Annotated in this window: 40 protein-coding genes, 3 tRNA genes, 1 other RNA gene and 2 pseudogenes (1 of these 46 running past the window's edge); 27 read left to right on the forward strand and 19 right to left on the reverse strand. The window is 70.7% G+C overall.

Features of this window, described 5'->3' with window-relative positions:
• The 3 genes from J7I98_RS15965 to J7I98_RS15975 form a co-directional block, all read left to right on the forward strand.
• Positions 1–137, forward strand: partial view of a sensor histidine kinase gene (locus J7I98_RS15965; RefSeq protein WP_251020703.1) — the final stretch only. 1,042 nt of this gene lie to the left of the window's left edge; only the last 137 of its 1,179 coding nucleotides appear in the window; its start codon lies off the left edge, out of view; it ends in the stop codon at positions 135–137.
• Positions 134–751, forward strand: a complete 618-nt coding sequence (locus J7I98_RS15970; protein WP_214921367.1) for a response regulator transcription factor — start codon at positions 134–136, stop codon at positions 749–751. Before J7I98_RS15965 ends, J7I98_RS15970 begins: the two co-directional genes overlap by 4 nt.
• Before the next feature lie 22 nt (positions 752–773).
• A tRNA-Gly gene (locus J7I98_RS15975) sits at positions 774–846 on the forward strand.
• A gap of 91 nt (positions 847–937) precedes the next feature.
• Here the strand turns inward: J7I98_RS15975 and J7I98_RS15980 are convergent.
• From J7I98_RS15980 to ffs, 6 genes are all read right to left on the reverse strand, one after another.
• Entirely contained in the window at positions 938–1,837 is a 900-nt protein-coding gene (locus J7I98_RS15980; RefSeq protein ID WP_214921368.1) for a phosphoribosylaminoimidazolesuccinocarboxamide synthase, read from the reverse strand.
• Between the two features lie 108 nt (positions 1,838–1,945).
• A complete protein-coding gene (locus tag J7I98_RS15985) occupies positions 1,946–3,463 on the reverse strand; it encodes a N,N-dimethylformamidase beta subunit family domain-containing protein (protein ID WP_214921369.1) in 1,518 nt (505 codons plus the stop codon).
• A 226-nt stretch (positions 3,464–3,689) separates the two neighbouring features.
• Positions 3,690–5,921: a hypothetical protein gene (locus J7I98_RS15990; protein WP_214921405.1), complete on the reverse strand. Its 2,232-nt coding sequence runs from the start codon at positions 5,919–5,921 to the stop codon at positions 3,690–3,692.
• Between the two features lie 310 nt (positions 5,922–6,231).
• Positions 6,232–7,485, reverse strand: a complete 1,254-nt coding sequence (gene purD / locus J7I98_RS15995; protein WP_214921370.1) for a phosphoribosylamine--glycine ligase — start codon at positions 7,483–7,485, stop codon at positions 6,232–6,234.
• Positions 7,486–7,568: 83 nt separating this feature from the next.
• Positions 7,569–9,752 (reverse strand): DNA polymerase III subunit gamma and tau, encoded by a 2,184-nt coding sequence (locus tag J7I98_RS16000; protein WP_214921371.1) that lies wholly within the window; start codon positions 9,750–9,752, stop codon positions 7,569–7,571.
• A 42-nt stretch (positions 9,753–9,794) separates the two neighbouring features.
• Positions 9,795–9,893: signal recognition particle sRNA small type (ffs, locus tag J7I98_RS16005), an RNA gene on the reverse strand.
• 108 nt (positions 9,894–10,001) lie between these two features.
• Between ffs and J7I98_RS16010 the strand changes: the two genes are divergently transcribed.
• Positions 10,002–10,086, forward strand: a tRNA-Ser gene (locus J7I98_RS16010).
• 62 nt (positions 10,087–10,148) lie between these two features.
• Here J7I98_RS16010 and J7I98_RS16015 read toward each other — a convergent pair.
• Both J7I98_RS16015 and J7I98_RS16020 read right to left on the reverse strand, forming a co-directional pair.
• Positions 10,149–11,321, reverse strand: a complete 1,173-nt coding sequence (locus tag J7I98_RS16015; RefSeq protein ID WP_214921372.1) for a PP2C family protein-serine/threonine phosphatase — start codon at positions 11,319–11,321, stop codon at positions 10,149–10,151.
• Between the two features lie 99 nt (positions 11,322–11,420).
• On the reverse strand, positions 11,421–12,179 hold the full coding sequence (locus J7I98_RS16020; protein WP_214921373.1) for an IclR family transcriptional regulator: 759 nt from the start codon (positions 12,177–12,179) through the stop codon (positions 11,421–11,423).
• Positions 12,180–12,295: 116 nt separating this feature from the next.
• On the opposite strand from J7I98_RS16020, the gene J7I98_RS16025 reads away from it, so the two are divergent.
• From J7I98_RS16025 to J7I98_RS16045, 5 genes are all read left to right on the forward strand, one after another.
• Complete coding sequence (locus J7I98_RS16025) at positions 12,296–12,487, forward strand: LuxR C-terminal-related transcriptional regulator (RefSeq protein ID WP_285438036.1); 192 nt, start codon at positions 12,296–12,298, stop codon at positions 12,485–12,487.
• A gap of 164 nt (positions 12,488–12,651) precedes the next feature.
• On the forward strand, positions 12,652–15,288 hold the full coding sequence (gene lanKC / locus J7I98_RS16030; RefSeq protein ID WP_214921374.1) for a class III lanthionine synthetase LanKC: 2,637 nt from the start codon (positions 12,652–12,654) through the stop codon (positions 15,286–15,288).
• 6 nt (positions 15,289–15,294) lie between these two features.
• Positions 15,295–15,423, forward strand: coding sequence for a SapB/AmfS family lanthipeptide (locus J7I98_RS16035; protein WP_214921375.1), 129 nt, complete (start codon positions 15,295–15,297; stop codon positions 15,421–15,423).
• A 105-nt stretch (positions 15,424–15,528) separates the two neighbouring features.
• A complete protein-coding gene (locus J7I98_RS16040; protein WP_214921376.1) occupies positions 15,529–17,337 on the forward strand; it encodes an ABC transporter ATP-binding protein in 1,809 nt (602 codons plus the stop codon).
• Positions 17,334–19,166, forward strand: coding sequence for an ABC transporter ATP-binding protein (locus J7I98_RS16045; protein ID WP_214921377.1), 1,833 nt, complete (start codon positions 17,334–17,336; stop codon positions 19,164–19,166). The genes J7I98_RS16040 and J7I98_RS16045 overlap by 4 nt, the downstream gene beginning before the upstream one ends.
• Before the next feature lie 29 nt (positions 19,167–19,195).
• On the opposite strand, the gene J7I98_RS16050 is transcribed toward J7I98_RS16045, so the two are convergent.
• Together J7I98_RS16050 and J7I98_RS16055 are read right to left on the reverse strand one after the other, a co-directional pair.
• Positions 19,196–19,810: a response regulator transcription factor gene (locus J7I98_RS16050; protein ID WP_308377819.1), complete on the reverse strand. Its 615-nt coding sequence runs from the start codon at positions 19,808–19,810 to the stop codon at positions 19,196–19,198.
• A 5-nt stretch (positions 19,811–19,815) separates the two neighbouring features.
• Entirely contained in the window at positions 19,816–21,210 is a 1,395-nt protein-coding gene (locus tag J7I98_RS16055; RefSeq protein ID WP_214921378.1) for an FAD-binding oxidoreductase, read from the reverse strand.
• 233 nt (positions 21,211–21,443) lie between these two features.
• On the opposite strand from J7I98_RS16055, the gene J7I98_RS16060 reads away from it, so the two are divergent.
• Positions 21,444–22,580 (forward strand): sulfite oxidase, encoded by a 1,137-nt coding sequence (locus tag J7I98_RS16060; RefSeq protein WP_214921379.1) that lies wholly within the window; start codon positions 21,444–21,446, stop codon positions 22,578–22,580.
• 23 nt (positions 22,581–22,603) lie between these two features.
• Here J7I98_RS16060 and J7I98_RS16065 read toward each other — a convergent pair whose 3' ends face one another.
• Complete coding sequence (locus J7I98_RS16065; protein WP_214921380.1) at positions 22,604–24,064, reverse strand: PLP-dependent aminotransferase family protein; 1,461 nt, start codon at positions 24,062–24,064, stop codon at positions 22,604–22,606.
• Between the two features lie 47 nt (positions 24,065–24,111).
• Between J7I98_RS16065 and J7I98_RS16070 the strand changes: the two genes are divergently transcribed.
• Both J7I98_RS16070 and J7I98_RS16075 read left to right on the forward strand, forming a co-directional pair.
• Positions 24,112–24,594 carry a carboxymuconolactone decarboxylase family protein gene (locus J7I98_RS16070; protein WP_214921381.1) on the forward strand — a complete coding sequence of 161 codons (483 nt, stop codon included), beginning with the start codon at positions 24,112–24,114 and terminating at the stop codon, positions 24,592–24,594.
• Positions 24,594–25,382 carry an isocitrate lyase/phosphoenolpyruvate mutase family protein gene (locus tag J7I98_RS16075; RefSeq protein WP_214921382.1) on the forward strand — a complete coding sequence of 263 codons (789 nt, stop codon included), beginning with the start codon at positions 24,594–24,596 and terminating at the stop codon, positions 25,380–25,382. The genes J7I98_RS16070 and J7I98_RS16075 overlap by 1 nt, the downstream gene beginning before the upstream one ends.
• 72 nt (positions 25,383–25,454) lie before the next feature.
• Here J7I98_RS16075 and J7I98_RS16080 read toward each other — a convergent pair whose 3' ends face one another.
• Positions 25,455–25,928, reverse strand: a complete 474-nt coding sequence (locus tag J7I98_RS16080; protein ID WP_214921383.1) for a hypothetical protein — start codon at positions 25,926–25,928, stop codon at positions 25,455–25,457.
• Between the two features lie 156 nt (positions 25,929–26,084).
• Here J7I98_RS16080 and J7I98_RS16085 point away from each other — a divergent pair, with 156 nt between their 5' ends.
• From J7I98_RS16085 to J7I98_RS16095, 3 genes are all read left to right on the forward strand, one after another.
• Entirely contained in the window at positions 26,085–26,684 is a 600-nt protein-coding gene (locus J7I98_RS16085) for an HhH-GPD-type base excision DNA repair protein (protein ID WP_214921384.1), read from the forward strand.
• 158 nt (positions 26,685–26,842) lie between these two features.
• A complete protein-coding gene (locus J7I98_RS16090) occupies positions 26,843–27,145 on the forward strand; it encodes a type II toxin-antitoxin system VapB family antitoxin (protein WP_214921385.1) in 303 nt (100 codons plus the stop codon).
• Between the two features lie 136 nt (positions 27,146–27,281).
• Positions 27,282–27,920, forward strand: a complete 639-nt coding sequence (locus J7I98_RS16095) for a LytR C-terminal domain-containing protein (RefSeq protein ID WP_214921386.1) — start codon at positions 27,282–27,284, stop codon at positions 27,918–27,920.
• A 47-nt stretch (positions 27,921–27,967) separates the two neighbouring features.
• On the opposite strand, the gene upp is transcribed toward J7I98_RS16095, so the two are convergent.
• Positions 27,968–28,603, reverse strand: a complete 636-nt coding sequence (gene upp / locus J7I98_RS16100) for a uracil phosphoribosyltransferase (protein WP_214921387.1) — start codon at positions 28,601–28,603, stop codon at positions 27,968–27,970.
• Between the two features lie 124 nt (positions 28,604–28,727).
• On the opposite strand from upp, the gene J7I98_RS16105 reads away from it, so the two are divergent.
• The 9 genes from J7I98_RS16105 (at position 28,728) to J7I98_RS16145 (ending at position 34,031) form a co-directional block, all read left to right on the forward strand.
• The gene (locus J7I98_RS16105; RefSeq protein ID WP_214921408.1) at positions 28,728–28,928 is read left to right on the forward strand and encodes a hypothetical protein; all 201 of its coding nucleotides are present in this window, start codon (positions 28,728–28,730) and stop codon (positions 28,926–28,928) included.
• Between the two features lie 207 nt (positions 28,929–29,135).
• On the forward strand, positions 29,136–29,669 hold the full coding sequence (locus J7I98_RS16110) for a hypothetical protein (protein WP_214921388.1): 534 nt from the start codon (positions 29,136–29,138) through the stop codon (positions 29,667–29,669).
• Between the two features lie 65 nt (positions 29,670–29,734).
• Complete coding sequence (gene tadA, locus J7I98_RS16115) at positions 29,735–30,163, forward strand: tRNA adenosine(34) deaminase TadA (protein WP_214921389.1); 429 nt, start codon at positions 29,735–29,737, stop codon at positions 30,161–30,163.
• A 70-nt stretch (positions 30,164–30,233) separates the two neighbouring features.
• A tRNA-Ser gene (locus J7I98_RS16120) sits at positions 30,234–30,320 on the forward strand.
• A gap of 164 nt (positions 30,321–30,484) precedes the next feature.
• Entirely contained in the window at positions 30,485–30,649 is a 165-nt protein-coding gene (locus J7I98_RS16125) for a hypothetical protein (RefSeq protein WP_214921390.1), read from the forward strand.
• Between the two features lie 43 nt (positions 30,650–30,692).
• The gene (locus tag J7I98_RS16130) at positions 30,693–30,986 is read left to right on the forward strand and encodes a Dabb family protein (RefSeq protein ID WP_214921391.1); all 294 of its coding nucleotides are present in this window, start codon (positions 30,693–30,695) and stop codon (positions 30,984–30,986) included.
• Positions 30,987–31,166: 180 nt separating this feature from the next.
• On the forward strand, positions 31,167–32,027 hold the full coding sequence (locus tag J7I98_RS16135) for an RNA polymerase sigma factor SigF (RefSeq protein ID WP_214921392.1): 861 nt from the start codon (positions 31,167–31,169) through the stop codon (positions 32,025–32,027).
• A 210-nt stretch (positions 32,028–32,237) separates the two neighbouring features.
• Positions 32,238–33,101 carry an RNA polymerase sigma factor SigF gene (locus tag J7I98_RS16140; RefSeq protein ID WP_214921393.1) on the forward strand — a complete coding sequence of 288 codons (864 nt, stop codon included), beginning with the start codon at positions 32,238–32,240 and terminating at the stop codon, positions 33,099–33,101.
• A gap of 156 nt (positions 33,102–33,257) precedes the next feature.
• The gene (locus J7I98_RS16145; protein WP_308377820.1) at positions 33,258–34,031 is read left to right on the forward strand and encodes a hypothetical protein; all 774 of its coding nucleotides are present in this window, start codon (positions 33,258–33,260) and stop codon (positions 34,029–34,031) included.
• A 68-nt stretch (positions 34,032–34,099) separates the two neighbouring features.
• Here the strand turns inward: J7I98_RS16145 and J7I98_RS16150 are convergent, their stop codons facing one another.
• Positions 34,100–34,315, reverse strand: coding sequence for a hypothetical protein (locus J7I98_RS16150; protein ID WP_214921395.1), 216 nt, complete (start codon positions 34,313–34,315; stop codon positions 34,100–34,102).
• A gap of 235 nt (positions 34,316–34,550) precedes the next feature.
• On the opposite strand from J7I98_RS16150, the gene J7I98_RS16155 reads away from it, so the two are divergent.
• The 3 genes and pseudogenes from J7I98_RS16155 (at position 34,551) to J7I98_RS42895 (ending at position 38,524) form a co-directional block, all read left to right on the forward strand.
• Positions 34,551–35,060, forward strand: a complete 510-nt coding sequence (locus J7I98_RS16155) for a MarR family winged helix-turn-helix transcriptional regulator (RefSeq protein ID WP_214921396.1) — start codon at positions 34,551–34,553, stop codon at positions 35,058–35,060.
• A gap of 14 nt (positions 35,061–35,074) precedes the next feature.
• Positions 35,075–37,507, forward strand: coding sequence for an MFS transporter (locus tag J7I98_RS16160; RefSeq protein WP_214921397.1), 2,433 nt, complete (start codon positions 35,075–35,077; stop codon positions 37,505–37,507).
• A gap of 164 nt (positions 37,508–37,671) precedes the next feature.
• A pseudogene (locus tag J7I98_RS42895) lies at positions 37,672–38,524 on the forward strand (hypothetical protein).
• Between the two features lie 264 nt (positions 38,525–38,788).
• Here J7I98_RS42895 and J7I98_RS16170 read toward each other — a convergent pair.
• From J7I98_RS16170 to J7I98_RS16190, 5 genes and pseudogenes are all read right to left on the reverse strand, one after another.
• Complete coding sequence (locus J7I98_RS16170; RefSeq protein ID WP_214921398.1) at positions 38,789–39,547, reverse strand: TetR/AcrR family transcriptional regulator; 759 nt, start codon at positions 39,545–39,547, stop codon at positions 38,789–38,791.
• Between the two features lie 80 nt (positions 39,548–39,627).
• The gene (locus tag J7I98_RS16175; protein ID WP_214921399.1) at positions 39,628–41,148 is read right to left on the reverse strand and encodes an MFS transporter; all 1,521 of its coding nucleotides are present in this window, start codon (positions 41,146–41,148) and stop codon (positions 39,628–39,630) included.
• An 86-nt stretch (positions 41,149–41,234) separates the two neighbouring features.
• Positions 41,235–43,358, reverse strand: coding sequence for a glycosyltransferase family 39 protein (locus J7I98_RS16180; protein ID WP_214921400.1), 2,124 nt, complete (start codon positions 43,356–43,358; stop codon positions 41,235–41,237).
• The gene (locus J7I98_RS16185; protein ID WP_214921401.1) at positions 43,355–44,635 is read right to left on the reverse strand and encodes a bifunctional glycosyltransferase family 2/GtrA family protein; all 1,281 of its coding nucleotides are present in this window, start codon (positions 44,633–44,635) and stop codon (positions 43,355–43,357) included. Before J7I98_RS16185 ends, J7I98_RS16180 begins: the two co-directional genes overlap by 4 nt.
• Positions 44,636–44,703: 68 nt before the next feature.
• A pseudogene (locus tag J7I98_RS16190) lies at positions 44,704–44,895 on the reverse strand (hypothetical protein); the annotation flags it as partial.

Here is a 44,895-nt window from a genome sequence, read left to right on the forward strand (position 1 = left end):
CCGGCTCCGGCCTGGCCGGTCTCCGGGAACGCCTCACGGCAGTCGGCGGAACGCTGCGGGCGGGCCCGGCGGGACCTGACGTCTTCCGGCTGACGGCAGAGGTGCCGGTGGCCAAGGCGCTGGGGGTGGCGCTGTGAGTGAGGGGCCTCTGCGGGTGTTGCTGGCCGACGACGAGCACTTGATCCGGGGTGCGCTCGCCGCGCTGCTCGCCCTTGAGGACGATCTTGTCGTCGTCGCACAGGCCGCTTCCGGACCCGAGGCGCTGGCCATGGCCCGGGCGCACCGCCCGGACGTCGCCGTGCTCGATCTGCAGATGCCTGGCGCCGACGGTGTGAGTGTCGCCACAGCTTTGCGGACCGAGCTGCCCGGCTGCCGGTGCATGATCGTGACCAGCCACGGGCGCCCCGGGCACCTGAAGCGGGCGCTGGCGGCGGGGGTGCGGGCGTTCGTGCCGAAGACCGTGAGCGCGCAGCGGCTGGCCGAGATCATCCGGAGCGTACGGGACGGAAACCGTTATGTGGACCCGGAGTTGGCGGCGGATGCCATCGCCGCCGGGGACTCGCCGCTCACCGCGCGCGAGGCCGAGGTACTGGAGCTGGCGGCGGACGGGGCGCCCATCGCGGAGATCGCCGGGCGGGCCGCGTTGTCGGCCGGGACGGTGCGCAATTACCTGTCGTCGGCCGCCTCGAAGCTCGGTGCGGAAAACCGGCATACCGCAGTGCGTCTCGCACGCGAGCGAGGTTGGGTATAGTTGGCCTCGCGCCACGGCGCATGCGGACGTAGCTCAGTTGGTAGAGCGCAACCTTGCCAAGGTTGAGGTCGCCAGTTCGAACCTGGTCGTCCGCTCGGTGAAGTAAGTACGAAGGCCCCGGTCATTGCGACCGGGGCCTTCTGCGTTGCTGCGCCCGGTGCTGCATGACCGGTGCCGCTACGACTGCTACGACCAGTGCGCGCCGGTGAGCAGCTCGTACGCCTCCAGGTACTTCGCCCGGGTCGCGTCGACGATCTCCTGCGGAAGCGCCGGAGGCGGCTGCTCGCTCTTCCTGTCCCAGCCGGAGGCCGGGGAGGTCAGCCAGTCGCGGACGTACTGCTTGTCGTACGACGGCTGCGCGTGGCCCGGCTCCCAGGTGGCGGCGGGCCAGAAGCGGGAGGAGTCCGGAGTCAGCACCTCGTCGGCGATGATCAGGTTCTCGCCCTCGAAGCCGAACTCGAACTTCGTGTCGGCGAGGATGATGCCGCGGTCGCGGGCGATCTCGCGGGCCCGGCTGTACACGGCGAGGGTCGTCTGACGCAGCTGGGCAGCGGTCTCCGCGCCGATCTGGCGGGCCACTTCCTCGTACGAGACATTCTCGTCGTGGTCGCCCACGGCCGCCTTGGTCGCGGGCGTGAAGATCGGCGCCGGGAGCTCCGAGCCGTCCGTGAGGCCCTCGGGGAGAGCCAGCCCGCAGACGGTGCGGGACTCCTGGTACTCGGCGAGGCCGGAGCCGGTCAGGTAGCCGCGGGCGACGCACTCGACCGGGACCATGCGCAGGGACTTGCAGATGAGGGTGCGGCCGGCCCAGTCGGCGGGGGCGCCGGGCGGGAGCTCGGCGGAGATGACGTGGTTCGGGACGAGGTCCGCGAGCTGGTCGAACCACCAGAGCGAGAGCTGGGTGAGCACCCTGCCCTTGTCGGGGATCTCGGTGGGCAGCACCCAGTCGTACGCGGAAATGCGGTCGCTGGCGACCATCACGAGGTCGCCGGCCTCGTTCTGGTAGAGATCACGCACCTTGCCCGTGTGGAGGTGGGTGAGGCCCGGAACCTGAAGCGGCTCGGGCTTTTCTACGAATCCGGACACGGTTCCTCCGCGTAGGTTGATCCAGGAGCGCTACCGATTCTCCCGTATGCGGGCCGGAACCGTCGTGGCGGGTCGGTTTCGGACAGTTCTGCCGGTGCCGTCGGCGTGTCAGTCCCTTTTGCAGATGCGGTCGAGAAGGTTCGCCGTGGCGCGCTGAATACGGGGATCCACATGGCCCGGCCGGTCCAGGGCCGGAGACCAGGCGAACGTCCCCGAGGCGAAAACCAGGGCGCCGCTGGGCGCCCGATAGAGGGACGTCTCCTGGTGGCGGCGGGCGCCGTCGCCGTCCCGGTATGGGGAGTGGGCGAGCAGGATGCGGTCCTGGTGCTCCGGGAGGGTGGTGCGCGGGAAGTACCGGTCGGCCTCGCCCGCGACCAGGCCTTCGATCTCGTCGTTCTCGTGGGCACCGGTGGCCTCCCAGAGCCAGTGATCGGCGTTACGCACGACCATGGGGCTCGGCTCCGGGACCCGGCCGGCGTACTGGATGCCCATCAGCTCCTGCTCGGGGCGGTCCATCTCCCGCCAGAGGGAGGGCTTGCCCGGCCCTCGGCGCTTGCGGCATGTGAGGAGGCGGTCGGCGGTGCCGGAGGGGGACGGGGCGAGCTCGACCTGCCAGTACATGGTGTTGGCGGAGAGGAAGACGAGGGACGTTCCGGTCTCGCGGGCCAGCTCCACGGTGCGGCGCATGGGGACCGACCAGTACTCGTCGTGGCCGGGGAAGACCAGGCCCCGGTAGCGGGTGGGGTCGATGCGGCCGGCGTGCAGGTCGCGGGCGTCGGCGTAGGCGAGGTCGTAGCCGTAGCGCTCGGCCCAGCGGATGAAGTCGTAGGCGTGGCCGACGTGGAGGGGCAGGCCCGCGCCGGCGTACGGGCGGTCGAAGGAGACCGTGGTCGCGGCGTCCTCCTCGCCGAGGAGGCGGCCCATGCTGTCCCACGCGTGGTAGAGGCTGGCGCCGGTGCGGCCGTCCTCCGGATAGAGGTTGTACGCCTGCCAGGTGATGTCGGGCAGGAGCAGCAGCAGGTCGGCGGGGTGGCTGTCGCGGACCGTGAAGGGGATGTGGGAGCGGTAGCCGTCGGCGGTGGTGAGCACGGCGACGTACGCCCCGATGTTCCAGAACTCCGGGATCTGGAGGCGCCACGACATCCACCAGTGGTGGCAGGAGACGGTGCGGTCGGCGGTGAGCGGGGCGGGCTGGACGATGCCGGACAGGCGTGGGCTGGTGGTGATTTTGGCCGCGCCGTCGCCGCCGTAGTGGCCGATCCGGTAGATGTCGACGGAGAACTGCTGGGGCGGGTCCACCGTGATGTGGAAGTCGATCGCCTCGCCGGGGGCGGCCGCGCCGGGCGACGCGAAGCCCTTGATCTGCTGGCGTACGTCGTCGGCGGTGCGGGGGCCGCCGGTGGGGGCGGTGCGGGGCTGCGGGAGCCGGGCTCCGGTGACGGGGTCGCGGTGCTCCGCGCCCTCCGCGTGCTCGACGTATTCGGCGTACCAGGGGATGACCTGCCCGCTGTCGCCGAAGTAGTGCTCGCCGCCGCGCAGCCAGGGCAGTGGGCCCTGGCCGAAGGGATCCGACACGGCGTGCGCGAGGGCGCCCGATTCCCAGCGCCGGATGTACTCAGCCCCCATGCCGCTTCCCTCCCTTTGGCCCCCGAGACAACAGTGGTGCGTCACTTGTCAGCTACCGACCCCCAGCACATCACATAACGCACTCACTCCGTCACCGTTCGTCGCTAATTGACGTGAACGGAAGGTCATCCTCCGCTCCGAGGGGTCGACGGGCGGGGCTGCGGTGGCCCTACGCCACCTCCTGGACCACGGAGGCTGGTGAGATTCGGCCCGGGACTCGGGCGGCTCAGACGAGGCGGACCGGCTTCTCCGGACGTACGCCGACGGAAGCGAGCCAGGAGCGGAGCGGCTCCGCGTCGCCGTCCTCGACGAGGCTCAGGACGCGGCCGCCGAGGTCGGCACGGCGTTCGCCGTCGATCAGGAGGGCGGGGCCGTCGAGCCAGTCCAGGCCGGGCGCCGCTCCGGCGGTGTCGACGGCGGCGCAGCAGACCATGGCGGTGACGTGATCGGCGAGCAGCTCGCGCCCCGTGCGGGGCGGCTGGAGCGGGAAGAGCGGGAGGGGCCCGGTGTCCCAAAGATCGTCGTCCCCGAGCCCGTGCGGTACGGGCGCCGGGGCAGCGGCCTCTTCCCGCGCCACCTCGGCACTGATCCCAGCAGCAAGCGCGTCGCCCGCGTGGCGGGGGTCTGCGGGGTGGCCGGGGTGGGGCTTGTTGGGGTGGGCTGGGGCGCCGGTGTGGCGGGGGTCGCCGGTGTGGTCATCGCCGGTGACGTCTGTGGCTCCGGTACGGGCCGGGTCGCCGGTCCCGGCCGTCGCGCTCTCCTGACCCGAGGCGCTGGTGCGGGCGAGGTCGTCGGTCCCGGCGCCCGCTCGGCCCGGGTCACCGGTGGGTCCTGCGTCGCTGGTGCGCCCGGGGTCGCCGGTGTGGTCATCGCCGGTGGCGTCTGTGGCTCCGGTACGGGCCGGGCCGCCGGTCCCGGCCGTCGCGCTCTCTTGACCCGAGGCGCTGGTGTCGGCGGGGTCGTCGGTCCCGGCGCTCGCTCGGCCCGGGTCACCACCCGGGGCGGCGGTCCGTTCTGCTTTGCCGGTGCGCCCAGGGTCGCCGGTGTGGTCATCGCCCGTGGCGTCTTGCCCCAGTTCGGCGGTCCCGGCCGTGGCGTCCGTCGAGCCGGTGTCGCCAGTACGGTCTGTGCCGTCCGGGGAGCGCGTGCCGTCGGCCGCGTGACCCGTCTCGCCCGTGGCGCCGTCGTGCGCGGACAGGTGGTCCATTACGCGGGCCAGCGTCGGGCCCACGCGGTCGGTGGAGCCGGGTGAGCGGCGTACGCCCATCTTGTCCAGGACTCGGTGCAGCCGGGCTGCGTCCGCGCGCCACTTCCGGTCGACGACCTCTTCCGGGTACTGCTGCCAGTCCACCGGCGACCAGTCCGGCCCCGGCTCCGCGGGCCCCCCGTGGAACAGGCGAGCGGCGAGCAGGGACACGGCCTCGTCCACCGCACCCGGCTCTTCGAGCAGATCGCACGCGGGGCGCTCACCCAGACGGGAGGTGAAGCCCTCGGCGAGGCGGTCGCGCCGCGAGAGTTCCGTGAGCGCGGAGACCACGCCCACATCCAGGCGGGACGGCCAGCGGCCCATGCGCCACGCGGGCAGCGCGACCCGGGTCATCAGCCGGTCCCAGCCCGCGTACGCGAGGCCGACCTGCTCCTGGGCGACGATCCGCAGCCCGTAGTCCACAGCTTGTGCGCGCTCGGACGCGGTGGTCGCGACACCCCGCTCCATCTCCGCGGCGTGCACCCGGCAGCTGCGCAGCAGCAACCGCGCGACCCAGCCGAGGAAACGCAGCGGGATCCGGCGAACCGGACCGAGCCCGGGCCTGGAGGCAACCGCCACCGCCGCGTCCAGGCCACGCACGAAGCGGCGGGCGGCGGCTATGTCGGGGTGCGCGGAGGGGCCCGTACCGGCGACGACCGGGGCGAGCACCGCGCGCAGCTCGGCCACCCGCATCCACCACAGGAAGGGCGAGCCGATGACCAGCACCGGAGCGGCGACCCGGCGCCGCCCGGCGTCCGGTATCGGCGTGGACGCAGAGGCGGAGGCAGAAGCGGACGTGGAAGCTGACGCGGCCGCCGCCGGATGCGTGCGGTCCTCCAGCCAGCTGTCGCAGTCGGGGGTGAGCGCTATCGCGGACGGCGCCGGCACCTCCAGGCGGTCCGCCAGGTCCCGTACGAGCCGGTAGAGATCGGGGGCGGATTCCTCGGCGACCTCCACCGTGGGACTGACGGCGGGCCTCGCCCGTACGATCACGGCCGCGACGGCTGCGGCCACCAGCAGCACCACCACGGCGCACACAGTCACCGCCCAGCGCGCCGCTTCCCAGCCCCCTCCGCCGAAGTGCCCCGTGGCGCCGCCCGCGAGCAGCACGACGGCGACAGCCGCAGGCAGCAGGGCGACAGCCAGCGCTCTGCTGCGAATGCGCAGCACAGCGAGAGCCCTGGAACGCGCGGACTGCGCGCCCATCTCCATTCCCGTACCGGTACCGGACACGGCCGGACGTCACCCCCTTCGCCCTGCGACGGCTTTGCTCACTCCCCCACTGTGGCACCCACCACTGACATCGCAATGTCGGTGGGCCAAGTGCCGGAACGCTTGCGCCGCACCCTAGTTGGGGCTGCGGCGGCCGTCAGCCGGATGGCCCAGCGGTCACTCGATGGAATGGCTTTGGCTAAAGGTGCTGACGCCGTCGGGCATCGGACTCAGGTCGGGCTCAGGGTCGGACTCAGGTAGACACCGGTCGGACACCGGACACTCATCGGCCGGTGTCCGGTCCAGAGGCTCAGGCCTCGGACGCCGCCTTCTGGGCGATGTCCGTACGGTGCTGCGACCCGTCGAGCCGGATCCTGGCCACCGCGGCGTACGCCCGCTCGCGCGCCTGCGCCAGATCGGATCCCGTCGCGGTCACCGACAGCACACGCCCGCCCGCGCTCACAACGGCGTCGCCCTCCCGCTTGGTACCCGCGTGCAGGACGTACGCATGGGGCGCATCCTGGACCGCCACGTCGCCGAGGCCCTCGATCGGGTCGCCCGTGCGCGGCGTCTCGGGGTAGTTGTGCGAGGCGATGACGACGGTCACGGCCGCGTCGTCGCGCCAGTTCAGCGGCGGCTCGGCATCGAGCGTGCCGTTGGCGGCGTTGAGCAGGACGCTCAGCAGCGGGGTCTTGAGGCGGGCCAGGACCACCTGGGTCTCCGGGTCGCCGAACCGGGCGTTGAACTCGATGACCCGTACGCCGCGCGAGGTGATGGCCAGGCCCGCGTACAGCAGCCCGGAGAAGGGCGTGCCGCGGCGGCGCAGCTCGTCGACGGTCGGCTGGAGGACGGTCGCCATGACCTCGTCGACCAGCTTGGGGTCGGCCCACGGCAGCGGGGAGTACGCGCCCATGCCGCCGGTGTTCGGGCCTTCGTCGCCGTCGAGGGCGCGCTTGAAGTCCTGCGCGGGCTGCAGCGGCAGCACGGTGACGCCGTCGGTGATGGCGAACAGCGACACCTCGGGGCCGTCGAGGAACTCCTCGATGACCACGCGCTGGCAGGCCAGCGCGTGTGCGCGGGCCACCTGGACGTCGTCGGTCACGACGACGCCCTTGCCCGCGGCGAGGCCGTCGTCCTTGACGACGTACGGAGCGCCGAAGGCGTCCAGCGCCCTGTCGATCTCTTCGGGGGTGGTGCAGACATAGCTACGGGCGGTCGGGACGTTCGCCCCGGCCATCACGTCCTTGGCGAAGGCCTTGGAGCCCTCGAGCTCGGCGGCCTCCCGGGACGGGCCGAAGCAGGGGATACTGGCCGCGCGCACGGCGTCGGCGACCCCGGCGACGAGCGGCGCCTCCGGGCCGACAACGACGAGGCCGGCGCCGAGCTCGGTGGCGAGCCGGGCAACGGCGGCACCGTCGAGGGCGTCCACCGGGTGCAGCTCGGCCACCTCTGCGATGCCGGCGTTGCCGGGGGCGCAGTACAGGGCGGTGACGTCGGGATCGAGGGACAGAGAGCGGCACAGGGCGTGTTCGCGGGCGCCGCCGCCGATGACGAGGACCTTCACGGGGTGCAGCCTAGCCCGCGCGCCGCCGTCACCCCGCCGCGCTGCCCGCTCGTACTCGTCGTATTCGCCTCTACTGCTCGTTTCTACTGCTCGTTGACGAACTCTTCGACGACCGTCGCCCCCAGCTCCCGCACGATCAGGTCGTGGCCGGACAGCGCGGAGTCGACGAGGTCCGGGTCGTCCTCCGCCGGTACGTCGTCCTCGATCGCCACCGGTGGAGGCGGGGGCTGCGATTCCGCGGCGTAGGAGGGTCCGGGAGAAGGCTCGGGCGCCGTACGCGGCGGCGTCTGGGCGGCGGGGGCCTGCGCCTGGGGCGCAGGGGCGGCCGGGCCGGGCTGGTAGGGCTGCTGGGCGGGACGCGGAGCCGGGGCAGCGGGCGGCCGCCCACCAAAACCACCGCCGCCACCCGAGCCGCCGCCGCTACCGGGCGGGTGGCCACCACCCGACGGGTCGACGACCGCCTCGACCTTCCACTGCACGTTGAAGGACTCGGCCAGCGCCTGCTTCAGCACGTCCTCGCTGCCGCTGCTCGTGAAGTTGTCACGGGCTCCGGCGTTGATGAACGAGAGATGGAGCGTGGTTCCGTCGAAGCCGGTGACCTGCGCGTTCTGACTGAGCAGGATCCAGGTGAACCGCCGGCGGTTCTTGACGGCCTCCAGGATCCCGGGCCACATGTTCTGCACCTGTACGGCCCCCTGGGCGGCCGGTGCCGAGGTCGCAGGCGCGGGCGCCGCCGCAGCGGGCGGGGCCTGCGCGGGCGCGGGCTGCGGTTCGGGCCGGCCCTGCCCCGGCGCGGAGGCTGTGGGCCAGCCACCGGGCCGGCGCCCGGCCTCCTGCCCGCCACCGCCGCCGGCACCCCCCGAACCACCCGCACCGGGCCAGGCACCGGGCCGCTGTGGCTGCCCGCCACCCACGCTCTCGGCGGGAGGAGCCTCCGCCACAGGAACGGCGACAGGCGCAGAAGGCACGGGAGCCACCGGAGCAGCCGGAGGCACTGGAGCCACCGGAGCAGCCGGACCAGATACCCCAGGCACAGCATGAGCCTCAGGCCCCGGCACGTACCCCATAGCGGGGCCGGGAGCCGCACCCGCGGCCATGAAGCCGCCACCGGCGCCGCGCTCCAGGCGGTCGAGACGGGCCTGCAGCGAGCGCTCGTCGTCGAAGGCGGCGGGCAGCAGCACCCGGGCGCAGATCAGCTCCAGCTGCAGCCGCGGCGAGGTGGCGCCACGCATCTCGGTGAGCCCGGTGTTGACCAGGTCGGCGGCGCGGCTCAGCTCGGCCGCGCCGAACACCGAAGCCTGCGCCTGCATCCGCTCCACGACATCCGCCGGTGCATCGATGAGCCCCTTGTCCCGCGCGTCCGGCACGGCGGCCAGGATCACCAGGTCCCGCAGCCGTTCCAGCAGGTCGGCCACGAACCGGCGAGGATCGTTGCCACCCTCGATGACCTGGTCCACGATCTCGAACGCGGCAGCCCCGTCACCCGCCGCGAAAGCGTCCACGACGGAGTCGAGCAGCGAGCTCTCCGTGTATCCGAGGAGCGCGGTGGCCATGGCATATGTCACACCGTCCTCGGCCGCTCCGGCGAGGAGCTGGTCCATGACGGACATCGAGTCACGCACAGACCCGGCCCCGGACCGTACGACCAGCGGCAGGACACCCTCCTCGATGGGGATGCCCTCCTTGCCGCACACCTCGCCCAGGTAGTCGCGCAGCGTCCCCGGCGGCACCAGGCGGAAGGGGTAGTGGTGCGTACGCGACCGGATCGTGCCGATGACCTTCTCGGGCTCCGTCGTCGCGAAGATGAACTTGAGGTGCTCCGGCGGCTCCTCGACCACCTTCAGCAGGGCATTGAAGCCCGCCGGGGTGACCATGTGCGCCTCGTCGATGATGTAGATCTTGTAGCGACTGCTCGCAGGCCCGAAGAAGGCCTTTTCCCGCAGGTCACGGGCATCGTCAACGCCACCGTGCGAAGCGGCGTCGATCTCGATGACGTCAATGGATCCCCGGCCGTTCCTGGCCAGGTCGAGGCAGGACTGGCACTGGCCGCACGGGGTGGGCGTAGGCCCCTGCTCACAGTTCAGGCAGCGGGCGAGGATGCGCGCGCTGGTCGTCTTTCCACAGCCGCGCGGCCCACTGAACAGGTACGCGTGATTGACCCGGTTGTTGCGCAGGGCCTGCTGCAAGGGGGCAGTGACATGCTCCTGCCCGATGACCTCGGCGAACGACTCGGGACGGTAACGGCGGTACAGCGCAAGGGACGACACGTATACGAGGTTATCGGGACCCACTGACAACCGTCCCCGCCCAACGCAAGCGCCCCCCACGCACCCGCCAGAGCTCACTTACCCTTGCTGCCTTCCGGCCCTGGGGGAGTTCGGTGAGATAGCGCCACGTGAGGGGCTGGCCCCCACAGTAGCGGATGGCCCCCCAGGAAAACGAGCCGGGCCCCGACCACGGGCAACGCGGAGGAACGTGTTCGCGAGCACTCCTCAACGTCTTGTATTGTTTGCGGCGGAGGATTCGCCTAGTGGCCTAGGGCGCACGCTTGGAAAGCGTGTTGGGGGCAACCCCTCACGAGTTCGAATCTCGTATCCTCCGCCGGCAGAAGGCCCGGACCGTTTCGACGGTCCGGGCCTTCGTCGTCTGCGTCTCGGCTTCCGTTACAACCGGATCTCTCCCCCGGCCGCGTCAGCGTGCTGGGACTGGGCGAGAAGCCGGTCCGCCAGGCCGACAGCGGCCGGTTTCCGGAGCAGGAGCAGGGCCGCGTCGTCGTGGAGCCGGCCGCCGACGTGCGCCAGCAGTTCGTCGTGGAGCGCGGCGAGGGTACGGGACGGCTCGTCCGACACGTGCCGCGCCACCCGCTCGACGAGCGGGTAGAACTCACGATCGTGGTTGCGGGCCTCGGTGACGCCGTCGGTGTAGAGGAGCAGCTGGTCACCGTCGGCGAAGGGCAGTGTCTGCAGGCTCGGAGTCTCGCCGGTAAAGGCATGCAGCCCGAGCGGTGGAGCCGGATGGGTCGGATCGACGGCCAGTACCTGTGCATCGCGGACCACCAGCGGCGGAGCGTGTCCGCAGTTGACCACCTCCATGCTTCCGGCTCCGGGGTACCCGACGACGACGGCGGTGACGAAGTCGTCGGAACCCAGATTGCGCGCCAGGCTTCGCTCGATCCTGCCGACGACGTCGAGGAGGTCCGGCTCGTCGTAGGTGGCCTCGCGGAAGACGCCGAGCACCAGGGCGGCGGTGCCCACCGCGGGCAGCCCCTTTCCCCGCACGTCGCCCACGATCAGCCTGACCCCGTACGGAGTCGGCACCAGCGCGTAGAGGTCCCCGCCGATGCGGGCCTCCGCATCGGCGGCGCTGTAGCGGACGGCCACCTGAAACGGGCCGACCGTTGCGGGCACGGGCTTGAGGAGGGCGTGCTGGGCGGCCTCGGCGACCGAGCGCACGGCCGCGAGTACCCGCTCGCGGCGCACGCGCAGCCCGCTGGTCAGGCCGCACGCCAGGGTTACGGCTACCAATGCCGAGAGCACGATGGCCAGCTCGCGACCAGGTACGCCGTCCCGAACCCCGAGCACAGCGCCCAGAACGGCGGCGAGGAAGCCGACACACAGAACCCCCCACGGCCGACTGGTGGTGGCGGCCAGCGCGGGTCCGGCGGCGAGCAGGGGCAGCCAGGTCATCGCGGCTCCGCTGACGAGGCCGAGGAGTACAACGACAGAGACGATCAGCACGGGCGCAACGGAGGCGAAGTGCGCGGCGGCTCCTGTCCGGGTCTTCGTGAACGACCTCGTCGGCCACCAGCCGCCTTCATGGTCTCGCGCCTGACTCATGTTGTGGTCCGCAGTCCTCTCCCGGTGGCGGCACATACGCCCGAATGTCCCTTTCGTCCAGAGAACAGGTTCCGTGCGGGCGCCACAAGGACAGGAATTTCAGATAGTGAGCGAAAGACCCCTGGTCACGCGGCCGGCTGTGGGCACCAGACGCTCTCGCACCTCATCGATGCGGGAGAGCCGGTCCGCCCGCATGGAGATGCCGAGCGAGCCGAGCTTGTCGCCGCTGTAGACGGGCACCGCGACGCAGACCGTACCGAGGGCGTACTCCTCCAGGTCCAGGACGGCCGGGGCGGTGGTCGGCGACTCGAGTCGCCGGATCAGTTCGGAACGCCGGGTGATGGTCCGGGGCGTGAGGTCGGCGAGGGAGTGCCGGGAGAGGTAGTCGTTGCGGGACTCGTCGTCGAGCTCGCGCAGTACGCACTTCCCGAGCGCGGTGGCGTGCCCGGCGTCCTCGAATCCCACCCAGAGATCGACCCGCTGCGCCCGGGGGCTGTCGACGATCTCGGCGACCCGGATCTCGCCCTCCTCGTAGAAGGTCAGGTAAGCGGCGGCCGACAGTTCGTCCCGCAGAGCGGCGAGCATGGGGCGGATGCGGCTGAGCAGCGCCTGCCCGCGGCTTCCGGCGTGCAGCACGTCCAGCTGGTCCCCGATGACGAACCCGCCGTCGTCCAGTTTCCGTACGTACCCGTCGTGGACCAGCGTCCGCAACAGGTGATAGGTGGTGGCCAGAGGCAGGCCCGTCTCGCGTGCCAGCTGCTTCGCCGGCGCGCCGTTCCCGTGCGCGCCCACCGCTTCCAACAGGCGGAAGGCCCGCTGTACGGAAGTGATGAGCGTAGGGCCGTCGTGCGCAGCCATGTGACCAGCGTGCGCCCGACTCACGGCCCGGGCAAGGCCCCTCGGCCCGCAGGGGCGGCGAAGGCCCGGCCGGGAATCCGGCCGACCTCGGCGAGCCCCATGCGCGGTCGGCCCCGCTGACCGAGGAGAAGCGGCGTACCGTGCTGCGCCTGATGGTGGAGGGGCACACCGACGCGGCCATCGCGACGCGCCTCGGCATGAGCGCACGCACCGTGGCCAACCACATCAAAAAGACGGCGGACGCGCTCGGCAGCCGCAGCAGGGCACAACTCGCCTGTCTCCTGGCCAAGTCCGAGCAATTCGAGTAGCCGCACGGGCGAGGGCCACAGACAGCGCCGCGTCCTGGGGGGAGGCGTGCGAATGTCACGGTCCCGGGGTGCGAATCTCACGCCCATTGCGTGACAAGTGGTGGTTGTTGACGGCCGGTGGCTCTGGAATCGTCGAAGTAGACGTGGCCCCACCGGAGGCGCACATGGACAAGCGGTATGAGGTGTACTGCCTCGTAGACCCCTGCTTCTACGACGCGCCGCCGCACACGCGCGACGGAGGCGGCGACCTGGAAGCCGCACTGGGCACGGTCCCGGACACGTGGGTACGTGCCCAGCTCGACGACTGGGTGGTCTACTGCCCGGACGACGCCAAGCTCCCCCGCCAGGGGTGGAAGATCCACGCCTCGGCGTGTCTCGACAACGCCGAGGAGATCCTCGCCGCGGTCCGGGACTACTGCCTGCCGCGGCGGATCTCTTTCAAGTTCCTGCCCAGCAGGGAGTTCCTGCTCCTGGCCAACGCGAAGTACGCGCACCGGAGCGCGAGCGGCAAGTTCGTGACGATCTACCCGAGGGACGAGGCCCAGCTCCGGCAGGTGCTCACCGATCTGGGGCACGTCCTGGAGGGGAAGCCGGGGCCGTACATCCTCAGCGACCTGCGGTGGGGGCCGGGTCCGCTGTACGTCAGGTACGGCGCCTTCGCCGACCGCTACTGCGTCACGGCCGACGGCGAGGTCGTGCCCGCGATCGAGGACGGGACCGGCCGGCTGGTGCCCGACGTGCGCGGACCGACGTTCCGGGTGCCCGACTGGGTCCGGCTGCCGGAGTTCCTGGAGCCCCATCTCGCCGAACGCGGGCGTACGACCGTGGCCGACATCCCGTACCGCATCGACAAGGCGCTGCACTTCTCCAACGGTGGTGGGCTGTACTCCGGTGTGGACCTGCGCACCGAGGAGCGCGTCGTGCTCAAGGAGGCCCGGCCGCACGCGGGGCTCACGCCGGACGGTGCGGACGCGGTGGCGCGGCTGCGGCGCGAGCGGGAGGCGCTGGAGCGGCTCGGCGGCCTCGACTGCGTTCCGGGCGTACGGGACCACTTCGTGCTCGGGGACCATCACTTCCTCGTCGAGGACTTCATCGAGGGAGAGACACTCCACGAGCAGTTCGTCCACCGGTACCCCCTGGTGTCACTGGACCCCGACGACGCGGCGTTCGCCGACTACACGTCCTGGGCGCTCGACATGCTCCAGCAGATCGAGCAGGCGGTCACCGCCGTGCACGAGCGGGGTGTCGTCATCGGCGACGTACACCCGCTCAACGCTCTGGTCCGGCCCGACGGACGTGTGGTGCTGATCGACTTCGAGGGCGCGTCCGACGCGGCACAGCCGCGGCGACAGACGCTCGCCGCCCCGGGTTTCGTCGCCCCGCACAAGACCACCGGGTTCGGCATCGACCGGTACGCCCTGGCCTGCCTGCGTCTCTTCCTGTTCATGCCGCTGACCGGCCTGATCGAACTGGACAGGGGCAAGGCGGGCCAGTTCGCCAGGGAGGCGGCACGGCTGTTCCCGCTGCCGGACGGGTTCCTGGACGACGCCGTACGGCTGATCACCGGGGACGCCGGGCGGCAGGCAACAGGCGCACCGGCCGCGGGCGAACCGCGACTGGATCCCGACCGCCCGGGCTGGGAGTGCGCCCGTGACTCCCTCTCCGCCGCCATCCTGGCGAGCGCCACGCCGGAGCGGGACGACCGCCTCTTCCCCGGAGACATCGAGCAGTTCCTCACAAAAGGCACCGCTCTGGCCTTCGCCCACGGCGCGGCAGGGGTCCTGTACGCCCTGGACGTGACCGGCGCCGGACGTCATCCGCAGTACGAGGACTGGCTCGTCCGGCGGGCCCTGCACCCCGAGACGGGGACACGCCTCGGCTTCTACGAGGGCATGCACGGCATCGCGTACGTACTCGACCACCTGGGTCACCGCGCCGAGGCGATGAAGGTCCTCGACATCTGCTCGGGCGAACGGTGGGAGCAGCTGGGGCTCGATCTGCGCGGCGGGCTGGCCGGAATCGGCCTGAACCTGCTGCACTTCGCGTCCGTCACGGACGACCCCGCGTTCCTGGACGCCGCCCTCCAGGTGGCGGACGTCGCCGCCGGGCGGCTGGGACCGGCCGACGCCGTGCCGGAGGTGAGCGGCAATGGTCATCCGTACGCCGGGCTGCTGATGGGCTCTGCCGGGCCCGCGCTGATGTTCGTACGGCTCTACGAGCACACCGGCGACGCACAGTTCCTCGATCTCGCCGCGACGGCACTGCGCCAGGACCTGCGCCGCTGCGTCGTCCGCGCGGACGGGGTGATGGAGGTCAACGAGGGATGGCGGACGATGCCGTACCTCGCCGACGGCAGTGTGGGCATCGGCCTCGTCCTCGACGACTACCTCAAGCACCGCGAGGACGAGCAGTTCGCGCAGGCGGCCACGGCCATCCGCAGGGCCGCCACGGCGCCGTTCTGCATCGAACCGGGGCTCTTCGACGGCATGGCCGGGATGATCCTCCACCTCAGCCGGGCGCATCCCCCCGGAACGGCCGCCGAACGGGACCCGGTGGTCGCTGCCCACATTCGCAGCCTGGCCCGGCACGCCTGTAACTACCAGGGGCACCTTGCCTTCCCCGGCGACCAGCTGATGCGGCTCTCCATGGACCTGGCCACCGGCAGCGCCGGTGTGCTGCTCGCCCTCGGCTCCGCCCTTCATCACGACACTGTGCAGCTGCCTTTCCTTGCCCCGCCCCGACTTTCCGACCTTTCCGTTCCGACCTTTCCGCCCCCGACCAGCCGCAAAGAAAGGAGGTGAAAGGAAATGACGCTCCTTGACCTGCAAGGGATGGCGCCCGAAACCAGCGCCAAGCCGCCGCCCGGAAGTCGCGCCAGCAAGGGCTGCAACAACGACGGGCGCAGCTTCCTGAGCCTGCTCTGCTCGCTGTTCTGAGCGACTACGAGTGACCGCTGGAAAGGCGAGTGACCGCTGGAAAGGCGGGGGCACGACCGCGTGCCCCCGCCCCTACCGTGACCGCAATCGTGACGGGAGTGGCCCGTGGCCCGACGTGCGGCGGATCGGCTGCTGCTCGCGGCAGCCCGGCGGGGTGGCGCACCGGTCGGCGTCCTGGCTGCCACAGCGTTGCTGCTGGCCGGCGTGTATCTGGCACTGCCCACGGTCATGGGGCGTGCCCTCGACGCCATGCTCGACGGTCGCGACGCGACACTCTGGCTCTCCATGTCCGCGGTGTCGATCGTGATCCTGGTGGTGTGTGACGCGGCGGACGACTTCGTCGGAGCGGTGGCCAATGCCCGGGCGATCGTGTGGTTGCGCCGGACGCTGCTGCGGCACATGCTCGCGCTGGGCACCCGGGCCACCCGGCGATTCGGTGCGGGGGACCTGGTGAGCCGCCTGGTGAGCAACACGGCCCGTACGGGAAGCGCCCCGTCTAGCCTGGTCTGGGGCATCACCGATCTCGTCCCCCCGATCGGCGGCGTCGTCGCGCTGGCGCTCATCGACCCCTGGCTCTGCGTGACCTTCCTCGCCGGGCTGCCCCTGGTCGTCCTCCTCGTACGCGCCTTCGTACGCGACGTGTCGGACTTCAACGAGCAGTACTTCGCGACACAGGGCCGGATCGCCGCACGCCTTGGTGACGCCCTCGCCGGAATCCGCACGATCGCTGTGGCGGGGACGGCCGAACGCGAGATCGGAAGGGTGCTCGCGCCGCTGCCGGAGCTGCGCCGCAACGGCCTGGGGATGTGGCGCGCGTTCGCCCGGGTCACGGCACGCAACGCCCTCGTCGTACCCCTGCTGCAGATCGCCGTGCTGGCGGTGGCCGGACTGGAACTCTCCCGGGGACGGATCACCCCGGGTGAGGTGCTCGCCGCGAGCGAGTACGTGCTGCTGGCCATGGGCGTCGACTCCATCGTGTCGTCCGTGAGCAAGCTGACCTTCGCCCGCGCGACGGCCGCCCGGGTCGCGGAGGTCATCGACGAACCGGCCATGCGGTACGGCGCGGAGCGGCTCCCCGTCGAAGGAAGCAGCAACGTCGACACAGGCAACGGGCGGCTGGAATTCCGGCGGGTGACCGTACGCACGCCGGGCGGTGCCGTCGTGCTCGACGACCTCCGACTTGCTGTGCGGGGCGGGGCTCTGGTCGCGGTCGTGGGGCGGTCGGGGTCCGGCAAGTCGCTGCTGGCCGCGCTGGCCGGGCGTCTCGTCGACCCCGACGAGGGCGAAGTGCTGCTGGACGGCGTGCCGCTGCGCCGCCTGGACCGCGACGAGCTGCGGAGGGCGGTGGCGTACGGCTTCGAACGCCCGGTGCTGCTCGGCGACACCATTGCCGACGCGATCGGGTTCGGGCCACGAACGCCCTCCGCCGACGAGCTGGTCGCACAGGCGACCGCGGCCAGGGCCGACGTGTTCATCCGGCACCTGCCGGCCGGTTACGGCACCCCGCTCGCCGAGGCCCCGATGTCGGGCGGTGAGGCGCAACGCATCGGGCTTGCACGCGCGTTCGTCCAGGCCGGGCGGGTCCTCGTACTCGACGATGTCGCCGCCAGCCTCGACACCGTGACCGAGCACCACATCAGCCAGGCGCTGACCGGCGCGCTGGCCGACCGTACCCGGATCGTCGTGACGCACCGGGCGTCCACCGCCGCCAGGGCGGAGTACGTCGTCTGGCTCGACGGGGGGCGGGTGCGCGCGGAGGGGACGCACGGCGAACTGTGGGCCGACCCCGAATACCGGGCTGTATTCCAGCCGGTACAGCCCGTCCACCAGCCGATACGGCCGGTCCAGGCGGTAGAGCCCGTCCAGCCCGACGAGCCCGTCCCGCCGGTCGCACACACAGGAAGTGCCCCGTGAACCGGGCAGCCGGCGGCCTCCTGCGCTCGACGCTGCACCGGCGGCGCCGCGAGTTCCTTCGGCTCTCTGGCTGGTCGTTCGTGAAGGCGGTACCGGCCTTCCTGTCCGGCTGGGTCATTGCCCGTGCCGTCGACGACGGCTTCCTGGCCGGCCGGGCGGGCGAGGGACTGGCCTGGCTCGGGCTGCTGGCGGGCGCCGTCCTGATCGGGGCGTGGGGCACACGGCACGCCGCGCTGGGGCTCGCCGCGGTCGTCGAGCCGTTCCGCGACGAGCTGGTCACCCTGGTCACGACCGGCACCCTGCGCCACTCGGCCCGGCAGGGTGAACCCGCCGACACCGCCGCCGTGGCACGCCTCACCGAGCACGTGGAGATCGCTCGGGAGGCGTACGGGGCGGTGGTCATGTTCGTACAGACCTTCGTCATCACGGTGGTGAGCGTGGCGCTGGGCCTGGCCTCCCTGGACCCCGCCCTGCTGCTCCTGGTCCTGCCGCCGCTGCTGACCGGCCTCGCCATCTTCCTCGCGGCGCTCCGCTCCATGGCCGCCCGGCAGCGGGCCCTCGTCCTGGCGGACGAGGGCCTGGCGGAGGCCGTGAGCGGAGCAGTGGGAGGGTTGCGGGACGTGGTCGCCTGCGGCGCCGAGGAACGCGTCCGGGCGCAGGCAGAGGACCGTATCGACGCCTCGGCACAGGCCGCCCGGGCCCTTGCCCGGCTCACGGCGCTCCGGACCGCGGCCCTGGGAATCAGCGGCTGGATGCCCATCCTGCTCATCCTGGCCGGTACGCCCTGGCTGCTACGGGGCGGCGTGACGGCGGGAGCGGTCCTGGGGGCGGTGGCGTACGTGTCGCAGGGCCTGCAACCGGCACTGCAGGACTTCGTCCGGGGAGTCGGCGGCAGCGGCCTGTGGCTGGCGGTATCCCTCGGCCGTATCGCGGAGGCGGCGCACATTTCGCCGGAGGCGGCGGCTGCGGAGGCGGAACGGCCCGGCCCGCGCCCGTCGACGGGACCGCGCCCCTCGACCGCGCCGGTGGCGGCATCGCCGCGCGGGCCCGGCGTGGAACTGCGTGGCGTCACCTTCGGCTACGCCGGATCTGCGGAGCCGGTGATCCAGAACCTCGACCTCTCGCTCTGCCCGGGGCATCACCTGGCCGTCGTAGGACCGAGCGGCGCGGGGAAGTCCACCCTGGCCGCGCTGGTCGCCGGGCTCCTCGAACCGCAAGCCGGGCAGGTACGCATCGGCGGTACGCCCGTCCGCGCGCCCGTCCGTACGCCGGGTACATGCGGCGCCGAGGCCCTGGCACGGCGGCGCGTGCTGATCCCTCAGGAGGCGTACGTTTTCGGCGGCACGCTCTGGGAGAACCTCACCTACCTGGAGCCCGGCGCCGAGCGGTCGGAGACGGACGCAGCGGTCCGCGCGGTGGGTGCGGGGCCGCTCGTGGAGCGCCTGGGCGGTTACGACGCGCCACTCGAACCGCAGGAACTCTCGGCCGGTGAACGCCAGTTGGTCGCGCTCGTCCGCGCGTTCCTGCCGCCCTCGCAGCTGATTCTGCTGGACGAGGCCACATGCCACCTCGACCCGGCCGCCGAAGCGGTCGCAGAGCAGGCCTTCGCCCGCCGCCCGGGCACATTGATCGTGTTCGCACACCGGATCAGCTCGGCACTGCGGGCAGACCTGATTCTGCTGCTGGACGGTACGCGGGCCCGGCTGGGCACGCATGAGGAGCTGATGGCCGACTCGGCGCTCTACCGCGATCTGGTGGGCCACTGGGAGTCGGCCGCGTCACCGGTATCGCCGTACCGTCCCGTCGCGCGTACGACGCGTACGGGATGACCAATCCGCCGTACAACTCACAACTCCAGCTACAACCAACCCGACTCACGGACGATCCGGATCGTGTCGACCCGGTTACGTGCACCCACCTTGTTCGCGACCGTCGACAGGTGGTTTCGTACCGTGCCCACCGAAAGCGCCAGCCGGTCGGCGATCTCCCGCGTCGGCGTGCCCTCCGCAGCCATCCGCAGCACTTCCAGCTCCCGCGGGGTCAGCGGGCTCTCCACCGCGTTGATCGCCCGCAGCGCGAGCTCAGGGTCGATGAACCGCTGTCCCCCCGCGACCGTGCGGATGCCCTCGACCAGCCGGTCCGCAGAGGTGTTCTTCCCGACGAGGCCGGGAGCCCTCTGGGCCAGCGCCCGCATGAGGCATTCCGGCGTCGGCGAGCCGGTGACCAGCAGCGTCCGGCACTCGGGGAGTTGTGCGGACAGCTCGCCCCCCAGGGCAAGTTCCTCACGCTCCCGGGAGTCGACGTCGATCACTGCGACATTGGGGCGGTACGTCGCGGCGTGGGCGAGGACCGAGCCGTTCCGTCCGGCTTCCACGGCGACGTCGATGTCCGTCTCGCGGTCGAGGAGGGCGGCGAGCGCTCCCCGCATGAGGGTGGTGTCCTCGACGAGCAGCACCCTGATCAGCGTGCTCAACTGACTCAACCGGCCGGCTCGATGTTCTGGTTCGCGTGGAAGAGGTTGTCCGGGTCGTACGTCGCCTTGATCTGCGCGAGCCTGCCGTAGTGGTCACGGTAGGTCGACCTGACGCGATCCTGGCCCTCGCCCGCGCCGATGAAGTTCACGTACGAGCCGCCCATGGAGTGCGGCTGCAGAGCCTGGTGGTAGTCGACGGCCCACTGCTTGACGATCTCTGCCTTTGCCGGATCCGGGTCGACGCCGCCGACGATGCCGGACCAGATCGCGTCCCGGTAGCTCCACGCGGTGTCGTCCTTGTCGACGCGCCCGGCGGCGGCGTCGACCGGGTAGAGGTGCACCGTCGAGAGGTCGGTCGGCACGTTCTCGCCGAACCTGGCGTGTACGTCGAGGGATTCGTCCGTAATGCGGTCGAAGAAGTGCCCGCGCCAGTACCACTGCAGGCCGGCGGGAATCAGCTCGTCGAACAGGCTCTGCACCCCGGGGTAGGGCATCGGTGTCGTGAAGTGGAAGGCGGGCGGGCCCGCGTCGTTGACGGCGGCGAGTGCGTCGTCGAGGCCGGCCAGGTCCCCTGTCCAGCACCACACCACGCCGCACATCTTCTGGTTGTGAATCTCCTCGGGGAACGGCGGACCGGCCGGCACGGTGAGCAGGTTGTAGAAGCCGTTCAGGTCGTCGGGGGCCTGCGGCAGGAATTCGCGGTACCAGCGCAGTACGTCCGGCGTACGGTCGACCGGCCACACGGTGATCCCGAACCCCACGGTGTGCACCGGGTGCAGCTGCAAGGTGAACGACGTGACAATGCCGAAGTTCCCGCCGCCGCCGCGCAGAGCCCAGAACAGGTCCGGGTACTCCTTCGCGCTCGCGGTGACGAAGCTGCCGTCGGCGAGCACGACGTCCGCGGCCAGCAGATTGTCCACCGTCAGGCCGTACTTGCGCGTGAGATGCCCGTGGCCGCCGCCGAGGGTCAGGCCCCCGACGCCGGTCGTCGACATGATTCCGGCGGGTGTGGCCAGGCCGAAGGCGTGGGAGGCGTGGTCGAGGTCGCCGAGCTGACTGCCGCCGCCGACTAGGGCTGTCCTGGTCTCGGGGTCCACGTGCACCCAACGCATGGGCGACAGGTCGATGGTGACGGCGCCGTCCACTTCGCACAGGCCGGGGCCGCTGTGTCCGCCGCCCCGTACGGCGAGTTCGAGGCCCTGGTCGCGTATGAAATCGACGGAGGCCATGACGTCGCCCGCGTCCGTGCACCGCATGATGGCGGCCGGGTACCTGTCGATCATCGCGTTGTAGATCTTGCGAGCCTGGTGGTAGTCCGGGTGCTGCGGGCCGATGACCGGGCCGCGGACCGCGGCCTCCATCGCTTCCAGAGTCGTCGCTTCCAGAGTCGCGCCGTCCATGGCCTGCTCCTTAAACCGAGACGCGGACCGCTTCCCACCCGGCCTCTCCCCCGTGGGGCTGCCGGTGAGCGGCTGTGCACCGGCGGCCCGGCACCCCCGTCTGCGGCAGGCGAATCGGACGCCCGACACCACGACGGCTGACATTTCCAGGATCCTGCCGGTGGGAGGGGCTCGCAATTCCGCCGGATTTCGCCTGAGGTGCCGGGTCCCGGGCAAAGGCTCACGATGAATTCATGGAAAGCCGCCCCTCCAGCGACCCCTTCGGCGACATCAGCCCGCCGAGCCGCATCGCGGAGCCCACCGAGGGCATCAGCCCCGAGGAGCTCGCCCTGGCGACCCGCAACCACGGACTGCCGCTGGAAGCCCTGCGCTACGACCTGACCCCGCCCGGACTGCATTACGTACTGGTCCACTACGACATCCCCGCCGCCCGCGCCGACGACTGGCGCCTCACCGTGGGCGGCCGCGTCCGCAGCCCGCTGACGCTGGACATGGAGACGCTGCGGTCGTTCCCGGCGGTCACCCACCGCGTGACGATCGAGTGCGCGGGCAACGGCCGGGCCCGGCTCACGCCCCGGCCCGTGAGCCAGCCCTGGCTCGTCGAGGCAGTCGGAACGGCCGAGTGGACCGGCGTACCCCTGCGTCTCCTCCTCGCCGAGGCCGGAGTCGAGTCCGACGCCGTCGAGGCCGTCTTCACCGGCGCCGACCACGGCGTCGAGCGCGGCGTGGAGCAGGACTACCGGCGGAGCCTGCCGCTGGAGGTGGCCACCGGCGGCGATCCGCGTCCCGAGGTGCTGGTGGCGTACGGCATGAACGGCCGGCCCCTGCCGCCGCAGCACGGGCATCCGCTGCGGCTGGTGGTCCCCGGCTGGTACGGCATGGCGCACGTGAAGTGGCTTCGCGACATCACGCTCACGGACGCGCCGTTCACCGGCTTCCAGATGACGGTGGCGTACCGCTTCCGGCAGGAGGCCGACGAGCCGGGCGAGCCGGTGACACGCATCGCGCCGCGGGCCCTGATCGCACCGCCCGGGTTCCCGGAATTCATGTCCAGAACCCGTGTCGTACGTCCTGGTCAGGTGGTTCTTGAGGGCCGGGCCTGGTCCGGGTACGCCCCGGTCACGCGGGTCGAGGTGAGTACGGACGACGGCCACTCCTGGAGCGAAGCCACGCTCGCCCCGCAGGACGGCCACGCCTGGGCCTGGCGAGGGTGGCACGCACCGTGGACGGCCACCCCGGGCAGTCACGTCCTCAGCGCCCGCGCCACGGACGCGGACGGCAACACACAGCCGCTCGAACAGCCCTGGAACCGGGGCGGCTTCGCCAACAACCTGGTGCAGCGGATGCCGGTGCTGTGCGTCGCCGAATAGCGTCGTTCACATCGTCGCTCACGTCATGACGGCGACCGCCCACCAGCGGACGAGACATCCCGCAGCGTCCCGATCAGCGCGTCCAGCGCGGCCGAGTACCCGTGCTCGGGCGGTGTCCCGTAGCCGACGGCTATTCCGCCGGGACGCGCCGGGTCCGGCGTGTGCCAGACCGTGGCCAGGGGGATCAACCGCAGGCCCCGGGCCGCCGCGCGGGCGCACACCTCGTCCTCCGTCGGGCCGCCGAGGGGGAGTTCGAGCGCCAGCTGTACGCCGGCAGCCGCGCCGTGCACCTTCACCCAGGGCACCTCGTCGGCCAGCCTGCGCAGCAGCTGGTCGCGGCGGCGCCGGTAGCGCAGGCGCTGGGCGCGTACGTAGCGGTCGTACTCATGGCTGGTGATCAGCTCGGCCAGCACCAGCTGACCGATCACCTCGGTCTGCATGTCCGCGTAGAACTTGGCGTCGGCGACTGCATCGACCAGCCGTTCCGGCAGCACCATCCAGCCCAGCCGTATCCCAGGCCCCAGGATCTTCGAGGCCGTCCCGAGGTACGCGACGTGCTCCGGCGCGATGCCCTGCAGGGCGCCCACGGGCTGCCTGCCGTAGCGGAGTTCGCCGTCGTAGTCGTCCTCGGCGACCAGCCCTCCGCCCGACGCCGCCCACTCGACCAGCGCCCGGCGCCGCTCGGGCGCGAGGACGACGCCGAGTACCGCCTGATGCGCCGGGGTCACTACGACCGCCCCCGCTCCGTCCGGTACGTGGCCGGAGGCGCCCAGTTCGTCGACCGGCAGCGGTACGACGCCCGGCCCCGCCCGCCGCACCACCTCGCGGTGGAACGGTGCGCACGGGTCCTCCATCGCCACCGTCCGGCAGCCGTCGTCGTGCAGGACGCGGGCGAGCAGCCCGAGCCCCTGCATGAAACCGGTCGTGACGATGATCCTCTCCGGGTCGGCCAGTACGCCCCTGGTCCGGCCCAGATATCCGGCGAGCGCCGTGCGCAGCGCGATGTGGCCGCGCGGGTCTCCCACGGAGAACGCCTCGACCTCGGTGCGCGGCAGCACGCGGCGGGCGGCGCGCAGCCAGGCGTCGACGGGGAACGAGGAGACGTCCGGGCGCCCGGGGAGCAGGTTGTGGCGCGCGGGCGGCAGCGCACCGGACGCGCTCCCTCCGGTCCCCCCGGTCGCACCGCGCGTCTCGCCCGCGACGCGCGCCGGGAGCAGCTCGGAAACCACGGTGCCCGCCCCGCTCCTGGCCGACAGGTGGCCCTCCGCGACGAGTTGCTCGTACGCCGCTGTCACCGTGCCGCGCGCCACGCCCAGTTCGGCGGCCAGTGTCCGGGTGGCGGGGAGACGGCTGCCCGGGGCGAGCCTGCCGTCCCTGATGGCTGCGCGCAGGGCGCGCTCGATGCCGGCCCGGAGGCCGCCTTCGGCTTCGGTGTTGAGGTCGAGGTGCAGGTCAACACCGAATGTGGTCCAGTCGAGCGCCATGGAATTGGACCATACCGGCCGCCCCACCACTGCCTAATGTCGACGTCATGACCACAGAGACGACTGCTGGAACGACACGCATCGACCTCCTCAAGCACTCCGGCGCCGCCTACGAGAAGATGCTGGAACTCGCCCAGACCGTGCACGCCATGGGCGGCCTGGAGTACTCGCTCCAGGAGCTGGTGAAGATCCGCGCCTCGCAGATCAACGGCTGTGCGATGTGCCTCGACATGCACACTCTGGACGCGGCTGCGGCGGGCGAGACGCACCAGCGTATGCACGCGCTGAACGCCTGGCGGGAAACGCCGTTCTTCACGGAGCGGGAGCGCGCGGCGCTGGCGCTCACCGAGGCGGGCACGCTGCTTGCGAACGGCGGGGTGAGCGACGAGGTGTACGCCGAGGCCGCCGCCCACTTCGACGAGAACGAACTCGCCGCCCTGACGTGGCTGATCGCGATCATCAACACCTTCAACCGGCTGGCGGTGACGACCAGGATGATGCCCGGCTCACACACACCGCAGGCACGGTAATGACGGCATCCCGAGCCGCCGCGCTGCGCGCCCTGCATGTTCCGGGCAAGCCGGTCGTCCTGCCGAACGTCTGGGACGCGGCCTCCGCCCGTACGGTCGTGGCCGCCGGTTTCCCGGCCGTCGCCACGGCCAGTGCGGCGGTCGCCCCGGCCCTGGGCTTCGAGGACCACGAGGCGGCCCCGGCCGCGGAGATGTTCGCCGCGGTGGCCCGCATCGTGCGGGCCGTGGACGTACCGGTCACCGCCGACCTGGAACGCGGCTACGGCCTGCCGCCCGCCGAGCTCGCCGAGCGCCTGGCGGAGACCGGCGCGGTGGGCTGCAACCTGGAGGACTCCGACCCGCGTACGGGCGCGATGGTGGAAGCCGACGAGCAGGCCGAGTTCCTGTCCGCGTTCCGCCGGGCCGCCCCCCACGTGGTGATCAACGCCCGCACGGACACGCTGCTGCGCGGCAACCCCGCCACGGAGGAGGAACGCCGGGACCTCCTGTCGGAAGCGGTGGCCAGGGGCCGCACGTATGCCGAAGCGGGCGCGGACTGCATCTACGCGCTCTCCTTGCAGGCCCTGTCCGCCGAGACGGTACGCGAGCTGGTGAAGGGCATAGGGGCCCCGGTCAACATCGCGTACGGTCCCGGAAGCCCCTTGTCCTTGGCCGACTTGGCGGCAGCGGGAGTGGCAAGGGTGACCTTCGGCCCGGGCCTGTTCATGGCGGTGCAGAAGCACTTGGCGGACCTGGCGGAGGAGATCGCCGCGGGGAGGGACCCGTACGCGGGCTTGAAGCTGTGGTGATGTGACGGGACGGGACGGGACGGGATGCGCGGGGCCGGTGGGTGGGACGTACCAGTTGAATGGGGTGACTCCTCAGAAGCCGTCACATGTAGCCGTCGCGAACTTCCCCCGCGCCGTGGACGTTTGCGGTGGGTTGTCGTCCACCGTCACCGAGCATGTGGCCGTCCCGCCGGATTCCCCAAGGGTGACGACGAGCGAGCCGCCTTTCATGAGGCCCGTGCTCTCCACTTCCTTGCGCCACGGCAGGCGGGCGTCGGACACGCTGCTCGACGACGTGTTGCCGTTGTTCCAGGTGGTGTAGGTGATCGAGGCGTCATTCGCGTCGCCCGTCACCTCGTACGTCACCCGGACCTTCCGGTCCGCCTCCTCGTCGACCTCGCTGAAGACCAGCGCGGCGATCGCGACGCAGCCCAGCACGATGAGAACCGCGATACCCAGGAGCACCCACGGCCACACCCGGCGCCTCCTCGGGGGTGGCGGGTAGCCGTACCAGGGCGGGGGCGTGCCGCCGCCCTCGGGGCGCGGGCCCCACTGGGGTTCGGACATGAGAGCCGGGGTCCTTCCGGAGAGGAGCAGTTCCTTGCTGCCTCTCGATCATTCGCCGGGCCACGCCCACGCGCCCCCGGGACGTACGCCGACAGGGTGGCGAGACGAATCGTCTTGCGTAATGCGGCGGGAGACGGCAGGTGTGATCATCGAGAGATGAGCACCGTGATTCGACTCGCCCAGCAACCGGACGCCGACGAACTGCTCGGCCGCAGCCCGCTCGCCGCCCTCGTCGGCATGCTGCTCGACCAGCAGGTACCGATGGAGTGGGCGTTCACGGGCCCGTACACGATCGCCCAGCGCATGGGTGGCGACGACCTGGACGCGCACGAGATCGCCGCGTACGACCCGGAGGCCTTCGTGGACCTGCTGTCGGCGAAACCGGCCGTGCACCGCTACCCGGGATCGATGGCGAAGCGCGTGCAGCAGCTCTGCCAGTACCTGGTCGAGCACTACGACGGGGACGCGGCCGGGGTGTGGCGCGACGTTGCCACCGGCAAGGAGCTGCTGGCCCGCCTGAACGACCTGCCCGGCTTCGGCAAGCAGAAGTCGCAGATCTTCCTCGCGCTGCTGGGCAAGCAGCTCGGCGCGCGGCCGGAGGGCTGGCGGGAGGCGGCCGGGGCGTACGGCGACGAGGGGTCGTACCGGTCGGCCGCGGACATCACGGGGCCGGAGTCGCTGGCGAAGGTGCGGGCGTTCAAGCAGGAGGCGAAGCGGGCGGCGAAGGCGGCGGCTCCGGCCAAGAAGAAGGCGTAGGCGGGCGGGCGCGGGGCGCCGAGTGCCCGGATAGAGGGCGGGAGACACCGGACGACGCACTTCCGCTCACGATTTACTCCCGTTATGGCATTGAATACGACTTTTGAACCCCCGCCTCATGGCTGCGCCCGGAGCCGCTTGCCCGGTAGGCTTTCCGTGTGATCTTCAAGCGCATCGGAAACGGCCGGCCATACCCCGACCATGGCCGGGAAAGCACCCGTCAGTGGGCGGATGTCGCGCCGCGCCCGGTCCGCCTCGATCAGCTCGTGACCACCAAGGGTCAGCTGGATCTCGAGACGCTCCTCGCCGAGGACTCGACGTTCTACGGCGACCTCTTCGCGCACGTCGTGAAGTGGCAAGGCGACCTCTACCTGGAGGACGGGCTGCACCGCGCCGTCCGCGCCGCGCTCCAGCAGCGCCAGGTGCTGCACGCGCGCGTCCTGGAACTCGACGGCATCTGAGACGTCCGGGACACCGGGACACATCTGAGGCATCCGAGGGTCCGGCAGGCCGGGCTGTTGAGCCTTATGGGTTGGCCTGACCCAAGTGGTTGATCATTTAGTAGGCATCATCACCGAGTCGCATTACGCTGCGCTCATGAGCATGCTGACTCCCCCCGGCATGGGCGGAAAGTACCGCATTACGGGCGACAAGTACCCGCGCATGCGACGCCCCCGGAACCGACGAAGGATCATCCTCGCGGTGATGGCCTCGGTCGTGGCCCTCGGCCTGATCGGCTGGGGGACGCTTCAGCTCATCGAGGTCTTCACGGGGGGCGGGAAGCACTCGACGGCCGTCCGCAAGAAACAGGGCTGCGCCAAACAGGGCAAGCCGAACGGATCGGCGTCCGGAGCGCCGAGTACGCTGCCCAAGCCGGGCGCGATCAAGGTCAACGTCTACAACGCGACGAAGCGCGGCGGCCTCGCCAAGGGCACCGCCGACGAGCTCAAGAAACGCGGCTTCAAGATCGGCAAGGTCGGCAACGCGCCGAAGGCGTACGACAAAAAGGTCAAGGGCGCCGGGATACTGCTGGGCGCCCCCAAGGCGGCCTCCGGCATGCTGCCGGTACTCGGTGCGCATCTCACGGGCGCCGTACAGAAGACGGACGCGCGTGAGGGCAGCGACGTGGACCTGATCCTCGGCACGGCCTTCAAGGAGCTGGACACCAAGAAGGACGCGGACAAGGCCATGGCCACGCTGGCCAATCCCTCGCCCGCGCCCTCCGGGAAGTGCTGAGAACCGTACGACTGAGAACGTACGCCTGAGGAGCGTACGGACGGCTGCTAGTCCGCCGTGCCGTACATCCGGTCGCCCGCGTCGCCCAGCCCCGGCACGATGTAGCCGTGCTCGTTCAGGCGCTCGTCGATCGACGCCGTGACGACGGTGACCGGCGTGCCGGCCAGCTCGCGCTCCATGACCTCGACACCCTCCGGCGCCGCCAGCAGCACAACCGCCGTCACATCGTCCGCACCGCGCTTGATCAGCTCACGGATCGCCGCGACCAGGGTGCCGCCGGTGGCCAGCATCGGGTCCAGTACGTACACCTGGCGGCCCGAGAGGTCCTCCGGCATCCGCGTCGCGTAGGTCGACGCCTCAAGCGTCTCCTCGTTGCGGATCATGCCGAGGAAGCCCACTTCGGCGGTCGGCAGCAGCCGCACCATGCCGTCGAGCATGCCGAGACCGGCCCGCAGGATCGGTACGACCAGGGGGCGCGGGTACGACAGCTTCACGCCCGCCGTCGGCGACACCGGGGTCTGGATCTCGACCTGCTCGGTGCGCACGTCCCGGGTGGCCTCGTACGCGAGCAGGGTGACCAGCTCGTCGGCGAGGCGCCGGAAGGTCGGGGAGTCGGTGCGCTTGTCGCGCAGCGTGGTGAGTTTGTGCGCCACAAGAGGGTGGTCGACGACATGGATCCGCATGGCGTCAACAGTAGCGGGGGCAGCGGCCCGCTCCCATCAGTGCCGACCAGGGCTGGCATCAACCCGCCGGCCGGAGGGAAGGTGGGTGAAGGACAAACCCAGCATTGGGGTGGTGTGGTGGCCGATGCGCGAAGCTGAGCAAGAGGAGCAGGGCGAGCAGGAACAGGACCTCAGCGACGAGAGTGGCGCCGACCGCAGGCGGCGACGCGCCCAGTTCCTGCGCGAACTGCACGAGGCCAAGGCATTGCGCGACCGCGTGCAGCCGCGCCGCGCCCGCGCGGCCCGGATGCGGCAGCAGATGCGGATGCGCACCTTCCGCTGGTAGCCGTCAGTGGCCCGGTCGTGGCTTTCTCGTACGACTGGTACACGACGCAAGAGCGGAAGACCTCTCGCGAAGGCTTTGTTTCTGCCACGATTCCGAGTGGGCGGGGCTCAGGGCTGCGAAACGGTTTCTCCCCCACCCCCAGCTACACCCTCCGGCGCCGGGAGGACTTCCAACCGGCACTTCATCAAGACCAGTGGGAGAGTCACGGTGTACATCGCCGCACTGCTCGCGCGCACCGAAGACGGGTGGAAAGCGAGCGACACGGAGCTCGACGACGTGGAAACGCTGTCGGACCTGACCGATCTGGCCCGCGAGGCCACGGTCGACGACGACACGGTGATCGTCTTCATCGAGCAGGAAGACGCATGGTTCGGCCTCGTCCGGGTGGACGGCGAGGAGGACCCGCGCATCTATGTCTCGGACGCGGCCTCGGCCGCCCGTTCCTCGTACGGAGAGATCCTGCTCACCGACGAACTGCTCGGCCGGGACCCCGAGGATCCCGACGCCCTGGAAGAGCTCGTCGACCTCGACGGCACCGAGGACGGCGAACCGGAGGAGGAAGACGACGAGGACATCACGCTGGACGACACCAGCGCCGTACCGACGGGACCGCTCGGAGACACCAGGATCCTGGTGGACGTCGGCCTGTCCGAGAAGGAACTGCTCGCACTCGGCACCGACGCGCTCACCGAGATCGCCGACGTCCTGGGCGCCGCCGAAGTCCTGGAGACCGTCCAGTAGTGAGTCCGGCAGTGACAACAGAAACACCTGACCCAGATCCGGTACGGGACCGGTGGCAGACGCCCATGCGCCTGGCACTGGACGAGGCGGCACGGGCGGCGGAGGCCGGCGATGTGCCGGTCGGCGCCGTCGTGCTGGCCCCGGACGGCTCGCTGCTCGCGGCGGGCCACAACGAGCGTGAGGCCACGGGCGATCCGACGGCGCACGCCGAGGTGCTGGCCATCCGCAGGGCGGCCGAGCGGCTCGGCGAGTGGCGGCTGACCGGCTGCACGCTTGTCGTCACCCTGGAGCCGTGCACGATGTGCGCGGGCGCGCTCGTACAGTCGCGGGTGGACAGGGTGGTCTACGGAGCGCTCGACGAGAAGGCGGGCGCGGCCGGGTCGCTCTGGGACGTCGTACGGGACCGGAGGCTGAACCACCGGCCCGAGGTCGTCCACGGTGTGCTCGAAGCGGAGTGCTCGGCACAGCTGACGGCCTTCTTCAGGGACCGCTGAAGGCACGGCTGAAGGGACCGCTGAACAACCGATTTCAGAGCACGGCCCGGCGTGGGCTAAGCTCTCTCTCGGTAGCGTGTCCGAGCGGCCTAAGGAGCACGCCTCGAAAGCGTGTGAGGGGGCAACTCCTCCGTGGGTTCAAATCCCACCGCTACCGCTCAGAACGAAAGCCCCGACTCGATAAGTCGGGGCTTTCGTGTTGCGCCGCTCATTTTCCCGCTGAGTAAGTGATCACATCCGGCCAACCCTGAACCGGCCGTCTGTACGGATAGACTGCCGCGTCACGCGAGCGCGCAGGGTACCGGCGGGGAGGCCGCACAGATGGTGCAAACGAAGAAGATAGCTCTCTACATGGTCGTCGTCTTCGTGCTGTACACGATCATCACTTCCCCTTCCAGGGCGGCCGATCTCGTGCAGGTAGGCTTCGAAGGCGTGTCCAGTGCCGCCCAGGGCGTCGGTGAGTTCATGTCCGAACTGGTCCAGTGAGCAGGCGCCCTCCCCATCGAAGCTCGTATCGAAGGAGTGCCCCTTGATCCGCCATCTGGTCCTCTTCAAGCTCAACGAGGGCGTCGAGCGCGACGAGCCGCGCGTCGTCGCGGGCGTGAAGGCCTTCCAGGAGCTTGACGGGGTCGTCCCCGAGCTGGAGTTCTGGGAGTGCGCCTGGAACATCACCGACCGGCCCATCGCGTACGACTTCGCCATCAACTCGGCGGTCCAGGACCGCGATGCCCTCAAGCGATACATCGAACACCCGGCCCACCAGGCGGCCGCCGGACAGTGGCGCGAATTCGCCACGTGGGTGATCGCCGACTACGAATTCTGAGCCCCCGGAACACGAGGCCCCGCACCGTGCAGGTGCGGGGCTTTTGCGTGCGTATGCCCCAACTTGCCGTCAACACGGAGCTATACGGTGCTTGCACACAGTGCACATGTCTTGTGATGCTATGACCGCTTTTGACGGATGGGTTGATCGTGATTGACCGAGAAAAGGGGTGGCGCGACCGTGCCGGCCAGTACAGCGCCTCAGGCTCCGCCCCAGCAGGTCCAGCAGCAGTCCCAGCAGCTGCCCCCGCTCCCGCCTGAGACCGCCCCCGCCAAGAGCCGTGGCGCGGACACCAGGGCGCTGACTCAGGTGCTGTTCGGCGAACTCAAGGGCCTGACCCCTGGCACGCCGGAACACGCCCGCGTGCGCGGAGCGCTCATCGAGGCGAATCTGCCGTTGGTGCGCTACGCCGCGGCCCGGTTCCGTAGCCGCAACGAGCCGATGGAGGACGTCGTACAGGTCGGCACGATCGGGCTCATCAACGCGATCGACCGGTTCGACCCGGACCGCGGCGTGCAGTTCCCGACGTTCGCGATGCCGACCGTCGTGGGCGAGATCAAGCGGTACTTCCGCGACAACGTCAGGACCGTGCACGTGCCTCGCCGGCTGCACGAGCTGTGGGTCCAGGTCAGCGGGGCCACCGAGGACCTCACGACGGCCCACGGCCGGTCTCCCACGACCGCCGAGATCGCCGAGCGGCTGCGCATCTCCGAGGACGAGGTACTGGCCTGCATCGAGGCGGGACGGTCGTACCATGCGACTTCACTGGAGGCGGCCCAGGAAGGTGACGGGCTGCCGGGGCTGCTGGACCGTCTCGGATACGAGGACCCGGCGCTGGCCGGCGTCGAGCACCGCGACCTCGTCAGGCATCTGCTCGTACAACTGCCCGAGCGCGAACAGCGGATCCTGCTGCTGCGCTACTACAGCAACTTGACTCAATCTCAGATCAGCGCCGAGCTGGGCGTTTCGCAAATGCATGTGTCAAGGCTGCTGGCCAGAAGCTTCGCGCGACTCAGATCCGCAAATCGAATCGATGCGTAACCCTTTCGGGTAATGCCCCGACTTGGCTGAAAAGCCGCACACCCCCTCTTTCCAGCGCAGATTTGTCGACTTGGCGCTACAGCGTGTTGCCGACATGTGACATTCTGCTGGAACCGCGTTTGCCGCAGCCACTCCGCCGGTATTCAGGTGGAGGCTGCTTCCTCCGACGGGAGCGCCCGCAGCTACCGTCAGCGACCTCAAGGGGGTGGCATGTCCGCAGAACAGGGCAGCTCGAAGGTGCTCACGAAGGAAGAAGTGCCCGCCGTGCGCGACACCGTGGTGGCTCCGCCGCCGATCGTGTCGCAGCCGGAAGCCATCGACACCCGCACTCTGTCCCGCTCGCTCTTCCTGCGGCTTGCCGCCTTGGACAAGGACAGCCCGGACCGTACGTACGTACGGGACACGCTCATCGAGCTCAACCTCCCTCTGGTGCGTTACGCCGCGGCCCGGTTCCGCAGCCGCAACGAGCCGATGGAGGACATCGTCCAGGTCGGCACGATCGGCCTGATCAAGGCGATCGACCGCTTCGACTGCGAACGGGGCGTGGAATTCCCGACGTTCGCGATGCCGACGGTGGTCGGGGAGATCAAGCGCTTCTTCCGCGACACCAGTTGGTCGGTACGGGTACCGCGCCGGCTCCAGGAGCTGCGGCTCGCGCTGACGAAGGCCAGCGACGAACTCGCGCAGAAGCTCGACAGGTCGCCGACCGTTCCCGAACTCGCCGTGGTCCTGGGCGTGTCGGAGGAGGACGTCGTCGACGGCCTCGCGGTCGGCAATGCCTACACCGCGAGCTCGCTGGACTCGCCCTCCCCGGAGGACGACGGCGGCGAGGGCTCGCTGGCGGACCGGCTCGGGTACGAGGACACGGCGCTGGAGGGCGTCGAGTACCGCGAATCCCTCAAGCCGCTGCTGGCCAAACTCCCGCCGCGCGAGCGCCAGATCATCATGCTGCGGTTCTTCGCGAACATGACGCAGTCCCAGATCGGCGAAGAGGTCGGCATCTCGCAGATGCATGTCTCGCGGCTGCTGACGCGGACGCTCTCGCAGCTCAGGGAAGGGCTGATCGCGGACTGACGGACCGACCCCGTTGACGGGGTTTCAAATTGACGGAGCGTCAGAGAAACTGGCGCGATGCGACGTCATGGTCTGGGTCATGGTCCGAGGCGTGGTCCGACACGCGATTCGACACGCGGCCGCCGAGGCGCTGTTACGGGCGCCACGGCGGCGGTTGTGCTGTGTCTGGGCGGAGTACTGGTCGCATGCGGCGGCGGGAGCGACGACGACGGCTATGTGGCGGTCGGAGCCGCCGGGTCGGCGCCGGAGCGCGCGCCGGGACGGGCCGTACCGCCGGAGGGCAAGGTCGAGCTGGTGCCGCTCGACGAGGGCAGCGGCGGCGGTTCCGGGGATGCGAGGCGCGGGCAGTCGCCGGCCGGGAGCACGGGCGACGGCTCGGGCGCAGGCGAGGGCAAGCACAGGGACGCTGGGTCGGGGGCGGAGGCTCCCGGCAAGGGCGGCGGCGTGGAGCTGCCCGGCGTACCGGGCGGTGGTGGAGGCGACGGCGGTAGCGGCGACAGCAGCGGTACGCCCGGGAAGCCAACCACGCCCGGCACGCCGTCGGAGCCCGATGCACCCGGATCGCCGGGAACCGGCACGGGCACAGGTCCGACCTCGCCCTCCACGCCTGCCCCTCCCCCCGCGCCCGCCGCACTCAAGCTCGGCACGCCCGTGCTCGCGGACGGCGACAAGCGCTGGTGCGAGAGGGTGACCGTGCCGTTCCGCAACACCGGTGGATCACCGGTCCGTTCGGGCACCGTCACCTTCGCGACGCACATCATCGGCGCGCTCGGTGTCGACTGGGACACCAGGGAGTCGACTCAGCCGCTGCCCGGGCCGATCGCCGCGGGCGCGACTGTGAAGAAGACGTACACCGTGTGCGTGGACGCCTGGCGGGTGCCGCTGGGCATGCATGTCGAGACCCAGGACGTCACCGCCGACTGGAAGTGAGCGGTCAGCGAAGTGACCGGCCGGCGAAGTCAGCGGTCGGCGCAGTGAGTGGTCGGCGCAGCAAGTGGTCAGCTGAGCGCGAGCCAGGCGACCGCGGCGAGGATCGCGACGACGGCTACGACGCCGACGATCACGCCGGTCTTCGGACCGCCCGACGACGCTGCCGCGGCCGGCTGCTGCCGCTGCGGTTCGCCGTCGTCTACGAAGGCGCGGAACATCTGAGTGCTGCCCGCCGGGTCGTGGTGACCCTCGGGACCTTGAGGGGCGTGGGGGTTGTGTGCCATGGAGAAGGACCCTAGCGAAGAGGGCCCACCCGGCGACACCCCTGGCCCCCTGATGGCTCGCTGAAGGCTCCCGGATGCGCGTGATCTGCGGCTTTACCGGCTGCGCGGGTGCCCTTGACCCGCCTCGCACGGAGCCTTTTGGCTTCCTTTACCCCTCAGGGCCCGAATTCGTTTGCCTGTAGCAACCAACGGCTTATATGGTTGCCCTAAGCAACAAGATGTACCGGAGGTGCCGATGGCCGCACAGAGCCAGTACGCGGAACTGGCCCGGCAGCTCAGTGCCATCGGCGCCGTAAAGCGGGAACTCGCACGGGTCCTCCCCGCCCACTGCCCGGCAGGATCGGCCGCCGTACTCGTCCTCCTCGACCGCAACGGCGAGATGCGGATGAGCCGGCTGGCCGAGCTCCTCGCGGTCGACATGTCGGTAACCAGCCGGCACGTGGCCCATGTGGCAGACCGCGGCTGGATCGACCGGGCCCCGGACCCCGCCGACAAGCGTTCGCGCATCCTGCGGCTGAATCCGGCGGGCCGGGCGCTCCTGGAGGAACTCTCCGAGCGCTACACCCAGACGATCGCCGCCGCACTCGGGGACTGGTCCGACGACGAAGTCGGACAGCTCGTCACCATGCTGGCCCGCCTGCGCAGCAGCTTCGGAGACTGCCGGGCCAAGGCGCCGCACCACTTCGAGCACGAGCACGAGTACAAGCACGCCACAGCTTCCGCAACACCCGCAACACCCGCGTAAAGCAAAGGAATTCAATGGCTACGACCACACCAGCCGGTGTGCGGGGCGGCCACGCCAAGCAGGGGTCCCACCACCGCTCCTCCGACGGCACGCCAATGACGCACCGGCAGATCATGGAGGCCCTCACCGGCCTTCTGCTCGGCATGTTCGTCGCGATGCTGTCGTCGACCATCGTGTCGAACGCCCTCCCCGAGATCATCAGGGACCTCGACGGCACCCAGAGCGCGTACACCTGGGTCGTCACCGCCGCGCTCCTCTCCATGACGGTGACCACCCCGCTCTGGGGCAAGCTGGCGGACCTGTTCAGCAAGAAGCTGCTGGTCCAGATAGCGCTGGTCATCTTCGTCATCGGTTCGGCGCTCGCCGGTATCTCGCAGAACACCGGCACGCTGATCGCCTTCCGCGTGCTCCAGGGCATCGGCACCGGCGGTCTGGTCGCGCTCTCGCAGATCGTGATCGCCGCGATGATCCCGCCGCGTGAGCGCGGCCGTTACGCCGGCTACATCGGCGCGACCTTCGCGGTCGCGACGGTCGGCGGCCCGCTGCTCGGCGGTGTCATCACCGACACCGACTGGCTGGGCTGGCGCTGGTGCTTCTACGTCGGTGTGCCGTTCGCGGCCATCGCGCTGGTCCTCCTCCAGAAGACCCTCAAGCTCCCGGTCGTCCGCCGCAAGGTCAAGATCGACTGGCTCGGCGCCTTCTTCCTGGCCGCGTCCGTCTCGCTGCTCATGATCTGGGTGACCCTGGCGGGCGACAACTACGACTGGATCTCATGGCAGACGTACGCGATGGTCGGCGGCTCGATCGTGCTCGGCCTGATCTTCCTTCTTGTCGAGAACAAGGCCGCAGAGCCGCTGATCCCGCTGCGCTTCTTCCGTAACCGGACGATCGCGCTGACCTCCTTCGCGAGCCTCTTCGTCGGTGTCGCGATGTTCGGTTCGACCGTCTTCCTGAGCCAGTACTTCCAGCTCGCGCGGGACGAGTCGCCAACGATGTCCGGCGTCCTGACGATCCCGATGATCGCCGGTCTCTTCGTCTCGTCGACGGTCTCCGGCGCGATCATCACCAAGACGGGCCGCTGGAAGGGCTTCCTGGTCGGCGGCGGCATCGGTCTCGTCGCAGGCCTCGGACTGCTCAGCACGATCACGTACGACACCGACTACTGGCAGGTCGCCGTCTACATGGCAGTGCTCGGCCTCGGCCTCGGCATGATGATGCAGAATCTGGTGCTGGCCTCCCAGAACCAGGTCGAGCCCGCCGAACTCGGCGCGGCCAGCTCCCTGGTCACCTTCACCCGCTCCCTCGGCGGCGCGGTCGGCGTCTCCGCGCTCGGCGCGGTGCTGTCCAGCCGCATCACGCACTACGTGGAGGACGGCCTGGCCGCGCTCCACATCAAGCCGGGCGCGGGCGCCGGTGCGGCGGGCGGGAACACCATCCCGGACATGGACGCGCTGCCCGCGCCGATCAGGACCGTGATGGAGAGCGCATACGGGGACGGGGTCGCGGACCTCTTCCTGTACGCCGCGCCGATCGCGCTGGTCGGGCTGATTCTGGTGCTGTTCGTGAAGGAGGTCGCGCTGAAGTCGTCGAACGACAGCGAGACGTCGGAGTCGCCGGTACCGGGATCGGCGCCGGTGCCTGTACCGGCGGCCGAAACCGTCCCGGAGCCCGCCGTTGCGGCGACCGGCAAGACCCTGCACGGCACGGTCCGTACCGCCGAGGGAACCGCCGTACCGTATGCCGCGGTCACGCTGATCTCTCTCGCGGGACGGCAGTTGGGGCGCGCGGTCGCCCAGGAGAGCCGGTACGCGCTGGATGCCCCGGCAGCCGGTTCGTACGTCCTGATCGCCTCCGCCGACGGCTTCCAGCCGCAGGCGTCCACGGTGGTCGTGGGAGACGAACCCGTCGCGTACGACATCCTGCTCACCGGTACGAGCGGCCTCACCGGGACCGTGCGCGCCGCGGACGGCGGGCTGCCGGTCGAGGACGCGATGGTCGTCGTGACCGACGTACGCGGCGATGTGCTGGCCACCGGAAAGTCCGCCGCACAGGGCGAGTTCGCCTTCGGCGAGCTGGTGCCCGGCACGGTGACCGTAGCGGTGAACGCGAGCGGCTTCCGGCCGATGGCACTGCCGGTGGAAATCGGCGGCCAGGGCATCACCCGTATCGAGGTCGCCCTGCAGTCCGGTGCGCTGGTCCGGGGCACGGTACGGGGCGGCGCCGACCGGCGTCCGCTGGCCGACGCCAGGGTGACGCTGATGGACGCGGCCGGGAACGTAGTCGCCACGTCCACGACCGGGGACGACGGGGCGTACGCCTTCGCCGACCTGGACTCGGGCGAGTACACGGTCGTCGCAACCGGCTATCCGCCGGTGGCGGGGGCGCTGACGGTCACGGGCCACGGCGTGGACGGCCACGACATCGAACTCGCCCACCCGGGCGAGTAATTCAGGACCCCCGGCCGGGTGGTGGGCGCGCTTCGAGCGGAGAGTCGCCCCCTTCCTTACGGCCGGTGCGGAAGCGGGCCTCGGTACCGGGGCCGACAGGCAGGGGACGGCCTGTCGGCCCCGGCCGGGGCCCTCGTCATTCGTTCGCAAGGAGAGAAAACGGGATGGGACTTCGGGCAGAGGTACGGACGCGGGACGGCTGGGCCGTACAGCACGCGGTGGTGACCGTGACGGACATGACGGGCACGCAGGTTGTCAGGGCGGCGGCGGACGAGGAGGGGGTCGTCAGCTGCTTGCCGGGGAGCGTGCACGAGGGCGGTTTAACTCGATCGTGTGATGGTCGGCTTCCGGGCTTGCGTCGTCCTGGGCCGTCCGGGTTAACGTGATCGTGTGATCTGGGACGCCGGGTACGGCGTCAGCGTGCGGGGCCCCTGCTCCACCGGAGTGATGGTTCAGGGCCTCCCCGTGGCCTCTGGCCGTACCCATTTGGCCAGGTCGCGTAGGGAACCGACCTCCCGGGCCCGGACCACGCACAGGATGTGTGTCGCCGCCCCGGGGTTGAGTACGCCGGGGACCAGTGCGCCCAAGACCGTTCGGGGCGTGCGGCTGAGCGGACTCACCCCTGCTCAGTCCAGAGGAACGGTGGTAAGGACCGCCGGTCAATTGGCCGGTCCTTACACGGTGATCGTCACGGCCGCCGGTTACGCCCCTGTCGCCTCGACCGCGTTCGTCACGGCGAGCGGGCGCGTGGAGGTCGGCACGGTCGTACTGGCCCGCCGCTGTCGCTGCACGGGCTTGCGCGGGCGGTCGACCTGGACCTCAGGCTATCTGGGGACGGGTCCGGACCCGTGGGGCGGCGTGCGGGCGGCGTTCCGGGCGACGGCGGAGCTGCGGCGCGAGGACTTCGCCATGAACTACAACCAGGTGGTGCGGGCGGGGATCTCGGCGATCGGCGCGACGCTGAGGGTTGAGCTGGACGTGCAGGCGGTGCGGGGAGCGCAGCTGCCGGAGGGGTAGGGGACTCCGGGCCGTACGGCGACACTTCGCCGCCCGTCCAGCCGTCCGTGCCGGGCTGGTCGAGCTCGAAGCGGCTGCCGTGCAGGGCCTGGAAGGCCGCGTGGCGGGGCGGAGCCGCTGCGCGGGGGCTTGTTCCCCGACGCCGCTGCGCGGGACTTGTTCCCCGACCCGCCCCTTCCGGGACACGCCCGAAGGGCGTCCGGGGTCTGGGGCTTGCCCCAGTTCGGGAAGGGGCGGGTCGGGGAAATGAAACGCTCCCCACACCTACCCGCGCGAAGCCATCGCCTCGATGCCCGCGATCAGCGTCTCCAGCGCGAAATCGAAGTCCCGCTCCCGCATCTCCTCCACGGTGTCCCCGCCCCGCGCCTCCATCAAGTCCTGCGCACTCTCGAACGCCTCGCGCAGCTCCGGCGCGGTACGGAACGTGCCCATCGCCTGGGCGAAGAACTCGTCCTGGCTCATCCCCGCCGACGCGCACCGCTGCACGAAGTGCCCCTCGATCGTCCCGAAGCCGTACACGAACTGGAAGACCGCCGAGAGGCCGCCCATCTGCCCGTGCGGCGGCAGCCCGGTCGCCCGCATCACGTCCTGTGCAGCGCGCGAGAACGCCAGCGAGTGCGGGCCGATATTGAGGAACGTGCCGATCAGCGGCGACACCCACACATGGCGGACCAGCAACTCCCGGTAGCTGACGGCCAGTCCCCGCAGCCGGTCGCGCCAGTCGCCCGCCTCGTCCGGCGGCGTGATCTCGCTGAAGACCGAGTCGAGGGCCAGTTCCAGCAGGTCGTCCTTGGTGTCGACGTACCAGTAGACCGACATCGCGGTCACGTTCAACTCGGTCGCGAGCCGCCGCATGGAGAACTTGGCGAGCCCCTCCGCGTCGAGCAGCCGCACCGTCACGGCGGTGATCCTGTCGCGGTCGAGACCGGTCGGCTGCTCGGCCTTGCGGGTGCGTCCCGTCCTGCCCTCCAGCCAGACGCTGTCCCGGGCTGGGTTCTTGACGCGGTCGGCCGCGGACACCATGGGCGCACACTCCTCGTTCTCCCGGCGGGGCGGGCGGCGACGGACCGGAATCCTCCGGTCCGCTCCCCCCTGCTCCGATGCTATGCCGCTGTTACCGCTGAGTCTGCCCGCTCGGCACGGCGCAGCAGCACCGCGGCGAGCAGCCCTCCGGCCAGTACCGCGACCGCTCCGACCAGCTGGCTGGTCTCCACGCCGGAGGCGAACGCGTCCGCGATACGGGCCCGCTCGCCCGCGTCACCCGCACCGGCCAGCGCCGCGGGCAGCGAGGCCGCGCCGACGGCAGTGGGTACGAGTGCGGCGAAGCGGGAGTTCAGCACCGCACCCAGGACGGCGACGCCGAGGCCGTTGCCGAACTCGGCGAGCGTGCCGTTGACGCCCGCGCCGACACCGGCCTTCTCCGGCGGTATGGCGCTCATGATCGCGTTTGCCATGGCGGGCATGGCGAGCGAGATGCCCGCACCCATCACGACCAGGCCGAACAGCATCCCGCCGTAGCCGGAGCCGGACCCGCCACCCAGCACCGCGATCGCGGCCAGGCCCGCAGCCAGCAGGCTCATGCCGGACCCGATGGTTGCGGGCGTACCCAGCTTCGGCAGCAGCCGCGCCCCGATCCCGGTGAGGTTGAGAGCAACGACCGTGAGCGCGAGGGGCGCCGTACGCAGCCCGGCTTCCAAGGGCCCGTAACCGAGCACGAACTGGAGATGCTGGGTGAGGAGGAAGAGCGAGCCGCCCATGCCGAACGCCACGAGAATCGCGCCCGCCACCGCGCCGATGAAACGCTGGTTCCGGAAGAAGTGCATGTCCAGCATCGGGTAGGGGATGCGGAGCTCCCAGAAGACGAATACGCCGAGGACAAGGACGCCGGCTGCGGCGGAGAGCAGGACCTGGGTGGAGGTCCAGCCGTGTTCCGGGCCGGAGATGATCGCGTACACGACGGCGGTCATGCCGATGGTGGAGAGCAGCGCTCCGAGCACATCGGGGCGGTCGCCCTGCTTGGTCCTGGACTCCGGTACGAGGGAGACGACGGCGACGAGGCCGATCACCGCAACCGGGATGTTGATCAGGAAGATCGCGCCCCACCAGAAGTGGTCGAGCATGACACCGCCGATCAGCGGGCCTACCGCGAAGCCGAGCGAGTTCACCGTCGACCAGAGGCCGATGGCCTTCACGCGCTCCGTGTCGTCGAAGATCTGGACGACGACGGCCAGGGTGGTGGTGATCAGCAGCGCGCCGCCGATGCCCATCCCCGCGCGGGCGGCGATCAACTGGGCGCTGGACTGCGCGAGTCCGGCCACGAGCGAGCCGACGCCGAAGAGCGCGAGGCCGGCGACCAGCATCCGCTTGCGGCCGTAGCGGTCGGCGGCGCTGCCCGCGGTGAGCAGGAGGCCCGACTGGACCAGGGAGTACGCGTTGATCATCCACTGGATGTCGGCGGTGGACGCGTCCAGCTCCTTGGTGAGGGAGGGGATCGCGACGTTGAGAACGGTGTTGTCGAGCAGCACCGTGAGCTGGGCGAGGCAGATGACGCCGAGGATCAGCCAGCGCTGGGGGTGGCCCTGGGGGGTGGGGGCCGGGTGGTGCTCGGCGGTCGTCGCCGTCATGCAGGCTCCTTGTTCTTGTACGGTGTACGGGAGATTCCCGTACACCGTACAAGAGAGCCTCGTACGCTGTATATCGAGTTATCGGGTCACTTCGCGGCGGTCAGGTCGTAGAGGGTCGTGCCGTCCACCGTGACCTTGGTGAAGTTCTCCTCCACCCAGGTGGTGATGGTGGAGTTGCCGCCGCCGGGGCCGCCGCCGCTGCCGCCGATGAAGTAGTGGATCTTGCCCTGGTCCACGTACGCCTGGAACTGCGCCAGGGTCGGCGACGGGTCGCTGCCGTTGAAGCCGCCGATCGCCATGACGGGCTTTTCGGTGGCGAGTTGGTAGCCAGCGGCGTTCTGCGAACCGATCGCGGCTGCGGCCCAGGTGTAGTCGTCGGCGTTCGCGGCGATTTTGGCTTCGGCCTCGGCGCTGACGTTCTGGCCGTTGAGGAGCCCGCCCATCCCACCGCCGCCACCGCGCTCGCCCGCTGCGCCGTCGGCGCCGGCACCGGTGCCCATACGGCCGTCGGGGGCGCCCTGTTGACCGGCCTGGTTGCCTTGCTGAGCGCCCTGGCCGCCTTGACCGCCTTGACCGCCCCCGGCCGGGGCCTGGCCGCCATCGGCCGGAGCCTGGCCGCCATCGGCCGGAGCCTGGCCCGCGCCCGCCGGGGGCTGTCCCGCGCCCGCCGGGGGCTGTCCCGCGCCCGCCGGGGGCTGTCCCATGCCGCCGCCCCCGCCGGTGCCACCCGGGCCGTCGCCGCCGCCACCAGGACCACCGCCACCGCCCGGACCGCCCCGCATCGAGGACGCGGGCCCCGCCGTGACGATGGACCCGGTGTGCGCGCTGTCGACCGTGGACACGGCGTACGCGGTCGGCCCCGCCAGCGCCGCCGCGAGCCCGAGTCCCGCAGCCGCGAGGGCGACTCGCCGGTCCATACGCGCCGTTCCCGCCGGCACCAGCCCGACCGCGGCCACCAGCCCCACCACCAGCACCGCCCAGCGCAGCCACGGCAGATAGTCGGAGGTGCGGCCGAGCAGGACGTACGCCCACACGGACGTGACCGCAACTGTCGCGCCCAGCGTCGCCGCCGCAGCGAAGGAACGCCGTTCCTCCCACAGCACGGTCGCGCCCATGCCGATCAGGGCCGCGATGTACGGGGCCAGGGCCACCGTGTAGTACTCGTGGAAGATGCCGGCCATGAAGCTGAAGACGGCCGCTGTCATCAGCAGCGAGCCGCCCCACGCGACGAACGCGGCCCGTGCCGTGTCGGTCCTCTTCGCCTTCCAGGTGATCACGAGACCGGCGACGAGCAGGATCAGCGCGGCGGGCAGCAGCCAGGAGATCTGGCCGCCGATGTTCGTACTGAACATCCGCCCGATTCCGCTCTCGCCCCAGCCGCGACCGGCGCCTCCGCCGACGCTTCCGGTCTCCTCGCCGTTGATGCGGCCGAGGCCGTTGTAGCCGAAGGTCAGTTCAAGGAAGCTGTTCTTCTGCGAGCCTCCGATGTACGGGCGAGAGGCCGCCGGCCACAGCTCGACGATCGCGACCCACCAGCCCCCCGCGACGACCACAGCAAGCCCGGCGAGGGCAAGTTGGCCGAGGCGGCGGCGTACGGTCGTCGGCGCGCACACGGCGTACAGGACCGCGAGCGGCGGCAGGATCAGGAAGGCCTGAAGCGTCTTCGTCAAGAACGCGAACCCGATCGCCGCGCCCGCCCAGAGCAGCCACTTGGTCCGGGCGCCCTCAAGTGCACGCAGCACGCAGTAGACCGTCACGGTCATCAGCAGTGCGAGCAGCGCGTCCGGGTTGTTGAAGCGGAACATCAGCGCGGCGACGGGCGTGAGCGCCAGGACGGCGCCCGCGATCAGCCCGGCAGCGGCGCTGAACCGGCGGCGTACGGCGGCGTACAGCACAGCCACCGTCCCCACCCCCATCAGCACCTCGGGCACGAGGATCTGCCACGAGCCGAGTCCGAAGAGCCGCACGGACAGGGCCATCGGCCACAGGGCGGCCGGGGGCTTGTCGACGGTGATGGAGTTCGCGGCGTCGGACGAGCCGAAGAAGAAGGCCTTCCAGCTCTCGCTGCCCGCCTGTACGGCGGCGGAGTAGAAGGAGTTGGCGTAGCCGGAGGCGCTGAGGTTCCAGAGGTAGAGCAGCGCGGTGGCGAGCAGCAGGGCGGTCAGGGCGAGGCGTACCCGGCGGGGTTCGTCGCGTCGGTGGATGGTCATCGGCCTGCCTTGGTTTCGGTGATTCGGTCAGCGCGCCGGTCGGGGAAGACCCAGGCGCGGAAGAGCAGAAAACGCAGCACTGTGGCGGCGAGATTCGCGGCGACGAGGACGGCCAGTTCGGTGCCGTGAGAGGGGGCGCCGACAGCCACGTCGAGGGCGGCGAGGGAGCCGCTGGTAAGGGCGAGCCCTATGCCGAAGACGACAAGGCCCTGTGCCTGGTGACGTACGGCGCGGTCGCGTCCCCGTACGCCGAAAGTGAGCCTCCTGTTGGCGGCCGTATTGGCGACGGCCGACACCAACAGGGCCAGCGCATTGGCGCTTTGGGACCCCACCCCCATACGGAAGGCGGAGTAGAGCCCCAGATACAGCAACGTGCTCAGGGCGCCGACGACGCAGAAGCCGACGAGCTGACGGGCCAGACCACCCGGTACACCGCTGATCGAGCGGTCACGCGGGTCGTCGCCGAAGGGCGGCGCGAGCCGGTCCAGCGGCAGCGCCCCGACAGCCAGCGCCCGGCCCACGCGCCAGACGCCCCTGAGGTCGTCGACGGCGGTCCGCACAATGTGCACGGTGCTGTCGGGGTCGTCGACCCAGTCCACCGGCACCTCGTGGATGCGCAGTCCGGCGCGCTCGGCGAGCACGAGCATCTCGGTGTCGAAGAACCACCCGGTGTCCTCGACCATCGGCAGCAGCCGCTCGGCGACGTCCGCCCGTATCGCCTTGAATCCGCACTGTGCGTCGGAGAAGCGGGCGGCGAGCGAGGACCGAAGGATCAGGTTGTACGTACGGGAAATGAACTCCCGCTTCGGCCCGCGCACCACACGCGACCCGCCCGCGAGCCGTGATCCGATAGCGAGGTCGGAGTGCCCCGAGATCAGCGGGGCGACGAGCGGGAGCAACGCCTTGAGGTCGGTGGAGAGGTCGACGTCCATGTAGGCGAGTACGGGCGCATCGGACCGCTCCCAGACGGCACGCAGGGCCCGCCCGCGCCCCTTCTGCTCCAGCCGTACGACGACCACTTCGGGCATCACGCGCCCGAGCCGGGCGGCGACGTCGGGCGTACGGTCGGTGCTCGCGTTGTCGGCGACGGTGATCCGGAAGGGATAGGGGAAGGTGCGGGCCAGATGCTCGCGGAGGCGGAGCACGCAGGCTTCGAGATCCTTCTCCTCGTTGTAGACGGGGATCACCACGTCCAGGACGGGCACGGGGGCGCCTGCCATGCCGACGGGAAGGTGCTCCCTGGCCGGAAGGGCCCCCACAGAGGTATCGGTTCGCATGACCCCGAGCTTCGCGACGTGCGCTGTCAGGGCGGTGTGATCCACCTGTGAGTTTCCTGAGTCAACCTCTATGCCGCCAGAGGCTCCTCGGCGACCGTGTTGACCTTGCTGTTGGCTTGGTGGACGGCGGGGTCGTAGCAGGTGCCGTCGCGCCAGCAGGCCCACATCACCCGGAGCCAGGAGCGGGCCAGGATGCGGACGGCGTGGGGGTGTCGCTTCTTGCGGGCCCGGGCGTCGGTGTAGATCTTGGCCGCCCAGTC

The sequence above is a fragment of the Streptomyces sp. ISL-98 genome, assembly GCF_018614055.1.
GTDB classification, from domain to species: domain Bacteria; phylum Actinomycetota; class Actinomycetes; order Streptomycetales; family Streptomycetaceae; genus Streptomyces; species Streptomyces spiramyceticus.

Bases quoted from the DNA above. Each gene is read 5' to 3' on its own strand.
- J7I98_RS15985 (WP_214921369.1), bottom strand. From the start codon at position 3,463: ATGGGGGCTGAGTACATCCGGCGCTGGGAATCGGGCGCCCTCGCGCAC.
- J7I98_RS16125 (WP_214921390.1), top strand. From the start codon at position 30,485: ATGGTGCAAACGAAGAAGATAGCTCTCTACATGGTCGTCGTCTTCGTG.
- tadA (WP_214921389.1), top strand. From the start codon at position 29,735: ATGCGCCTGGCACTGGACGAGGCGGCACGGGCGGCGGAGGCCGGCGAT.
- J7I98_RS16055 (WP_214921378.1), bottom strand. From the start codon at position 21,210: ATGGACGGCGCGACTCTGGAAGCGACGACTCTGGAAGCGATGGAGGCC.
- J7I98_RS16095 (WP_214921386.1), top strand. From the start codon at position 27,282: ATGAGCATGCTGACTCCCCCCGGCATGGGCGGAAAGTACCGCATTACG.
- J7I98_RS16020 (WP_214921373.1), bottom strand. From the start codon at position 12,179: ATGGCTGCGCACGACGGCCCTACGCTCATCACTTCCGTACAGCGGGCC.
- J7I98_RS16155 (WP_214921396.1), top strand. From the start codon at position 34,551: ATGGCCGCACAGAGCCAGTACGCGGAACTGGCCCGGCAGCTCAGTGCC.
- J7I98_RS16140 (WP_214921393.1), top strand. From the start codon at position 32,238: ATGTCCGCAGAACAGGGCAGCTCGAAGGTGCTCACGAAGGAAGAAGTG.
- J7I98_RS16185 (WP_214921401.1), bottom strand. From the start codon at position 44,635: ATGCGAACCGATACCTCTGTGGGGGCCCTTCCGGCCAGGGAGCACCTT.
- J7I98_RS16075 (WP_214921382.1), top strand. From the start codon at position 24,594: ATGACGGCATCCCGAGCCGCCGCGCTGCGCGCCCTGCATGTTCCGGGC.
- J7I98_RS16180 (WP_214921400.1), bottom strand. From the start codon at position 43,358: ATGACCATCCACCGACGCGACGAACCCCGCCGGGTACGCCTCGCCCTG.
- J7I98_RS16060 (WP_214921379.1), top strand. From the start codon at position 21,444: ATGGAAAGCCGCCCCTCCAGCGACCCCTTCGGCGACATCAGCCCGCCG.
- J7I98_RS16170 (WP_214921398.1), bottom strand. From the start codon at position 39,547: ATGGTGTCCGCGGCCGACCGCGTCAAGAACCCAGCCCGGGACAGCGTC.
- J7I98_RS15990 (WP_214921405.1), bottom strand. From the start codon at position 5,921: ATGGAGATGGGCGCGCAGTCCGCGCGTTCCAGGGCTCTCGCTGTGCTG.
- J7I98_RS16015 (WP_214921372.1), bottom strand. From the start codon at position 11,321: ATGAGTCAGGCGCGAGACCATGAAGGCGGCTGGTGGCCGACGAGGTCG.
- J7I98_RS16070 (WP_214921381.1), top strand. From the start codon at position 24,112: ATGACCACAGAGACGACTGCTGGAACGACACGCATCGACCTCCTCAAG.
- lanKC (WP_214921374.1), top strand. From the start codon at position 12,652: ATGGACAAGCGGTATGAGGTGTACTGCCTCGTAGACCCCTGCTTCTAC.
- J7I98_RS16160 (WP_214921397.1), top strand. From the start codon at position 35,075: ATGGCTACGACCACACCAGCCGGTGTGCGGGGCGGCCACGCCAAGCAG.
- J7I98_RS16065 (WP_214921380.1), bottom strand. From the start codon at position 24,064: ATGGCGCTCGACTGGACCACATTCGGTGTTGACCTGCACCTCGACCTC.
- J7I98_RS16035 (WP_214921375.1), top strand. From the start codon at position 15,295: ATGACGCTCCTTGACCTGCAAGGGATGGCGCCCGAAACCAGCGCCAAG.
- upp (WP_214921387.1), bottom strand. From the start codon at position 28,603: ATGCGGATCCATGTCGTCGACCACCCTCTTGTGGCGCACAAACTCACC.
- J7I98_RS16105 (WP_214921408.1), top strand. From the start codon at position 28,728: ATGCGCGAAGCTGAGCAAGAGGAGCAGGGCGAGCAGGAACAGGACCTC.
- J7I98_RS16175 (WP_214921399.1), bottom strand. From the start codon at position 41,148: ATGACGGCGACGACCGCCGAGCACCACCCGGCCCCCACCCCCCAGGGC.
- J7I98_RS16150 (WP_214921395.1), bottom strand. From the start codon at position 34,315: ATGGCACACAACCCCCACGCCCCTCAAGGTCCCGAGGGTCACCACGAC.
- J7I98_RS16080 (WP_214921383.1), bottom strand. From the start codon at position 25,928: ATGTCCGAACCCCAGTGGGGCCCGCGCCCCGAGGGCGGCGGCACGCCC.
- J7I98_RS16085 (WP_214921384.1), top strand. From the start codon at position 26,085: ATGAGCACCGTGATTCGACTCGCCCAGCAACCGGACGCCGACGAACTG.